Origin of the sequence: Salmonella sp. NW722 (assembly GCF_051702785.1) — a bacterium.
Classification (GTDB): domain Bacteria; phylum Pseudomonadota; class Gammaproteobacteria; order Enterobacterales; family Enterobacteriaceae; genus Salmonella; species Salmonella enterica.
Genome location: NZ_JAMMIN010000001.1, coordinates 287,822 through 345,492 on the forward strand (window position 1 = coordinate 287,822; position 57,671 = coordinate 345,492).

Below are 57,671 nucleotides of genomic sequence, written 5' to 3' on the forward strand. Positions count from 1 at the left end.
CAATGCTTACGTTGGCGGCCGTTGTATATACTACTTCCGCATTCGCTGAAACCAGTAAACTGGTGATTGAATCGGGAGATAGCGCACAAAGTCGTCAGGAAGCGGCGATGGAAAAGGAACAATGGAACGACACTCGCAGTCTGCGTCAGAAAGTGAATACCCGCGCAGAAAAAGAGTGGGACAAAGCCGATGCCGCCTTTGATAACCGCGATAAATGCGAGCAAAGCGCCAACATCAACGCCTATTGGGAACCCAATACGCTGCGGTGTCTGGATCGTCGTACAGGTCGCGTTATTACGCCCTGATGCAGGATAACTAAAAGGAAGTGTAAGGATACAGTATGACAAGTGACTACAAGGTCAGACTGCGCCCGCTTGAGCGTGAAGATTTACGATTTGTCCACCAGCTTGATAATAATGCCAGCGTTATGCGTTACTGGTTTGAGGAGCCGTATGAGGCTTTTGTCGAACTGTCGGATCTCTACGACAAACACATCCACGACCAAAGCGAACGGCGCTTTGTCGTCGAATGCGATGGTGAAAACGCCGGGCTGGTAGAACTGGTGGAAATTAACCATGTGCATCGGCGGGCGGAATTTCAGATTATTATTTCGCCGGAGTACCAGGGAAAAGGCCTGGCGTCACGCGCGGCCAAACTGGCGATGGATTACGGATTTACCGTACTCAATCTCTATAAATTGTATTTGATCGTCGATAAAGAGAATGAAAAAGCGATTCACATCTACCGTAAACTCGGCTTTAGAGTAGAAGGCGAGCTGATTCATGAGTTCTTCATTAACGGCGAATACCGTAACACCATCCGCATGTGTATCTTCCAGCAGCAGTATCTGGATGAACATAAAACGTCCGGTTCTACGCTCCTGAAACCCACCGCGCAGTAAACGCGGCGCGGTAGTCACGGAGAATCGCACCGCGCCCGGTTTAGTAGTAATCGATACGATTTTTAATGGTGTAATGGTGGGACACTGCCGGCTTAACGCTCTCATCGACGATAACAAGCCGGCAGTCAACAGGGTTCGCGTACGCATCATATTCGCAGCTCTGTGTGACGTTGCCGACCTGTCGATCATCCACCCGGCTGACTGCCGTGTAATCCAGCTTTTTACGCGGGTCCGCGGAGGGTTTTGCCGTCACAGAGAGCGTATTCTGCGAGTTTATGGTTGTCTTACCTAGCGGATAACCTTCGCTATCATAGCGATACTCGACTTTCATCTCTTTGCCCGTCGCCGATACCACAAAACCGTTGTCGTCCGTTTCCCAGGTCACGCCCGCCGAAGGCAACGCCGCCAGCTGGCACTTCCCCTGTAACTGCACCTTTTTTTCCAGCGTCTGAGCATCCCGGTAATAATTGGCATCCAGCACGAGCGCCAGCCCCGTATTATTCTCCAGATCGTGTAACTCAAGCGTATCAAAGCAGCCTTCCTGTGAAAGCGTACCGGTGACCTGCTTCGCCACTTCGCCATTCTCACTCATCAATGTCTGGCTGAAATCCTTTACCGGACCACGTAATGGATCAAAATCAAATTCGTTCGAAAAACTGGCCATTTCCGGCGTAAAAGACTCAAGGGATTTCGGGTTATCACAACCTGCCAGTATCATGCACAATAACGTCAGTAAAAGGGGTTTCTTCACACGTGTCACCAGGATGAAAAGATATTTATCATCATATTAGCAAATACAGTTATTTACACGAAAAATGCTAAGCTTAGAACATCGTCATTAATCACAGGAGTTCATGATGAAAATCGCAACTGCAATAGCCGCTCTGGCGTTAGTTAGCGCCCCCTCGCTGGTGATGGCGGCACCGGGATCGTGCGAGAGAGTAAAAAGCGATATCGAACAACGTATCATCAATAACGGCGTGCCGGCGGATAATTTTACGCTCACTATCGTTCCTAACGACCAGGCCGATCAGCCGGACTCACAGGTGGTGGGGCATTGCGCGAACGATACGCATAAAATTCTTTATACCCGCACCAGCAGCGGCAATGCGCCAGCCAATACCTCTCCCGCTCAGGACGGTTCATCCGCCGAACCGCAATAACCTCCTCCTGCCCTCCGGGTCCGGAGGGTAACGCTCTTTGACATGGATTAATAATCCTTACTCCCAAAGGGGTAAACTCATTACATCATTAGCATGTTAATAATTTCGTTATAGTTATCAATATATAGCGAAATAATAACGACAATGGAGTGAGTGATGCCCGGAGAAAAGCAACAAACAGGCTTTAGCCGCAGGACGTTAGTGAAATCAGCGGCGCTTGGCTCACTGGCGCTGGCTGCCGGAGGCGTATCTTTACCGTTTGGGATGCGTACCGCGGCCGCGGCGGTGCAGCAGGCCATGCGCAACGAAGAAGATAAAATCGTCTGGGGCGCCTGTTCGGTCAACTGCGGCAGTCGCTGCGCTCTGCGTCTGCATGTAAAAGATAATGAAGTCTGGTGGGTTGAAACTGATAACACTGGCGACGATGTCTACGGCAATCATCAGGTTCGCGCCTGTCTGCGGGGCCGTTCAATCCGTCGGCGCATTAACCATCCGGATCGCCTTAACTATCCCATGAAACGCGTTGGCCACCGCGGCGAAGGCAAATTTGAACGCATTAGCTGGCAGGAAGCGCTGGACACCATTAGCGCCAGCCTGAAAAAGACCGTAGAGACCTACGGCAATGAAGCCGTTTATATCCACTATTCATCCGGCATCGTAGGCGGCAACATAACCCGCTCGTCGCCTGCCGCCTCGCCGGTGAAGCGTTTGATGAACTGCTACGGCGGTTCGTTGAATCAATACGGCTCATACAGTACCGCGCAAATTTCTTGCGCCATGCCCTACACCTATGGCTCCAACGACGGCAACAGCACGTCTGATATCGAAAACAGTAAACTGGTGGTCATGTTCGGCAATAATCCGGCTGAAACACGCATGAGCGGCGGCGGCATTACCTGGTTTCTGGAGCAAGCGCGTGAACGCTCAAATGCGCGCATGATCGTGATAGATCCGCGCTATACCGATACCGCTGCCGGACGTGAAGACGAGTGGATACCGATTCGCCCCGGCACCGACGCCGCGCTGGTGGCGGGAATTGCCTGGGTATTGATTAACGAAAATCTCGTTGACCAGCCTTTTCTCGATAACTATTGCATCGGCTACGATGAAAAGACCCTTCCGGCTGACGCGCCCCCCAATGGCCATTATAAGGCTTATATTTTGGGCCAGGGCGAGGACGGTATCGCCAAAACGCCGCAGTGGGCATCGCATATTACCGGCATCCCCGCCGATCGGATTATCAAACTGGCGCGCGAGATAGGCAGCGTCAAGCCGGCCTACATCTGTCAGGGTTGGGGCCCGCAGCGTCAGGCGAACGGCGAACAAACCGCTCGCGCCATCGCCATGTTACCGATTCTGACCGGCAACGTCGGCATTCATGGCGGTAATAGCGGCGCACGCGAATCCACTTACACCATTACCATTGAACGTCTACCGGTCCTGGAGAATCCCGTTAAAACCGCCATCTCCTGCTTTAGCTGGACGGACGCCATTGCGCGCGGCCCGGAAATGACCGCCCTGCGCGACGGCGTACGCGGCAAAGATAAGCTGGATGTCCCGATCAAATTTCTATGGAACTACGCTGGCAACACCCTGATTAATCAGCATTCGGATATTAATAAAACCCATGAAATTCTTCAGGATGAAGCGAAATGCGAAATGATTGTGGTCATCGACAACTTTATGACCTCTTCCGCGAAGTACGCTGATATTTTACTGCCGGATCTCATGACCGTCGAACAGGAGGATATCATCCCCAATGATTACGCCGGCAATATGGGATATCTGATTTTTATCCAACCGGCGACGACGCCTAAGTTTGAACGCAAGCCCATCTACTGGGTACTCAGCGAAATCGCCAGACGCCTCGGCGACGATGTGTATCAGCGGTTTACCGAAGGCCGTACACAGGCGCAATGGCTGCAATATCTGTACGCCAAAATGCAGGCAAGAGATCCGGCATTGCCCGCGTATGACGAGCTAAAAAAAATGGGCATCTATAAACGCAAAGATCCCAACGGCCATTTTGTCGCCTATAAAAAATTTCGTGAAGATCCGCAGGCCAATCCGTTAAAAACGCCGTCCGGTAAAATCGAAATCTACTCGAGCCAACTCGCTCACATCGCCAGTACCTGGGAGCTGGCGGAAGGCGACGTGATAAGCCCACTGCCGATTTATACCCCTACTTTTGAAGGATGGGACGATCCGAAACGGAGCACCTTCCCGCTACAGCTGTTTGGCTTTCACTATAAATCCCGTACCCATTCAAGCTACGGCAATATTGATGTTCTGCAGGCCGCCTGTCGCCAGGAGGTGTGGATAAATCCGCTCGATGCGCAAAAACGCGGTATCGCGAATGGCGATAGGGTTCGCGTCTTTAACGATCGTGGAGAGGTGCGTCTACCCGCCAAGGTCACGCCGCGTATTCTGCCGGGCGTCAGCGCGATGGGTCAGGGCGCATGGCATAATGCGGATATGGCTGGCGATAAAATTGACCACGGCGCCTGCATCAATACGCTCACGACGCTGCGTCCTTCCCCCCTGGCAAAAGGGAATCCTCAACATACAAATCTGGTGGAAATCGAAAAAATCTAAGCCGCCTGCTCCGGGACGTTTTTACGCGCCCGGCGCTCCCCGTTTTGCGAACACAACGACATTTAAAACTCTTTTTTGGATGAGCATAGTGAGCTGTTATGAAAATCACCAACCCTGAGGCATTAATGGCGGCCAGTATCAGCCGACGAAGCCTGGTGAAAACCTCCGCTATCGGTAGCCTTGCGCTTGCCAGTAGCGCTTTCACCCTTCCGTTCTCCCGCATCGCCCACGCCGCAGCAGACCTCGCATCTGGCAATGTGGCAGAAAAAGCGGTCTGGAGTTCATGTACCGTTAACTGCGGCAGCCGCTGCCTGCTGCGCCTGCACGTAAAAGATGACACCGTATATTGGGTTGAATCAGATACCACGGGCAACGATGAATATGGCAACCATCAGGTACGCGCCTGCCTGCGCGGTCGTTCTATTCGTCGCCGGATGAATCATCCCGATCGCCTGAAATATCCGATGAAACGCGTTGGTAAACGAGGAGAAGGCAAATTCGAACGTATCAGTTGGGATGAAGCGTTGGATACCATCGGCGATAACCTGAAACGTATCCTCAAGGATTACGGCAACGAAGCGGTACATGTCCTTTACGGTACCGGCGTGGACGGCGGCAATATTACCAATTCTAACGTACCGTATCGCCTGATGAACGCCTGCGGCGGCTATCTCAGCCGTTACGGTAGCTACAGCACCGCCCAAATCAGCGCGGCCATGAGCTATATGTTCGGCGGCAACGACGGCAACAGTCCGGATGATATCGCCAATACAAAACTGGTGGTGATGTTTGGCAATAACCCCGCGGAAACACGTATGAGCGGCGGCGGCGTGACATACTATGTCGAACAGGCGCGCGAACGCTCCAACGCCCGGATGATCGTCATTGACCCGCGTTATAACGACACTGCCGCCGGCCGCGAAGACGAGTGGCTGCCGATTCGCCCGGGTACCGATGGCGCGCTGGCGGCGGCAATCGCCTGGGTGCTGATTACCGAAGATCTTATTGATAAACCGTTTTTGGATAAATACTGCATCGGCTACGACGAAACCACTCTGCCCGCCTCGGCCCCGCGTAACGCGCACTATAAAGCCTATATTTTGGGTCAGGGCGAAGACGGTATTGCTAAAACGCCGCAATGGGCCGCGCAGATTACCAGTATTCCGGCGGAAAAAATCATTCAACTGGCGCGGGAAATCGGCTCGGCGAAACCGGCTTACATTTGCCAGGGCTGGGGACCGCAACGCCACTCTAACGGGGAGCAGACCGCACGCGCAATCGCCATGCTGTCTGTACTCACCGGTAACGTCGGCATAAATGGCGGTAATTCCGGCGTGCGCGAAGGCACCTGGGATCTGGGCGTCGAATGGTTTTCTATGCTGGAGAACCCGGTAAAAACCCAGATTTCGGTCTTTACCTGGACCGACGCTATCGATCATGGTGCGGAAATGACCGCCACACGCGACGGCGTGCGGGGAAAAGACAAGCTCGACGTGCCGATCAAATTTTTGTGGTGCTACGCCAGTAATACGCTGATCAATCAGCATGGCGATATCGCCCACACCCACGAGGTGCTTCAGGACGACAGTAAATGTGAAATGATCGTCGGCATCGAGCACTTTATGACCGCATCGGCAAAATATTGCGACATTCTGCTGCCTGATTTAATGCCGACCGAGCAGGAAGATCTGATTTCCCACGAATCCGCAGGCAATATGGGCTATGTCATTCTTGGTCAGCCCGCCACCTCGCCGAAATTTGAAAGAAAGCCCATTTACTGGACGCTCAGTGAAGTGGCTAAACGGCTTGGTCCGGACGTATACCAGACCTTCACAGAAGGCCGCACGCAGCATGAGTGGGTCAAATACCTGCACGCAAAAACCAAAGCGCGTAACCCGGAAATGCCGGATTACGAAGAGATGAAACAAACAGGGATTTTCAAGAAAAAATGCCCGGAGGAGCACTACGTCGCTTTCCGCGCCTTCCGCGAAGACCCTGCCGCCAACCCACTGAAAACGCCGTCCGGTAAAATCGAAATCTATTCCGAGCGTCTGGCAACCCTCGCCGACACATGGGAGCTGAAGAAAGATGAGATTATCCATCCTTTACCCGCCTATACGCCAGGCTTTGACGGTTGGGACGATCCGCTTCGTCAGCGCTACCCGCTACAGCTAACCGGCTTCCACTATAAAGCGCGTACCCACTCCAGCTACGGCAATATCGACGTCCTGCAACAGGCGTGTCCGCAGGAGATCTGGATCAACCCGATTGATGCGCAAGCGCGCGGCATTCAGCACGGCGACACCGTGCGGGTCTTTAACCAGAATGGAGAGATGCTCATTCCGGCAAAAGTCACGCCGCGCATATTGCCTGGCGTCACCGCTATCGGCCAGGGCGCCTGGTTAAATGCCGACATGTTTGGCGACAAAATCGATCGCGGCGGCTCCATTAACATTCTGACGTCGCACCGGCCTTCCCCACTGGCGAAAGGTAATCCGTCACACAGTAATCTTGTTCAGGTTGAAAAGGCGTAAGGAGTAACCGATGACAACCCAGTATGGATTTTTTATTGATTCCAGTCGTTGCACCGGTTGCAAAACCTGCGAACTGGCCTGCAAGGACTACAAAGATCTCACTCCCGACGTCAGTTTCCGGCGGATATATGAATACGCAGGTGGCGACTGGCAGGAAGATAACGGCGTCTGGCACCAGAACGTCTTTGCCTATTATCTCTCCATCTCCTGTAACCACTGCGAAGACCCGGCCTGTAGCAAAGTCTGCCCGAGCGGCGCGATGCACAAGCGCGATGACGGTTTTGTGGTGGTGAACGAAGAGGTCTGTATCGGCTGCCGCTACTGCCACATGGCCTGCCCGTACGGCGCGCCGCAGTACAACGCGGCCAAAGGTCATATGACCAAGTGCGACGGCTGTTATGACCGGGTGGCGGAAGGCAAGAAACCGATCTGCGTCGAATCCTGTCCGCTGCGGGCGCTGGATTTCGGCCCGATAGACGAACTGCGCAAAAAACACGGTGAGCTGGCTGCCGTCGCGCCGCTGCCGCGCGCGCATTTCACGAAGCCGAATATTGTGATTAAACCCAACGCCAACAGCCGCCCGACCGGGGACACTACCGGTTATCTGGCCAATCCGAAGGAGGTATAAGATGGGAAGTGGATGGCATGAATGGCCGTTGATGATCTTCACGGTCTTTGGTCAGTGCGTGGTCGGCGCGTTAATCGTTAGCGGACTGGGCTGGCTGACGGCAAAAGACGATACCATCGCCCGTCAGCGCATCGTGCGCAGCATGTTTTTTCTGTGGCTGGTGATGGGACTGGGATTCCTCGCGTCGATTATGCATCTCGGCTCGCCGATGCGCGCGTTTAACTCGCTTAACCGCGTAGGCGCTTCCGCACTGAGTAATGAAATCGCCGCAGGATCGGTGTTCTTTGCCGTAGGCGGCATCTGGTGGCTGGTGGCGGTACTCGGTAAGATGCCCCCGGTGCTGGGTAAAGTGTGGCTGCTGATCAGTATGGCGCTCGGCGTTGCATTCATCTGGGCAATGACGCTCGTTTATCAGATAGATACCGTGCCAACCTGGTATAATGGCTACACCACGCTGGCCTTTTTCCTCACGGCATTCCTGTGCGGCCCGGTGTTTGCGGCGTTACTGCTACGCATCGCGCGCGTCCCATTTTGCAGCGTGACGTTTGCCAGTATTAGCGGCCTGGCATTGGTGGTGTGCGTGACGGCCATCGTACTACAAGGACTGTCTCTCTCAACCATTCACAGTTCCGTGCAACAGGCCAGCCATCTCGCACCGGATTACGGTATGCTACAGGTCTGGCGCATTGTCTTGCTTGCTGCCGGATTAGGCTGCTGGCTATGTCCGCTAATCCGTCGCCGCGAACCGCATACCGTTGGTTTGCTGCTCGGTGTCGTGCTGGCGCTGGCAGGCGAAATTATTGGCCGCGGACTTTTTTATGGCCTGCATATGACCGTAGGTATGGCCGTCGCAGGTTAATTTATGCGTGCGGGGCGACCCGCACCTTTCGGGATTGTTTGAATGACCACTTTTTTACAACGTGATGATTTTTCAGTAACGGCGCGTGTTCTTGGCGCGTTGTTTTATTATTCGCCGGAAAGCCACGAAACCGCTCCTCTGGTTCAGGCGCTATTAACCGACGACTGGCAGGCGCAGTGGCCGCTTGATGCCGAGGCGCTTGCGCCTGTGGCGGCTATGTTTAAGACCCACAGCGAAGAGTCGTTGCCACAGGCCTGGCAGCGTCTGTTTATCGGCCCTTACGCTCTGCCGTCTCCGCCGTGGGGTTCCGTCTGGCTGGATCGTGAGAGCGTATTATTTGGCGATTCTACGCTGGCGCTACGTCAGTGGATGCGCGAAAACGGGATTCAGTTTGAAATGCAGCAAAACGAGCCAGAAGATCATTTTGGGTCGCTGTTGCTGCTGGCGGCCTGGCTTGCCGAGAATGGCCGTCATCATGAATGCGAACAACTCCTGGCCTGGCATCTGTTTCCGTGGTCGTCCCGCTTTCTGGACGTATTTATCGATCATGCCGGGCATCCGTTTTATCAGGCGTTGGGGCAACTGGCGCGTCTGACGCTGGCGCAATGGCAAGCTCAACTCATTATTCCCGTCGCTGTAAAACCGTTATTCCGTTAATCCCCACAAAAGGCAGGATTTTACCTGCCTTTTCTCCCATTGCGGCCTATTTTTATCTACAAAAAGTGACAACGTCACACTACGTTTCTGTTTTTAAGATAATTCTTTATCGTGAATGTTTACGCTAAGCCGCATAAGGGCAAAACATAATTGTTAATAGATGTTTAACAGTGTTAAACATCACGCTCCGCTGGAATCCTTCCCAACCTGTTGCTATAGCTCAAAGTACCCTGCCGGAACATGGCATAACAACACGCGACTCTTAACGTCGCCATAACACATGCAAACAGGGAGACACACCGCAATGCACACCCTCACCCTAAAACGCGTACTTGGGTTCACTATCGTCATTTTGCTGTTACTGGCGCTGTTTATCTGGGGAATCGGTCTGGAGACGCTGAAAGCGCGTCAGGTCGATCTGCTGTATCTCGGACAACGGCATTTGATGCTGGTATTTACGTCCATGTTTTTTGCTTTACTGGTCGGTATCCCGAGTGGGATTTTACTCAGCCGTCCTGCGGCAAAGGGATTTGCTGAATATGTCATGCAAATCTTTAATGTTGGTAATACCTTGCCGCCGCTGGCCGTCCTGGCCTTAGCGATGGTGATTATCGGGATCGGCGATACGCCCGCCATTGTCGCGCTATTTCTGGCCTCCCTTCTGCCTATCGTCCGCAATACCTATGCGGGCCTCTGTTCCGTTCCCGCCTCACTGATTGAAGCGGCGAACGGGATTGGGATGACAAAATGGCAGCGGCTTCGCCAGGTAGAGCTACCTAATGCGTGGCCAGTGATGCTGTCCGGTATTCGCATCGCGACCGCCATCAATGTCGGCACCGCGCCGCTGGCCTTTCTGATTGGCGCCAGCAGCTACGGCGAGCTGATTTTCCCGGGAATTTATCTCAACGATTTTCCGACGTTGATCCTCGGCGCAACGGCCACGGCGTTATTCGCGCTGATTCTTGACACTCTGCTTGCCTGGTTTGGGCGACGCCTTAGCCCTCATACCGTCTGAACGCATAAATAACAATAAGGAGCGTTAAATGAGATTCAAAAAACACCTGTTAGGATGGCTTGCCGCAACGCTGTTGTTCAGTAGCCAGACGCAGGCCGCGCCGCTGGTTCTCGCCACCAAAAGCTTTACCGAGCAGCATATTCTTTCCGCTATGACCGTTCAGTATTTGCAGAAGAAAGGCTTTCAGGTTCAGCCGCAAACCAATATCGCCGCGGTGATTTCACGTAATGCGATGGTGAATAAACAAATTGATATTACCTGGGAATACACCGGTACATCGCTGATTATTTTCAACCGTATCGATAAGCGCATGAGCCCACAGGAAACCTACGACACGGTAAAACGCCTGGATGCGAAGCTGGGCCTGGTATGGCTCAAACCGGCTGACATGAACAATACTTACGCGTTCGCGATGCAGCGCAAACGCGCCGAGTCGGAAAATATCACCACCATCTCGCAAATGGTGGCAAAAATCGAACAAGTCCGGCAGAACGATCCTGACCACAACTGGATGCTCGGTCTCGATCTGGAATTTGCCGGGCGCAGCGACGGGATGAAGCCCCTTCAGCAAGCCTACCAGATGCAGCTTGATCGCCCGCAAATACGACAGATGGACCCAGGGCTGGTCTATAACGCCGTTCGGGATGGGCTGGTTGACGCCGGGCTGGTCTATACCACCGACGGACGGGTGAAAGGGTTTGATCTGAAAGTGCTGGAAGATGATAAAGGCTTCTTCCCAAGTTACGCTGTCACGCCCGTAGTGCGTAAAGAGGTGCTGGAAGCCAATCCTGGCCTTGATGACGCCTTAAACACCCTTTCCGGCCTGCTCAATAACGATGTGATATCGACCCTAAACGCCCAGGTCGATATCGAGCATCGTACGCCGCAACAGGTAGCCCATCAATTTTTGCAGGACAAAGGTCTGCTGTAAGGAGCGCCTATGGATACGATACATTATATGCTGGATAACGCAGGCTATCTCGCCAGCCTTACCTTTCAGCATCTCTGGCTGGTCGCGCTGGCCGTCGGTCTGGCGATTATCATCGGCGTACCGTTAGGCGTTTTGATTGTACGCCACAAATGGCTGGCAACGCCGGTATTGGGCGCCGCCACGCTACTTCTTACCATTCCGTCTATCGCGCTGTTTGGGTTAATGATCCCGCTCTTTTCGCTGATCGGGCATGGTATTGGCGTTCTGCCCGCCGTGACGGCTGTTTTTCTCTACTCTTTACTGCCGATTGTCCGGAATACCCATACTGCGCTTGATAGTTTGCCGCCCGGTCTGCGTGAAGCGGGACGCGGCATCGGTATGACTTTCTGGCAACGGCTGCGCTGGGTCGAAATCCCAATGGCCCTACCGGTTATTTTCGGGGGTATCCGCACCGCGGTAGTGATGAATATCGGCGTGATGGCGATTGCCGCGGTGATCGGCGCCGGCGGTCTGGGGCTGCTACTGTTAAACGGCATTAGCGGCAGCGATATTCGCATGTTAATTGCCGGCGCGCTGATGATCTGTCTACTGGCAATTGTACTTGACTGGCTGTTGCATCGTCTGCAAGTCGTACTGACACCTAAGGGGATACGATAATGATAAAACTGGAAAATCTCACCAAACAATTTGTACAGAAAAAGGGTCAGCCGCTAAAAGCCGTCGACAACGTCAACCTGAACGTGCCGGAAGGCGAAATGTGCGTCTTACTCGGTCCCTCCGGCTGCGGCAAAACCACCACGTTAAAGATGATCAACCGGCTGATCGCGCCCAGCAGCGGTAATATTCTTATCAACGGCGAGAATACCAACGATATGGATACGGTAACGCTACGCCGCAATATTGGGTATGTTATCCAACAAATCGGCCTGTTTCCTAATATGACGATTGAAGAAAATATTACCGTTGTGCCGCGCATGTTGGGTTGGGACAAAGCGCGCTGCAAGCAACGCGCCGAAGAGTTGATGGACATGGTGGCGCTGGATGCCAGAAAATTTCTGCATCGCTATCCAAAGGAGATGTCCGGGGGACAGCAGCAGCGCATTGGCGTGATCCGCGCTCTGGCCGCCGATCCGCCGGTACTGCTGATGGATGAGCCCTTCGGCGCGGTGGACCCCATTAACCGCGAAGTGATCCAGAACCAGTTTCTGGATATGCAGCGTAAGCTAAAAAAGACCGTGATGCTGGTCAGCCATGATATCGACGAAGCGCTAAAACTCGGCGACCGTATCGCCGTGTTCCGTCAGGGGCGAATTGTACAGTGCGCCAGTCCTGATGAACTGCTGGCCAAACCGGCTAACGAGTTTGTCGGGTCGTTTGTCGGTCAGGACAGAACATTAAAGCGTTTGCTACTGGTCTCCGCAGGCGATGTTACCGACCAACAGCCAACCATTACCGCGCGGCCTTCCACGCCGCTAAGCGAGGCGTTCGGCATTATGGATGATCACGATATTCGCGCCATTACCGTCATTGACAACGACGGTAAGCCACTGGGATTTGTGAAGCGCCGGGAAGCGCGGAACGCCAGCGGAATCTGCGCCGATATCACCCATCCTTTCCGTATTACGGGCAAAGCGGAAGATAATCTGCGTATTGTGCTGTCCAGATTGTACGAAAGTAATACCAGCTGGATGCCGATCGTTGATGAAGACGGACGCTATAACGGTGAAATCTCTCAGGATTACATCGCCGATTATCTCAGCTCAGGCCGCACGCGTCGGGCGCTAAATATTCACGAAAACAGCTAACGCTGCCGCCGGATGGCCTCTCGCTATCCGGCAATATCATTATTGTACGCAATATTATATCGCACATAGTGCTTTTGCGTCTGACGCCATTTCCCCGCAGAATAGGCTATCCTGAAACTCCCTGTTTACCCGCTCATGCATCGTTTACACGCTTACCCGGATCTGCGCGCGATGTTTCGTCGCCTGCTGATCGCTACGCTCATCGGTATTCTCGCGGCGCTGGCTGTCGCCGCCTTCCGTCATGCGATGCAATTGCTGGAGTGGATTTTCCTGAGTAATGACACTGGCAGTCTGGTGAATGCGGCTGAGGGGCTTTCGCCCTGGCGAAGGCTGATTACGCCGGCGCTTGGCGGCCTGGCCGCTGGTCTGTTGCTGTGGGGGTGGCAAAAAATGAACCAACAGCGCCCCCATGCGCCCACTGACTATATGGAAGCATTGCAAACCGACGGGCAATTTGACGTTGGCGCCAGTCTGGTGAAATCGCTGGCCTCGCTGCTGGTCGTGGTCAGCGGCAGCGCAATTGGTCGCGAAGGCGCAATGATCCTCCTCGCCGCGCTGGCGGCATCCAGCTTTGCCCGACGCTTCACGCCGCGTGAGGAATGGAAATTATGGATCGCCAGCGGCGCCGCTGCAGGCATGGCGGGCGCTTACCATGCGCCGCTGGCGGGCAGTCTGTTTATCGCGGAAATCCTGTTCGGTACCTTAATGCTGGCTTCCCTCGGCCCGGTTGTCGTTTCCGCCGTCGTCGCCCTGCTAACCACCCATGTATTAAACGGTAGCGATTCACTACTCTATACCGTACATCTGACCGTTGATCTCCACGCGCGGGAGTACGTCATGATAGTCAGTACCGGCCTGGTCGCCGGTCTGTGCGGCCCGTTGCTGATGTGGCTGATGACGGCCAGCCATAATAGTTTCTTACGTTTAAAACTGTCGCCGCCCTGGCAACTGGCGTTGGGCGGGCTTATTGTCGGATTATTGTCGTTACTCACGCCCACGGTATGGGGAAACGGCTATAGCGTCGTACAATCATTTCTGCTCTCCCCGCCGCTATTCTCGCTGATTGGCGGAATTTTTGTGTGCAAAATCCTGGCGGTGCTCGCCAGCAGCGGGTCTGGCGCGCCGGGCGGCGTCTTTACGCCAACATTATTTGTCGGATTATCCATTGGAATGTTTCTGGGTCGGATATGGGGATTCTGGCTGCCAGGCTCGGATGAAATAGCGATTTTATTGGGGCTGGCGGGTATGGCGACGCTACTGGCGGCGACAACCCATGCGCCGATAATGTCCACCCTGATGATTTGTGAAATGACCGGCGAGTATCAGTTACTCCCCGGTCTGCTGATTGCCTGTGTAGTCGCGTCAGTGCTCTCGCGAACGTTACGCCATGATTCTATCTACCGCCAGCACGCTGCCGAGCATTGACAAACGAATATACTGCCCCAGCTCACGCTGCTCGGCGCGCGGCAGGTACGGTAACTCGCCAATCAACGGCGCTGGCAGTTTTTTCCCAAGCACATCAATAATTTCAGCATAATGCGCCAGGCCAGGATTGATACGATTCGCCACCCAGCCAATTAATGGCAGTCCATCGTTAGCGACAGCTTGCGCAGTCAGTAGCGCATGATTAATGCACCCCTCCTGAATCCCTACCACCATCAATACCGGTAACTGTTCCTGTACCACCCATTCGGACAATGGACGTAAATCATTCATCAAACTACGCCAGCCGCCAGTACCCTCCACAACCACGTGGTCCACTTTATCGCTCAGGCTCGCCAGACCGTTGGACAGCAAGGTGTAATTTATAGGACAGCTATGCGCGACGCTGCTTTCTTCTTCGCTTAACGCGATCGGATTAATCGCCTCATACGGCAACTCCAGCGAAGAGACGCTTTGCAATACCAGCGCGTCTTTGTTGCGCATCCCTTCTGCAGTCTCTTTGCTCCCTTTAGCGACAGGTTTATACCCTGCAACGCTCTTACCACCCGACGCTAACGCTTGTAGTAATGCGCGGGAAACCACCGTCTTCCCAACAGAAGTGTCTGTACCTGTAATAAAGAAACGCTTCAGCATCACTAACTCCACCGTTATGCTTCGAAAATATAAGCCAGGAAAATAATACAGTGGAGAAAGTCTAAGATATGGCAAGGGCAATCAGCTTGAGTTAGCGCAAATTTTTGTACAACAGTTAAAAAATGTTAACCCTGTAATAGACGAATCAACAAAGAGCCGTTATACATCGCGTCTTTTACCAACGCCGCCCCGGCCATCGTGCCCTGGTTGGTAAACTGCGTGCTTTCCACTACCGTATTCCTGCTGTAGGCGGGCAGCGCCTGCTGACGGATACTGTCAGCAATGGCCGGAAAAAGGATATCAGCCGCTTTACTTAGCGGCGAACCAATAAGAATTTTTTGCGGATTAAATAAATTCACCATGATAGCCAGAATGCGTCCGACATGCGCGCCAACGCCGCTAATAATATCTTTTGCTAATAGATCTCCCTGCATCGCCGCCTGACACAGTGAATCTACCGTTAACGGCTGGCCGTGCAACATTGAACTCATCGACTGATTAAGCCGAAGCTGCGTAAGTTCCAGCACGCTATCGACGCTGGCGATGGTCTCCAGACAGCCATGATTACCGCAATAACAGCGCTTACCATAAGGATCGACCTGGGTATGCCCAATCTCTACCAGACTGCTACTACCCGCATGAAGCAAATGACCGTCGGTGATAACGCCCGCCCCCACATTATGATCAATCACCACCTGGATAACGTCGCGCGCGCCGCGTGAGGCGCCAAAAAGCGCCTCTGCCATCGTCCAGGCGCTAATATCATGCTGAATGTAAACCGGTACGCCGGTGTGCCGCTCCAGCGCATCTCCCAAAGGCATCTCTTTGACATCTTCGTAATACGGCATCCGGTGCACAACGCCGTTTTCGGTATCGATAATGCCCGGTAACGTAATGGCAATGGAGGTCAGACGCTCCAGTTTCTGCTGATGGCGGGTAAAAAACCGATCAACGTGCGTAATAATTCGCTCAAGCAACGGCGTGGCTTCGGTTAACGGCAGCGGCAGACACTCTTCTACCACCAGTTTGCTGCTAAGATCGCGCAGTGCAAGGAAAATTTCGCCACGGCTAATACGAATAGATAAATAGTGCCAGGCCTCCGTTTCCACCATCAGCCCGACGGCGGGACGTCCACGACTGCCCGCCTCTTTAATTTCAAGTTCCTGAACCAAATGCGCTTCCAGCATTTCGCGAACAATTTTCGTAATACTGGCAGGCGCCAATTGCGCCAGACGAGACAGGTCAATTCGCGATACCGGTCCGAGCTGATCAATCAGGCGATACACTGCGCCAGCATTGGTCTGCTTAATTTGATCGATATGCCCAGGCTGACTATCAGCAACCACCGCTCACTCCCTTTATTTTCGCGCTCCGAAATAATCTGTGTGCTATGGTGAAACACTTCAATACTCGCCGTCAACTTTTTGCTTAGCCGTGTGATTAACTGCACATTTTCACCCTTTTTAAGCGTAATTAATCCCGTCGGGCAGCCAGTAATAGCAGTTGGCAAAACCGCTGTACGGCATGACTCTGTTCATGATGCTTTGGCCATACCAGCCACATTTCAGATACGGCGTCCTCTTCTGCCAGGGGAACCCAGCGCATCTCGCTCATCTGTACACGCTTAAAGGATGCCGGCAGAATCGAGACGCCCAGCCCCGCCGCCACCAGACCGATAATGGTCATTGCCTCGCCAACCTCCTGCGTGATGGTCGGCGACAGGTTATAGCGCCGCATCAGGCCGAGAATATCGTCGTAGAGGCCCGTCCCGACATGTGGATCGAAAAAGACGAAAGGTTCTTCCGCCAGCTCTGTCAGACTGACGACCGGCTTTTGCGCCAGTCGATGTTCGCGCGGGATCATGGCCATAAGCGGCTCATGCAAAATCACCTCGCGATTAAGTGTGTCGGGCAGCGGCGTATTCCGCAGCAAGCCAATATCCAGTACGCCTTCGTTGAGCGGCGCGATTTGCTCACGCGTATTCATTTCACGCGTTTGCATATGCACCCCCGGATAGGACTGGCGGAACAGCGAAAAGGTATGCGATACCGCCCGAATAAAAGGCGCTGAAGACGTAAAGCCAATACGGATTTCACCCGCTTCGCCCTGATGCAACCGCTCGGCGCGAGCGGCGGCGTCGTTTACCAGACTCAGGATGTGTCGGCTGTCCACCAGAAACTGGCGCCCGGCGGCGGTTAACGCTACGCTGCGGTTGGTCCGCGCCAGTAATCGCGCGCCGACCTGCTGCTCCAGAATTTGTATCTGCTGACTGAGCGGCGGCTGCGAGATATTGAGGCGCGCGGCGGCGCGACCAAAATGCAGCTCTTCTGCTACCGCCACAAAGTAACGTAAATGACGTAATTCGATATTCATATTTTTAACGTCTTATTTGAGACAATTAATATATTAGACAGAATATTTTGCTTTTTCTATGCTTTACATGTCGGTTATACCCGTCTCCTGTTGACGGAGATGTAAAGCAAGGATTTAACGTGAGTCGTACAACTATTCTCGATGACGCCACGGCGAGCGATATCGATGAACAATGCCATTCTCAGCCGGTTCAATTTATTAAACGCGGTACAGCGCCTTTCATGCGCGTCACGCTGGCCCTTTTTTCCGCGGGCCTGGCGACTTTCGCGCTCCTTTATTGCGTCCAGCCTATACTACCGGTACTTTCCCAGGAGTTTGGCGTCTCCCCCGCCAGCAGCAGCGTTTCACTTTCTATTTCTACCGCCATGCTGGCTATCGGCTTACTTTTTACCGGCCCGCTTTCTGATGCGATAGGCCGTAAACCGGTGATGGTCACCGCGTTGTTATTAGCTTCCTGCTGCACATTGTTATCAACCATGATGACCAGCTGGCATGGTATTCTGATTATGCGTGCGCTGATCGGTCTGTCGTTAAGCGGCGTCGCCGCGGTGGGAATGACCTACCTGAGTGAAGAAATCCATCCCAGCTTTGTCGCTTTCTCTATGGGGCTCTATATTAGCGGTAATTCCATCGGCGGGATGAGCGGGCGTTTATTAAGCGGCGTCATGACCGACTTTTTTAACTGGCGCATCGCGCTGGCGGCCATCGGATGCTTTGCGCTGGCGTCCGCGCTGATGTTCTGGAAGATTTTACCCGCCTCGCAACATTTTCGTCCCACGTCGCTACGGCCTAAAACGCTATTTATTAATTTCCGTCTCCACTGGCGCGATCGGGGGTTACCTCTGCTGTTTGCGGAAGGTTTTTTACTGATGGGCGCGTTCGTCACCCTGTTTAACTACATTGGCTATCGCCTGATGCTCTCCCCCTGGGAATTAAGCCAGGCCGTGGTCGGACTGTTATCCGTAGCCTATCTCACCGGCACATGGAGCTCGCCGAAAGCTGGCGCAATGACCTCACGCTATGGCCGGGGGCCGGTGATGCTGTTCTCTACCGCAGTAATGCTGGGTGGGCTTTTACTGACGCTTTTTACCTCGCTTTGGCTGATTTTTGCCGGGATGCTGCTTTTTTCCGCCGGCTTTTTCGCCGCGCACTCCGTGGCCAGTAGTTGGATTGGCCCGCGTGCGCGCCGGGCGAAGGGACAGGCCTCGTCACTTTATCTTTTCAGCTATTATCTGGGGTCCAGTATCGCCGGGACGCTAGGCGGCGTATTCTGGCATAGTTACGGCTGGAACGGCGTAGGCGGTTTTATCGCGCTAATGCTGGTGCTGGCCATCCTGGTCGGGACGCGGTTACATCACCGTCTTCACGCCTGAAAAGAAATAATCCGGCGATAGCAACGTGCGCTATCGCCGGGCTGGTTTCACGCCACGACTCACTGTTCACCACAGACCTGTCAGGCTTGATACGCCCATAACTTCTCTGATTGCATCCAGCGCCAGAAGCGTAAATACCACCCAGATTATCGGATTCATATACGGTGTGCCTGTTATTCTGGAGGACGGATATTACCGACTCTGCGACCAAAAATAACGGCCGGTAACGTAAAGCTACCTATTATGGTGGGGGCTGACATCGCGTTACCGGGGGATTGTACATAACGTTACATGCCGAAACCAATCACTCACGGAAGCCTTTTGATAACAGCGATATAGTCATTTCACCGGCCCCGCAGTGGGGTTGAATGAAAACCAAATCGAGGGTATCAAAATGAAAAAAGTATTAGCTCTGGTTGTTGCCGCTGCAATGGGTCTCTCTTCCGCAGCATTCGCGGCTGAGACTGCAACGCCTGCGAAAACCGCAGCGCCTGCCAAAACAACCCAGACCACCCAGCACCACAAAAAACAGCATAAAAAAACCGTTGAGCAAAAAGCGCAGGCGGCTAAAAAGCACCAGAAAAAAGATGGCAAAAAAGCCCCAGCCAAATCTGTGTCAAAAACAACTTCGCAGCCGGCTGCGTAAGTCGTAACATGCTGCGGCGCGCCCCCGCGCCCGTTTTTACGGCGCTAAATTGTTCTGGTTTAGCGCCGCCTTCCGGGAGGGCAAAAAAGTGTCTCGCTACCGCTTTGAGCTCATTCTTATCGTGCTTATTTTATGCGCCGTTATTGCCACGCATTTCTATCTTTCCTGAGTGTAGTTATCTGATTTTACTCCCACTTTCTTACCGTCACGTCTATAGTAGTACTGAGGGTTTGTTGTTAATAATCATAATTACCCACCAGAGTGTGATATGCATAAAACCATTGCTGTATTACTGGGCATAGTGTGTTTTTTACCGGTTATGGCGAAAGCCAGGGGGGCTGAAACAGACGCCACGGATGCCAGCGACGTCAAAACGCTTTTTTTTAACCATGATGATCGGGTGCCCGTCGCCGATCCTACCCAATCGCCGTGGGATGCCATCGGGCAACTAGAGACCGCCAGCGGTAATTTGTGTACGGCAACGCTTATCTCCCCGCATATCGCCCTGACAGCAGGTCACTGCCTGCTAACGCCACCGAAAGGAAAACCAGACAAGGCGGTTGCGCTGCGTTTTGTGGCGCGAAAAGGAGTATGGCGCTATGAAATCCACGGCATTGAAGGCCGCGTTGAACCGTCGCTGGGCCGACGCCTGAAAGCGGATGGCGATGGCTGGATTGTGCCGCCTGCCGCGGCAAGCTGGGATTTTGGTCTGGTAATATTACGCTACCCACCTTCCGGTATCACGCCAGTGCCTTTATTTACCGGCGATAAAGCGGCGCTCACTGCGGCGTTGAAAGCCGCAGACCGAAAAGTCACGCAGTCCGGTTATCCGGAAGATCATCTGAATGCGCTTTATTCCCATCAGGATTGCGTCGTGACCGGCTGGGCGCAGAATGCCGTACTCTCACACCAGTGCGACACGTTACCTGGCGACAGCGGCTCGCCGCTCTTATTGCACACGGATAGCGGATGGCAGCTCATTGGCGTACAAAGCTCCGCTCCTGCGGCTAAAGATCGCTGGCGCGCCGATAACCGCGCCATATCCGTCACCGGCTTTCGCGATAAGCTGAAAGCTCTGGCGCAGGATTAATGCGGGAATCGCTGCCTGAACCGACAGGCAGCGATCGTCTCAGGCAAATTTGATCATGACCATTCCGGCGAGCAGCAATATCACGCCAACCCAGCCTTTGGGGTTTAAGCGCTGGCCGAAGAGCACCCAGCCCGCCGCCAGCGTGGCGGCAATACCAAAACCGCCCCATAACGCATACGCCACCGACAGGTCTATCCCTTTTACCGCCTGGGAAAGCGCGCTGAAGGCGGCCAGAACAGCGGCAAGCGATAAGATGCCATAGCATTTACGGCGAAAGCCGTCCGAAAATTTCAACAGTACGTTAGCCGCGATTTCCAGCATTATTGCCAGCCCAAGCCAGGCGCCGTGTATCCATTCAAATTGTTGCACGAGTCGCCTCCTTCACCGGTTTGCCGGGTTTACGCGTCCCTGATTTGATCAATACGATGCCAGCGACCAGCGTCAGCAAGCCGGCTATCTTCATGGTTGATAATGCTTCATCAAATAGCAGCACGCTAAAAATGGTAATAAATAAAATGCCGATCCCTTCCCATAAGGCATACGCTACACCCAGGGCAATCTTTTTTACCGCAAAAGAAAGAAATATATATGACAGCGTGATCATCACCAGCATTAAAATAAAACCCGCATTGCCATTACCCACGCTAGCCCATTTCATTGAGAGCGTGCCGGTAATTTCAGTCGCGATAGCCAGAGCTAATAAAATCCAGTAAAACATGACACTTCTCCTGCATGAGAATATACTCTTTCGAGTCTGCTGCACGCAGCAAACTAAAAGATAAAATCAGTTAGCACAGCGCGTTGCGCCAGCTCAGGTAGAAGTGAGAGACTAAAGTGCGTTACGCCAGTGCTGCTCGCCAATAAGCAGGAAAAAGGAGGTAGAGTGAAGATGCGTTTGCGTGGAGAAAAAAGCGCTGAACATATTGTCCATAATATTACAATTATCCGCAGTGTTGCTTCTCGTCATCGCGGATGATAATTGTCCTCGGTAGTTGAACACGCCTGATTTGTATCATAAGCCAGGAATTAACTCAAAATATTTTCACTTCTTTACCTGAAGTGTTTGATTTTAACCAGAACAGGTCGACCGACATCACATTATTATTCGAGTCGGCATCAGAAAACAGGGACTGATATGGCAAAACCGATCATCACGCTCAATGGTCTAAAAATCGTCATTATGCTGGGAATGCTGGTGGTTATTCTGAGCGGTATCCGCTTCGCCGCAGATATCATTGTTCCCTTTATTTTGGCGTTATTTATTGCAGTCGTTCTCAATCCCGTTGTGCAACGGATGACCCGATGCCGAATTCCGCGCGTTATCGCCGTATCATTGCTCATTGTGATTATTGTTATGTTAATGGTACTGCTACTGGCCTATTTGGGGACATCATTAAATGAACTGGCTCGTACCCTACCGCAATATCGCTCCTCATTGGTGATACCGTTGCAACGTATTGAACCGTGGTTACAGCGAGCAGGCATTGGCGTGTCGGTTGATGAGCTGGCGAAATATATCGATCCAAACGCCGCCATGACTCTGGTAACGAACCTGCTCACCCAACTGTCCAATGCCATGTCGTCCATCTTTTTATTGTTATTGACCGTGGTATTTATGCTGCTGGAGGTTCCACAATTGCCTGAAAAACTGCAGCAGATGATGAGCCGTCCGGCGGAAGGCATGGCGGCAATTCAACGCGCGCTTGATAGCGTTTCCCATTATCTGGTGTTAAAAACAGCGATCAGTATCGTGACGGGGCTGGTCGCATGGGGAATGCTGGCCGCGCTGGATGTCCGCTTCGCCTTTGTCTGGGGACTACTGGCCTTCGCGCTGAACTATATTCCTAATATTGGATCGGTGCTCGCTGCCCTGCCGCCCATTATTCAGGTGCTGGTATTTAACGGGTTTTATGATGCGCTGCTGGTGCTGGCAGGCTATCTGCTGATTAATCTGGTCTTCGGCAATATCCTTGAGCCACGAATCATGGGACGTGGTTTAGGCCTTTCAACCTTAGTGGTATTTTTGTCGTTAATTTTCTGGGGCTGGCTATTAGGTCCGGTGGGCATGTTGCTCTCCGTTCCGTTAACCATCATTGTCAAAATCGCCCTCGAACAGACCACCGGCGGGCAGAGTATCGCCGTTCTGCTTAGCGATTTAAACAAAAGATAAAATGCAATACATACACAAAATCATTCAAGATGCCTCGCGGCGGCAAGGGAAGAAATCCCCGGGAGCATAGATAACGATGTGACCGGGTTTTCTGAGCGCAGCCAACAAAGAGGCAGCTTAAAGGATGAAGTGTATAAAAACGGCCTCCGAAGAGGCCGCCGCACGTTTAAAAGATTAAAGCGCTTTCAGAATCGCATCCACGCTGGCTTTGGCATCGCCAAACAGCATTTGCGTATTCTCTTTAAAGAACAGCGGGTTCTGCACGCCAGCATAACCGGTATTCATTGAACGCTTAAAGACCACGACATTCTGTGCTTTCCACACTTCGAGAACCGGCATACCGGCGATCGGGCTGCGGGGATCGTCTTGCGCCGCCGGGTTCACCGTATCGTTCGCGCCAATCACCAGCACGGTATCGGTATCGGCGAAATCATCGTTGATCTCATCCATTTCCAGCACGATGTCATAAGGCACTTTCGCCTCCGCCAACAGCACGTTCATATGCCCCGGCAGGCGACCCGCCACCGGATGAATGCCGAAACGCACGTTGATACCGCGTGCACGCAGTTTTTCGGTGATTTCCGCCACCGGATACTGCGCCTGCGCCACCGCCATCCCGTACCCCGGCGTAATAATGACGGAGTGGGAGTTTTTCAGCATCTCAGCGGTCTCTTCCGCTGTGATTTCGCGATGTTCGCCAGCTTCCTGATCGTCGCCTGTTGAGGAGCCGTCAGTACCGAACCCACCGGCAATAACGCTGATGAAAGAGCGGTTCATCGCTTTACACATAATGTAAGACAGGATCGCGCCTGACGAACCGACCAGCGCGCCGGTCACAATCAGCAAATCGTTGCTCAACATGAAGCCAGCCGCAGCGGCAGCCCAACCGGAATAGGAGTTCAGCATTGAAACCACCACCGGCATGTCCGCCCCGCCGATAGAAGCGACCAGATGCCAACCAAACGCCAGCGCGATAATGGTCATCAGCAGCAGTGCCAGAACCTGTAGACCCACGCTTTCGGTACGAACAAAAACCAGCAGCAACAGGAAAGAAACAACCAGTGCCGCCAGGTTCATTTTGTGACGGTTAGGCAACATCAACGGCTTAGAAGAGATTTTGCCGCGCAGTTTACCAAACGCTACGATCGATCCAGTGAAAGTGACTGCGCCAATAAAGATACCGAGGAAGACTTCGGTCAGATGGATATTCACCAGCACCGGCGCCAGACTGGCGTCATGGTACAGATAGCTGTTAAAACCAACCAGTACCGCCGCCAGGCCCACGAAACTGTGCAGAATCGCGACCAGCTCCGGCATCTCGGTCATCTCAACTTTTTTCGCCATGCGGATGCCAATCGCGCCGCCAATAATCATGGCGACCAGAATCCATGCCACGTTGCCGGTATCCGGCCCGAAAATGGTCGCCAGCAACGCGATCGCCATCCCGGCAATACCGAAGTTATTCCCCTGGCGGGACGTTTCATGCTTTGAAAGCCCGGCAAGACTGAAAATAAACAGGATCGCGGCAACAATGTATGCAGCTGTAACTAATCCTCCAGACATGTGTTACCCCTTAGTTTTTCCGGAACATTTTCAGCATACGCTGAGTCACGGTGAAGCCACCGAAAATATTAATGCTGGCGATAAGCACCGCGATAAAGCTCAGGAAGCTGACCCAGCCGCCCTGACCAATTTGCAATAATGCCCCGACAACAATAATCCCTGAAATTGCGTTGGTCACCGACATTAATGGCGTATGAAGCGCATGAGACACGTTCCACACCACGTAATAACCAACCACGCAGGCGAGCGCAAACACGGTAAAATGGCCGAGGAACTCTTTTGGCGCGACATCGGCCAGCCAGCCAAAAAGAATGATCGCCAGCGCCATTAACGCATACTTCCGCCAGGGTGAAGCGGGCTTTTCCGGCTCTTTTGGCGCAGGTGCTGCTTTAGGCGCGGCCTGTGGCTGCGCGGAAACCTGGATTGGCGGCGCAGGCCAGGTAATGTCGCCGTCGCGAATCACCGTCACGCCACGGATCACGACATCGTCAAAATCCACGTCAATATTGCCGTCTTTCTCTTTGCACAGCAGCTTCAGCAGGTTAACCAGGTTGGTGCCATAAAGCTGGGATGACTGCGTCGGCAAACGCCCCGGTAGATCGGTGTAGCCAATTACTTTCACGCCATTGTCCGTCGTCACAACCTGATTGGCGACGGTATATTCGCAGTTACCGCCATTCTGCGCGGCCAGGTCGACAATCACGCTGCCGGCCTTCATAGAATCGACCATATCGCGGGTAATCAGCTTCGGCGCAGGTTTGCCCGGAATCAACGCGGTGGTAACAATGATATCGACCTCTTTGGCCTGGGCGGCAAAGAGCGCCATTTCCGCTTTGATAAACGCCTCGGACATCACTTTGGCGTAACCATCGCCGCTACCGGCTTCCTCTTTAAAATCCAGTTCGAGGAACTCAGCCCCCATACTCTGGACCTGCTCTTTGACTTCAGGACGAGTGTCAAACGCGCGGACAATCGCCCCCAGGCTGTTTGCCGCGCCGATAGCCGCAAGACCGGCAACGCCCGCGCCAATCACCATCACCTTCGCCGGCGGCACTTTCCCGGCGGCGGTGATTTGGCCGGTAAAGAAGCGCCCAAATTCATGCGCGGCCTCTACAATGGCGCGATAACCCGCGATATTCGCCATTGAGCTTAACGCGTCGAGCGACTGCGCGCGGGAAATACGCGGCACGGAGTCCATCGCCATCACCGTGACCTTACGTTCGGCAAGTTTCTCCATTAACCCAGGATTTTGCGCAGGCCAGATAAAACTGACCAGCGTAGTCCCGGGGTTCAGTAAAGCGATTTCATCTTCTTCAGGCGCATTAACCTTGAGAATAATTTCCGACTGCCAGATAGCATTGCCGTCTACAATATCCGCGCCAGCCTGCGCAAACGCTTTGTCGTCAAAACTTGCCAGTTGACCCGCCCCGCTTTCGATAGCGACGCTAAACCCCAGCTTCAGTAGCTGCTCTACCGTTTTCGGCGTCGCAGCGACACGGGTTTCATTGGGTAACCGCTCTTTTGGTATGCCAATTCGCATAAATGTTCCCTTCCATCGGTATTTTTGATGATGGTTTGTCAGTAAGCGCGAGAAGCGTACGCCTGCCCGCGTTTGAGGTAAATGTTACCCCAGCAGAATAAAACCGTTACAAACTCTCTATAACCTACTGAAAATAACGCCTGTGATCTAGCGCCAAAAAACAGAATTTTTTATCAAATTTGCAAAACATGAACGATTCAGCCGCTAAGCAGCCATAATGCCTTGAAAATGGCCTGCGAGGGCTGATAATTCGCTCAAATTTGACAGCAAAACATCATTAAACCTCTGCCGGGATCAAGAAGTTAACATTAAATTAACTTATTAAATTTATGCGCTTCATTAGCTTAGCCGCCCGGACGCCGTTTTTTTCGACATATCGGCAAATGTTATCATCAAAGATAGGATACATGACACGATGCGTGAAAAATCCCGCAGACATCCATATGGTTAAATGCAATAATCAGCCACGTTTCTAGTCAATAACAATACCAGTACCTGGTTTGCGCAAGGCGAAGGATTATTTTTATGAAGCTTAAGAACACTCTCCTGGCGTCGGCTCTGCTTTCTGCGGCTGCTTTTTCTGTCCATGCAGCAACAGAACTGACGCCGGAGCAAGCGGCTGCACTAAAACCTTATGACCGCATCGTTATTACCGGTCGTTTTAATGCTATTGGCGATGCGGTCTCCGCCGTGTCCCGCCGCGCAGATAAAGAAGGCGCAGCCTCCTTCTATGTTGTCGACACCTCGGAGTTCGGCAACAGTGGTAACTGGCGTGTTGTGGCGGACGTGTATAAAGCCGACGCGCCGAAAGCCGACGCGCCCAAAAATCGTGTCATTAATGGCATCGTGGAATTACCGAAAGACCAGGCCGTACAATTAGAACCGTATGACACCGTCACCGTTCAGGGCTTCTACCGTAGCCAGCCGGAAGTTAACGATGCCATTACGAAAGCGGCGAAACAAAAAGGCGCATACGCTTTCTATATTGTTCGTCAGATAGATGCGAATCAGGGCGGAAACCAGCGCATCACTGCATTTATCTATAAACAAGATGCGAAAAAACGCATCGTCCAGAGCCCGGACGCTATTCCGGCAGACTCTGAAGCTGGCCGCGCCGCGCTGGCTCAGGGCGGTGAAGCTGCAAAGAAAGTCGAAATTCCAGGCGTCGCCACGTCAGCCTCGCCGAGCGCCGAAGTAGGCCGTTTCTTCGAAACGCAATCCTCCAAAGGCGGGCGTTACACTGTCACACTTCCGGATGGCACAAAAGTTGAGGAGCTGAATAAAGCGACGGCTGCGATGATGGTGCCTTTCGACAGCGTTAAGTTCACCGGCAACTACGGCAATATGACAGAAATCTCCTACCAGGTCGCCAAACGCGCGGCGAAGAAAGGCGCTAAGTATTATCATATTACGCGTCAGTGGCAGGAGCGCGGTAATAACATCACCATCAGCGCCGACCTCTATAAATAAGGCGCGCGTCGCCATCAGGCTTTCTCGCCGGATGGCGGCATACCTGCCTTATCAGGCCTACACGATCGTTCAACGGCAGGCCTGATAAGCCGCCATCCGGCACTTTCCCGCGGGTTGCCAGTTCCGTCAAATATCGCGATGAATCTCACTTTTCGCTTTTTTGGCGATAAATCTTATCCAGGCCGTTGCATGCGGTCCCTTCTCTCCGTAAAATCCCGCGCCTTAGTGGCTTTCACCATTTTTATGCGTTTTGCCATAATAATTATTCTTCCAATTTCATTTTTATAGCTGGATACCAATGGAAAAAAAACTGGGACTGAGCGCGCTGACCGCGCTGGTTTTAAGCTCAATGCTTGGCGCAGGTGTTTTCAGTCTGCCCCAGAATATGGCCGCCGTTGCCAGTCCGGCTGCGTTGTTAATTGGCTGGGCCATTACCGGCGTGGGGATACTCTTACTGGCATTCGCTATGTTAATCCTTACGCGCATTCGCTCCGAGCTTGACGGCGGCATCTTTACTTACGCCCGCGAAGGCTTCGGCGAACTGATTGGCTTTTGTTCTGCCTGGGGCTATTGGCTGTGCGCGGTCATCGCCAACGTATCCTATTTGGTTATCGTCTTTTCAGCGCTGAGTTTCTTTACCGATACGCCTGCCCTGCGTCTGTTTGGCGACGGTAATACCTGGCAGGCTATTGTCGGCGCTTCAGTCCTGCTCTGGATTGTCCATTTCCTCATCCTGCGCGGCGTACAAACGGCAGCCAGCATCAATCTGGTTGCGACTCTGGCGAAACTGTTGCCGCTCGGCGCGTTTATTGTGCTGGCTATCATGATGTTCAAACTGGATACCTTCACACTGGACTTCACCGGTGTTGAACTCGGTATTCCCGTATGGGAACAGGTCAAGAACACCATGCTTATTACGCTGTGGGTGTTTATTGGCGTTGAAGGCGCCGTCGTCGTCTCGGCCCGAGCGAAAAATAAACGCGATGTAGGCCGCGCCACGCTACTGGCAGTACTCGCAGCGCTGGGAATATATCTCCTGGTCACGCTGCTTTCTCTTGGCGTTCTTGCGCGTCCGGAACTGGCGGAGATGCGCAACCCGTCGATGGCCGGACTGATGGTAAAAATGATGGGGCCGTGGGGAGAAATTATTATTGCAGCGGGACTGATTGTGTCTGTCTGCGGGGCTTATCTAAGCTGGACTATCATGGCGGCAGAGGTGCCGTTTCTGGCGGCAGCCTATAAATCCTTCCCGGGCATCTTCGCGCGACAAAATGCGCAAGGCGCGCCTTCTGCATCGTTATGGCTCACCAATATCTGTGTACAAATCTGTCTGGTGCTGATCTGGCTGACCGGTTCGGACTACAACACGCTATTGACGATTGCGTCAGAAATGATTCTGGTGCCCTATTTTCTGGTCGGCGCATTTCTGCTGAAGATTGCAACGCGTCCCCTCCATCGGGCGGTCGGTATCGGAGCCTGTATTTATGGCTTATGGTTATTATATGCGTCGGGTCCCATGCACCTGCTGCTGTCCGTCGTGCTGTACGCGCCTGGATTACTGGTTTTCCTGTATGCGCGTCGGACGCACAAGCATGACAACGTGTTAAATCGTCAGGAAGTCGTGCTGATTGGTTTATTGCTGGTCGCAGCGGTTCCGGCTACGTGGATGCTGGTGGGTTAACGACCACCCCATCGTAATACATACGGATATTACGATGGGGAAACCACTGCCTTTGCCAATACTAATGCCATTTAATCCAGCAAAAAATCAGCAGCCACGCGCTTAGCCCCCAGCAGACCACCGCACCGCCAAGCGCGACGGGCAGGCGCATCACGCCGCTGAAATACCATAGCGTTGCAAGATAAATGAAATAAGGAATGATCGACCACATGCTAAAGACGATGGTGGTACGCATCGCGTCGATGCCCCGCTCGCTGGCCACGATATAGTGCGCGATAAGCGCAAACGTTGGAAACAGAGGAATTAATCCGGCGATATAATAATTTTTCGTTTTTGACAGCAGACCAATCAATACGACGACCAGCGCCCCCAGGGCAGCTTTAATCACGAGTCCCATTACCTTGCCTTAACACGCTAATAACAACAGCGTGTAGCATAACGGAACCGCTCTCGTTTAGAAAAGATTTATGGAAGGGAAAACAGAGGCGGTGTATGTTGGCGTTTTCTATTCTCCATTTATAATATGAACCGCATTGTATTTGTTGAAGACGACGCTGAAGTGGGTTCTCTCATTGCCGCTTATCTGGCGAAACATGATATTGATGTCATTGTTGAGCCGCGTGGTGACCGGGCGGAGGATCTTATCCTCACCACTCAGCCCGATCTGGTTTTACTGGATATTATGCTTCCAGGTAAAGATGGCATGACGATATGCCGCGATTTACGCCACCGCTGGCAAGGCCCGATTGTCCTGCTCACCTCGCTGGACAGTGATATGAATCATATTCTGGCGCTGGAGATGGGCGCCTGCGACTACATCCTCAAAACCACGCCTCCGGCCGTTTTGCTGGCGCGTCTGCGCTTACACCTGCGGCAAAGCGAACAAACGCAACAGGCAAAAAGTCTTCAGGAGAGCGCGCTTACGCCGCATAAAGCGCTGCGTTTTGGCGCGTTAACCATCGATCCCCTTAACCGGGCGGTCCAACTCAATGGCGATTTCATATCGCTCTCCACTGCCGATTTTGAATTGCTCTGGGAACTGGCGACACACGCCGGACAAATTATGGATCGCGACGCGTTGCTAAAAACGCTGCGCGGCGTCAATTATGATGGTCTGGATCGCAGCGTGGATGTGGCGATTTCCCGCCTGCGTAAGAAACTGCTGGATAGCGCTGCTGAGCCCTATCGTATAAAGACCATTCGCAATAAAGGCTATCTTTTTGCCCCTCATGCCTGGGACGAAACGACGGGATAAGTTAGCCGACAGATTTTACCTGCCTTTATTAAGTCATAGTGGCGATGCTCATCACCGCCACTGTTCAAAAAACAGACATTGTATACATGGATGCTATTTTTATTAGTCGGAACAGCCCCTTTATTACCGTTTTCTCTGCGTTGTGGTTCATCATTACGTCTTTTTCGCTCAAGAAAATTAAATTAAAAAAACTCGAAGCCAGTTCACAAAATTGATAACAGAATATCTGCCCGCCGCTATATTGCCATCTTTTTTCGCAAATTGTGAAATAAAACAAATCACAACCATGAATATATAATAACAAATATATTCACCATAAATATATGCGTTTCCGATAGTAACTTTTGTATTAATTAATAACATATAAGAAAAGTTAGCATTTGCTGAAATAATATTATTCAGATTAGGATGCCTTTGATTCAACGAATCTGTAGAAGTTCAATCTTTTGCAAATAAGTTAAGTTTTTAAGGATAAAAAAATGAAAAGAAAAGTATTGGCACTTGTCATCCCGGCTCTGCTGGCTGCTGGCGCGGCACACGCCGCTGAAGTTTATAACAAAGACGGCAATAAGCTGGACCTTTACGGGAAAGTAGACGGCCTGCACTATTTCTCTGACAATAGTGGCTCTGACGGCGACCAAACCTATGTTCGTTTCGGTTTTAAAGGCGAAACGCAGATTAACGACCAACTGACTGGTTACGGCCAGTGGGAATATAACGTTCAGGCTAACACTACCGAAGGCGAAGGCGCTAATTCCTGGACTCGTCTGGCATTCGCCGGCCTGAAATTCGGCGACTACGGCTCATTCGACTATGGTCGTAACTACGGCGTCCTGTACGACGTGGAAGGCTGGACCGATATGCTGCCTGAGTTCGGCGGCGACTCCTATACTTACGCTGACAACTACATGACCGGTCGTGCTAACGGCGTGGCCACCTACCGTAACACTGATTTCTTCGGTCTGGTAGACGGTCTGAGTTTTGCTCTACAATACCAGGGCAATAATGAAAATAGCGGTAACGGTAATGAAGGTACAAATAACCGTACTGATGATGACGATTTCCGTAGAGAAAACGGAGATGGTTTTGGTATTTCTACCACTTACGATTTTGGTATGGGCTTTAGCGCAGGTGCTGCTTACACAACATCTGACCGTACAAACGATCAGGTTTCGCGTGGCGAACAGTATGCAAAAGGCGATAAAGCAGATGCATGGACTGCTGGCTTGAAATATGATGCCAACAACATCTATTTAGCCACTATGTATTCTGAAACCCGGAATATGACGCCATATGGCTCTTTGGATTCTCATGCTCAGGGTGGTGTGGCTAATAAAACACAAAACTTTGAAGTTACTGCGCAGTACCAATTTGATTTCGGTTTACGTCCGGCAATTTCCTTCCTGATGTCTAAAGGTAAAGACCTTGTCAATAACGGCGTAAATGATGACAAAGATTTGGTCAAATATGCTGATGTCGGCGCCACCTACTATTTCAACAAAAACTTCTCCACCTATGTTGATTATAAAATCAACCTGCTGGATGACGACGATAACTTCTATGCAGATAACGGCATTAATACCGATGACGTTGTCGCGCTGGGTATGGTTTACCAGTTCTAATTATTCATTAATTCTTCTCAAGCCCGCCGTTTCGGCGGGCTTTTCTTTTTTTATCACCACCGTTCTAAAAACAGAACGCACTGTTCCCTGGGCACAGATTGAACAATTCTTGTTCGCTCTCTATGGTTTGCTTATCGCCCGACAAAAGGAACATGCTAATGATCAGTCTCGTCCCGCCTCTGCTTTCCAGAACCGCGCTTCTCTTTCTGCTCACGGCCACAGGCGCAGCCACCGCCGCCCGCCCGGCAGCGGATATTATTTTGCATAACGGTAATATCATCACTCTGAATGATGCCCAGCCGCAGGCCAGCGCGCTGGCGATTTCCGGCTCGCGGATTGTGGCGATTGGCGATGATACGGCGACAAATGAATGGCGCGGCAACCATACCCGTACCATCGATTTACAGGGTAAAACCGTGATACCCGGCCTGACCGATACCCACATTCATGCCATTCGCGGCGGACAAACCTGGACATTCGAAACCTACTGGTACGACAGCCCTTCGCTTAAAGACGCGCTGGATAAATTACGCGCCGACGCTAACCGTCGTCCCCACGATCAATGGGTAGCCGTAGTGGGATCGTGGATACCGGCGCAATTTGCAGAAAACCGGGCGCCGACGGTAGCCGAACTGAGCCACGCCCTTCCCGATCATCCGGCTTATATTCAGTATCTTTACGACTATGCGTTAGTGAATCAGCGCGGTATAGACGTACTTGGCCTTAACAACACCCCTCCTCCTGATTTAGCGGGAATCCGCGTAGAGCGCGACGCAAAAGGTAGCGCCACGGGGAAATTATTTGGTGACATCGCCGCGTTCAATCAGCTTTTTGCCAGCATAAGTCGTAACGCCGATCGCGAGGGCGGTCTGCGGCAATTTTTCGCTGATATGAACGCTCGCGGCGTGACCGGCATCATTGACCCCTCTGCCGGGCCTGCCGCCGCTTATGAGCCTTTATTTGCAATGCGAAACCAAGGGGATTTACCGCTGCGCGTGGGGTATCGCATTCCGGTACAGCCGGAAGCGAAAGGTCATGAAGCGCAGTGGTTCAGCAACCTGATGGCCTTTCGCCCGGCGCGTGCCGATGACGGGCAACTGGCTTTTCTTGGCCTGGGGGAAAGCCTGGTGGCCGGAATGAATGACGGCGTGCGGATGGCCCCAGGATTTTCTTCCTCAGAGCAGGACAAAACCGCGCTTCGCCAGGTCGCGACGCTTGCGGCAAAACGGGGAATACCGCTTGAGATCCACGCCTATACCGATGACAGCGCCGACGCGATATTGACGATTTTTGAGCAGGTAGCGCAGCAGTACGATCTGCACCCTCTCCGCTGGTCTATTGCGCACCTGAATACCGGTTCGCCACAGACGCTTGAGCGAATGCGTAAGCTGGGCCTGGCATACACTGTGCAAATGGGGCCTTACTTTGAGGGGCTTGCCATCCGTGACGCCAACCCACCCGGCGCGACGGACAATTCGCCGCCGGTTCGACTGGCGCTGGATAAAGGACTTGTGGTAGCTGGCGGCACCGATTCGACGCGTATTGGCATTGCCGGTGTCTGGCACGCTATCGAATATCATATCACCGGTATAGCGTCAGGCGGTTCCGTGCGTAAACCCGCCAGCGAGCGGCTCACGCGTCTGGAAGCGCTAGCGTTATATACACGTCATGCCGCCTGGCTCGCCTTTGCCGAACAACACCGGGGCCAGCTTAGCGTCGGAAAACAGGCCGATCTGGCGGTACTCAATCAGCCATTTATGACGATGCCGGAAGACAGAATTGATACCATTCGCGCTGTTTTGACGCTTGTCGATGGGCGCATTGTTCACGAAAGTCCGGATCTTAACGCCGGACAATGAGGTTGTCAGTTGACGCAAAGCCTGCTTTTATAACCCACCAGCGGCGCTGACGGGAAATCTTTTCCGTCAGCGCGCGATAGAGCTAATGTATTGAGATCCGGTGGGCGTTGATGAAAAAGCTGTTTGTGCAGTTTTACCTTTTGCTGTTCGTCTGTTTTCTGGTCATGACCTTATTGGTCGGACTGGTGTACAAATTCACCGCCGAACGCGCGGGCAGGCAATCGCTCGACGATCTGATGAAAAGTTCGCTCTATCTGATGCGCAGCGAACTGCGGGAAATTCCGCCGCGTGAATGGGGGAAAACGTTAAAAGAGATGGACCTGAACCTCTCTTTCGATTTACGCGTTGAACCGTTAAATCACTATAAGCTTGATGCCGCCACCACGCAGCGACTGCGTGAAGGCGATATTGTCGCGCTTGACGATCAATACACCTTTATTCAGCGTATCCCGCGCAGCCATTACGTCCTGGCGGTTGGCCCGGTTCCCTATCTCTATTTCCTGCATCAAATGCGACTGCTGGATATCGCCTTAATGGCGCTCATTGCCTTTTCTCTCGCCTTTCCTGTGTTTATCTGGATGCGCCCGCACTGGCAAGAAATGCTCAGGCTCGAATCCGCCGCGCAGCGCTTTGGCGAGGGTCATTTGACTGAACGCCTGCACTTCGATAATGGCTCCAGTTTCGAACGTCTGGGCGTCGCGTTCAACCAGATGGCGGATAACATTAATGCCCTGATCGCCAGTAAAAAACAGCTGATTGACGGTATCGCCCATGAGCTTCGCACGCCGCTGGTACGTTTACGCTATCGGCTTGAAATGAGTGAAAATCTGACACCGCCGGAATCACAGGCGCTCAATCGCGATATTGGTCAACTGGAAGCGCTGATTGAAGAACTGCTCACCTATGCGCGCCTTGACCGACCACAAAATGAACTGATGTTGACCGAACCAGACCTCCCCGCCTGGTTGCTCGCGCATTTGCAGGATGTGCAGAGCGTGACCCCGGAACGTGCCGTAAACCTTGTCACATGTGTAATCGGCGATTATGGCGCGCTTGATATGCGGTTAATGTCGCGAGTGCTGGATAACCTGCTGAATAATGCGTTGCGCTACAGTCATACCACCGTTCAGGTCAGTCTGTTACTCGACGGCAGTCAGGCAACGTTGATAGTCGAAGATGATGGCCCCGGCATTGAAGCGGATGCGCGTGAGCGCATATTTGAACCTTTTGTCAGACTCGACCCCAGTAGAGACCGGGCGACAGGCGGCTGCGGGCTTGGACTCGCCATCGTACACTCTATCGCCCTGGCGATGGGCGGTAGCGTCGTCTGTGACGAGAGCGAACTGGGCGGCGCAAAATTTAGCTTTCACTGGCCGGTCTGGCACGCGATGCCCGACATGACCGCTGCCTGACGTATTTTGCACGCTGGTTGAGCGGCGGGAACTGTGCTATACAGATAGTATGTTGTAACTAAAGTGAGTGATACCATGTCCCGCTACGATCTCGTTGAACGCCTGAATGGCACTTTTCGCCAGATAGAACAACACCTGGCGGCGCTGACGGATAATCTACAGCAGCATTCGCTACTTATCGCCCGTGTCTTTTCACTGCCGCAGGTGACCAAAGAGGCGGAACATGCGCCGCTGGATACTATCGAGGTAACGCAACATCTGGGGAAAGAGGCCGAAACGCTGGCGCTACGTCACTATCGCCATTTGTTTATTCAACAGCAGTCCGAAAACCGCAGCAGTAAAGCCGCCGTCCGCCTGCCTGGCGTCTTATGCTATCAAGTGGATAATGCGACACAGTTAGATCTGGAAAATCAGGTACAGCACATTAACCAGTTGAAAACCACCTTCGAGCAGATGGTTACGGTAGAGTCCGGTCTTCCCTCAGCGGCGCGTTTTGAGTGGGTGCATCGGCATCTACCCGGCTTAATTACGCTGAACGCTTACCGCACGCTGACGCTTATCAATAACCCCGCCACCATACGTTTCGGCTGGGCAAATAAACATATTATTAAAAATTTAAGCCGGGATGAGGTTCTGAGCCAGTTGAAAAAAAGCCTCGCGTCGCCGCGCAGCGTCCCGCCGTGGACGCGCGAACAATGGCAATTCAAGCTGGAACGGGAATATCAGGATATCGCTGCCTTACCGCAGCAGGCCCGACTCAAGATTAAGCGTCCGGTTAAAGTACAGCCGATCGCCCGCATCTGGTATAAAGGCCAGCAGAAACAGGTGCAACACGCCTGCCCCACGCCGATTATCGCATTAATCAACACGGACAACGGCGCAGGCGTGCCGGATATTGGCGGGCTGGAAAACTATGACGCCGATAATATTCAGCACCGTTTTAAACCACAGGCGCAACCGCTGCGACTGATTATTCCGCGACTGCACCTGTATGTGGCGGATTAACGTCCCGGCGTCATACTGCCAACCATTAACTCCGGACGTACCCAGGCGTCGAACTCCTCGACGCTAAGGTATCCTAATGCCACGGCTGAGGCTTTGAGCGTCAGCCCTTCTTTATGCGCCTTCTTCGCAATCTCCGCCGCTTTATCGTAACCGATGTGCGTATTCAGCGCAGTGACCAGCATCAGCGACTCATTCAGCAACTGCGTAATACGCTCGCGGTTTGGCTCGATTCCTGACGCACAGTGTTTATTAAAACTCTCCATGCCATCGGCCAGCAGGCGCACCGTTTGCAGAAAATTATGAATAACCATCGGACGATAGACGTTGAGCTCAAAGTTGCCCGATGCGCCCCCCATATTGATGGCCACATCGTTACCCATCACCTGGCAACATAGCATCGTTACCGCTTCACACTGGGTCGGATTCACTTTACCAGGCATAATGGAACTGCCTGGCTCATTCTCCGGGATAGCAATCTCGCCAATGCCGCAGCGCGGGCCGGACGCCAGCCAGCGAACATCGTTGGCGATTTTCATCAGCGAGGCCGCCAGTCCTTTTAATGCGCCATGCGCCTGTACCAACGCGTCACAGGTCGCCAGCGCTTCGAATTTATTCGGGGCGGTAACAAACGGCGCTGCGGTAATCGTCGCCAGTTCCTCGGCCACGCGCCGGGCATATTCCGGGTGGGTATTAAGCCCTGTCCCTACTGCGGTTCCGCCGAGCGCCAGTTCCGCGACGTGCGGTAAACTGTGCTCAATATGCCTGAGGTTATGTTCCAGCATGGCTACCCAACCGGAAATCTCCTGGCCTAAGGTGAGCGGCGTCGCGTCCTGCAGGTGAGTACGGCCAATTTTGACAATATCGGCGAAAGCGTGGGATTTATCGCGAAGCGTATCCGTTAATGCGGATAATTGCGGGATGAGGTGTTCGCGTAACGCCAGTAACGCCGCCACATGCATGGCGGTTGGGAACACATCGTTTGAGCTTTGACTCTTATTGACGTCATCATTGGGATGCACCTTGCGCTCCATACCGCGAACGCCGCCCAAAATTTCACTGGCGCGGTTCGCTAACACCTCATTCATATTCATGTTGCTTTGCGTACCGGACCCGGTCTGCCAAATCGCCAGCGGAAACTCATCAGCATGTTTTCCCGCCAGCACTTCATCAGCCGCCTGGATAATCGCGCTAGCTTTTTCCGCCGCCAACAACCCTAAGTCCTGGTTGACCTTCGCAGCGGCGCGCTTGGTCAACGCCAGAGCGTGAATGAGCGAGACGGGCATTTTCTCCGTGGAAATCCGAAAATGTTCCAGCGAACGTTGAGTCTGCGCCCCCCACAGTTTATCTGCCGGGACTTCAATCGCGCCCATTGAATCTTTCTCGCGGCGTACCGTTACCATTACCTGCTCCTTACTCAAGTTGATGAGATCATGTGTCGACATTGCTCACATGTTTGCGGTCTTATGAGTATTAACGATAACAACACAACGGTGTAGACCGGATAAGGCGCTTGCGCCGTTCTCCGGCAAAATAGCGAATCATGTTACCGCCCCGCAGGGCGGCGACATTACTTAACGCAGCGCGCACACTGCGATGACTGAATCTGCTGGAAGAAATCGTTGCCTTTATCATCCACCAGAATAAAGGCCGGAAAATCCTCCACTTCAATTTTCCAGATAGCCTCCATACCCAGTTCAGGATATTCCACGCACTCCAGGCGCTTGATACTACCCTGCGCCAGAACGGCTGCCGGGCCGCCGATACTGCCCAGGTAGAAGCCGCCATGTTTCTTACAGGCATCGGTCACCTGCTGGCTGCGGTTGCCTTTCGCCAGCATGATCATACTGCCGCCCTGCGACTGGAGCTGATCAACATAAGAGTCCATTCGTCCTGCAGTAGTCGGCCCAAGCGACCCGGAGGCATACCCTTCCGGCGTTTTTGCCGGCCCCGCATAATAGATAGGATGATCTTTGATGTACTGCGGCAAACCTTCGCCTCTGTCCATCCGTTCTTTCAGTTTAGCGTGCGCGATGTCGCGGCCCACAATAATCGTGCCGTTCAGCGACAGGCGCGTTGATACCGGATACTGCGACAGTTGTTGCAGTATCTCGCTCATGGGACGGTTAAGATCAACGCGCACCGCCTCGCCCTCTCCCGCCTGGCGCAGCGCCTCTGGAATATATTTACCGGGATTGCGCTCCAGCTTCTCGATCCAGATCCCTTCCCGGTTGATCTTCGCTTTAATGTTTCGATCCGCGGAGCAGGACACGCCCATACCTACCGGACACGATGCCCCGTGACGCGGCAATCGGATGACACGAATATCGTGAGCGAAATATTTGCCGCCGAACTGCGCGCCTAAGCCAAGATTTTGCGCCTCAAGCAACAATTCTTTTTCCAGTTCAATATCGCGGAAGGCCTGCCCGTGTTCATTGCCTTCGGTCGGTAGCGCATCATAGTATTTTGCCGAGGCCAGCTTAACGGTCTTCAGGTTCGCTTCCGCCGAGGTGCCGCCAATGACAAACGCGATGTGATACGGCGGACAGGCGGCGGTGCCCAGCGTACGCATCTTATCGACGAGATAATTTTTGAGCTTACCCGGCGTCAGAAGCGCTTTTGTCTCCTGATAGAGGTAGGTTTTATTCGCCGATCCGCCGCCTTTAGCGATACAGAGGAATTTATATTCATCGCCATCGACGCTGTAGAGATCGATCTGCGCCGGCAGGTTAGTACCGGTATTGACCTCTTTGTACATATCCAGCGCCGCGTTTTGCGAATAGCGCAGGTTATCTTCGATATAGGTGTTATATACGCCGCGAGCCAGCGCCGCTTCATCACCTCCGCCAGTCCAGACGCGTTGGCCTTTTTTGCCGACAATAATGGCCGTACCGGTATCCTGGCAGGTGGGCAACACGCCCTTGGCCGCGATATCGGAGTTTCGCAGGAATTGCAGCGCGACATATTTGTCGTTTTCACTGGCCTGCGGATCGCGCAGAATATCCGCCACCTGCTGCTGATGCGCGGGACGTAACATAAAAGACGCATCGTGGAAGGCCTGACGCGCCAACAACGTTAGCGCTTCCGGCGCGACTTTCAGGATCTCTTGTCCTTCGAATTCGGCGACGGAAACATGTTCGCTGGTCAACAAATAGTACTCGGTATCGTCCTTTTTGAGGGGAAAAGGGTCTTGATAAAAGAAGGGTTTGTTTGACATTGTGCTCTCACTTACCGCTCGGTATGGTTATTCTCTGGGCAGGTGTTCCATTGCCCGACTCAAAGCGAGTAACACTATCCTACACAATTTTTTAACAAAAACTGAGACAAGTACGACTTTTTACGCCCGGAGGTTACTTCATGCGGGTTTCTTGGTTTAATACCTCCCATTGATCTCCACATTGAAACAGGGCTTGATAATGCAAAAACTCATTAACTCAGTGCAAAACTATGCCTGGGGAAGTAAAACTGCGTTAACGGAACTTTATGGCATCGCCAATCCGCAGCAGCAGCCAATGGCTGAACTCTGGATGGGCGCGCATCCCAAAAGCAGCTCGCGAATCACCACCGCCAACGGCGAAACCGTCTCCCTGCGTGACGCCATCGAAAAGAATAAAACCGCCATGCTGGGCGAAGCGGTAGCCAACCGTTTCGGCGAACTGCCGTTTCTGTTTAAAGTACTGTGCGCCGCGCAGCCGCTCTCTATTCAGGTGCACCCGAATAAGCGCAATTCCGAAATCGGTTTCGCGAAAGAAAATGCGGCGGGTATCCCCATGGATGCCGCAGAGCGGAACTATAAAGATCCTAACCATAAACCAGAGCTGGTTTTTGCCCTGACGCCTTTCCTGGCGATGAACGCGTTCCGCGAATTTTCTGACATTGTCTCTTTACTGCAACCTATCGCCGGCGCGCATTCCGCTATCGCCCACTTTTTGCAGGCGCCGAATGCTGAACGTCTGAGCCAGCTTTTCGCCAGCCTGTTGAATATGCAAGGCGAAGAAAAATCCCGCGCGTTAGCCGTACTCAAAGCGGCGCTTAACAGCCAGCAAGGCGAACCGTGGCAAACGATCCGCGTGATTTCAGAGTATTATCCTGACGACAGCGGGCTTTTCTCTCCTTTGTTGCTGAATGTGGTCAAACTGAATCCCGGCGAGGCGATGTTCCTGTTTGCCGAAACGCCTCATGCTTATCTGCAGGGCGTTGCGCTGGAAGTCATGGCGAACTCCGATAACGTTCTGCGCGCTGGCCTTACGCCAAAATATATCGACATCCCTGAGCTGGTCGCGAACGTGAAGTTCGAACCTAAGCCTGCTGGCGAGTTACTGACTGCCCCGGTAAAAAGCGGCGCGGAGCTGGACTTCCCAATTCCGGTTGACGATTTTGCTTTTTCACTGCACGACCTGGCGCTTCAGGAGACGAGCATCGGCCAACACAGCGCCGCGATTCTGTTCTGCGTTGAGGGTGAGGCGGTGTTACGTAAAGATGAACAGCGTCTGGTACTGAAGCCGGGTGAATCGGCCTTTATCGGCGCGGATGAGTCTCCGGTTAACGCCAGCGGCACGGGCCGTTTAGCGCGTGTTTATAACAAGCTGTAGCAACGTACTGAATTTTTTAACAACTCTTGCTAAGCTTATAATAGACGTAAAACTCCTCCAGGCGGTTTAATCCGCCTGGTTTCATTTTTATGGACAATTGATATGAAAAAAACACTGGTAGCTGCAGGTGTAGTAATTGCACTTGGCATCGTCTGGACAGGCGGCGCCTGGTATACGGGGAAAAAGCTGGAGAACCATCTTGCAGAAATGGTGACTCAGGCCAATGAACAGCTCAAGCGTACTGCGCCGGAGGCCGGTGTCGAATTAAGTTATCAAAACTACCAGCGTGGCGTGTTCAGTAGCCATCTGCAACTGGTTGTCAAACCGGTTGCCGGCGCAGACACTACCTGGTTGAAGCCCGGGCAAAGCATTGTGCTGGACGAGTCCGTTTCACATGGCCCCTTCCCGCTCGCCCAGCTCAAAACGCTCAATCTGATCCCTTCTATGGCGTCGGTAAAAACCACCCTGGTGAATAACGATGCGGCAAAACCCCTCTTTGATATCGCGAAAGGCGACACGCCCTTTGTTATCAATACCCGCATTGGTTATGGCGGCGATACCCGCTCCGATATCTCTCTCAAGCCGTTAAACTACGAGAATGCCGGTGAAAAGGTCGCCTTTAGCGGCGGCGAGTTCCAGCTTAACGCCGATAAAGACGGTAATGTGGTTTCGCTGTCAGGCGAAGCGCAGAGCGGCCTGGTCGATGCCGTTAACGAATATAATCAGAAGGTCCAACTCACCTTTAATAATTTGAAAACCGACGGTACCAGTAAACTGGCAAGCTTTGGCGAACGTGTGGGCGACCAAAAGTTAACGCTGGATAAACTGTCCATCGCCATTGAGGGTAAAGAGATGGCGGTGCTGGAAGGGATGGAAATTACCGGCAAGTCCGATCTCGTCAACGACGGAAAAACCATTAACAGCCAGTTGGATTACTCGCTTAACAGCCTGAAAGTGCAGAATCAGGATTTGGGCAGCGGTAAATTAACGCTGAAAGTCGGCCAAATCGACGGCGAAGCCTGGCACCAGTTTAGTCAGCAATATCATGCGCAAACGCAGGCGCTGCTGAATCAGCCGGACGTGGCGCAGAATCCTGAGCTTTATCAGCAAAAAGTCACTGAAGCGTTCTTTAGCGCTCTCCCCGTGCTGTTAAAAGGCGATCCGGTACTGACTCTGGCGCCGCTTAGCTGGAAAAACGCCAAAGGGGAAACCACGCTGAATCTGTCGCTGTTCCTCAAAGATCCGGCAACCACAACGGCACAACCGCAAACGCTGGCGCAGGAAGTCGACCGCTCCGTGAAATCGCTGGATGCGAAACTGGCAATTCCAATGGACATGGCGGTCGAGTTTATGACGCAGATAGCAAAACTGGAAGGCTATCAGCAGGATGATGCGGAAAAACTGGCAAAACAGCAGGTGCAGGGGCTGTCCGCAATGGGTCAGATGTTCCGACTGACAACGCTGAAGGATAATACTATCGCCTCCAGTTTGCAGTACGCCAATGGCCAGATCACGCTCAACGGACAAAAAATGCCGTTGGAAGACTTTGTCGGCCTGTTTGGGATGCCGGCGCTTTCCGTTCCGGACGTTCCGGCGCTGCCTCAACAATAATCGCCTTGCCGGGTGTCGCGATGCTGCACCCGGCCTGCGCCGAACGACGCGCAGCCTCTACTTTTGCGTTACCAGGCGAGCGGCTATCGTTTGACTCCGCACATGGTGCTCGTCGTGAGCAATACGCTGCAATATTCGTTCGGCCAGGGTATAGCCTATTTCTCGCGCCGGCGTACTGGCCCAGATAATCGGCAGGTCGTCGAGGGCGTTCTCCGCCACATCAGCAAACGCCGCCAGCGACACCTGCTGCTCGAAATAACGATCGACACCGCTCTCGCCACTCTGTCGTCCGGCTCTCAGCAGGCCAAACCACGCCCCCATCGCAATGGTTTCGTTGTAACAAACGACAGCGCTAATGGTCGGATTGTATCGCAACAGCGCGGTAATGCTTTCTGCTGCCTGTTTCTGACTGGAAGCGCATTCCACGACCCACTCGCTGTGAAACGGTAGACCGTATTTTAACAACGTCGCGCAATAGCCGCCCACGCGCTCCGCACGGGTTAAAGATGCGCTTTGTCCTCCCAGCCAGGCGATGCGCTGATGGCCCTGACGAATAAGGTACTCCGTCAGGAGCTGCGCCGCCTGCATGTTGTCAGGCCGAACGGTATCCGCATCATCAAGATAGCTGGCGCGTGACGCAAACACGACCGGAATTCCTTGTGCGTCGGCCTGCGCTCTTCTTCGCCAGCGGTGCTCTCGCTTACGGCGCATATTGCCGCGTATCAGCACGGCGCGCCGTGGCTGGATGCGTTACGCGCCTCGCTGGCGGCTAATATGCGCTATATTGAGCAGGCGCTGAATGGCGCCTTTCCGACGTTGAACTGGCAAGCGCCGCCATCGACCTATCTGGCCTGGATTGATCTCCGTTCACTCGGCATTGACGATCAAAAATTACAGCACACTCTCATTCATCAGGAGAAAGTCGCCATTATGCCCGGCGATACCTATGGCGCAGAGGGCCGGGGATTTGTGCGTCTGAATGCCGGATGCCCTCGCCTGAAACTTGAAAAAGGCGTCAACGGATTGATTAACGCTATCCGCACCGTTCGCTGATACTGTCTACAAGCGGGGGGCTGACCCTTTATCCTAAGATGCGATAACAGAGACGGCCCCCGTGAGCTGACCGGGGGCGCGTTAAAGAGGATGATACAAAATTTCTTCCGCGCTCTCGCGATGTTGCAACGTAATGGCTCCGTTTTTGCAAAATTTCCAGAGCATTATCAATCTGTAGTATAATGGTGCGCACTTTTATTAAAAATTGAGTGCGCCCATGATTGATATTACGCTTCCTTTGACTGACATCCACCGCCACCTTGATGGCAACATTCGCGCCCAAACAATTCTGGATCTTGGTCGGCAGTTCAACATCGCCCTTCCCGCCCAAACGCTGGAAACGCTGATTCCGCATGTCCAGGTCACCTCAACCGAACCCGATTTAGTGAGCTTTCTCACGAAGCTCGATTGGGGGGTAAAAGTCCTGGCATCGCTTGACGCCTGCCGCCGTGTGGCCTTTGAAAATATTGAAGATGCCGCACGTAACGGCCTGCATTACGTCGAGCTTCGCTTTTCGCCCGGCTATATGGCGATGGCGCATCAGTTACCGATCGCAGGCGTGGTTGAAGCCGTTATCGACGGCGTACGCGACGGCTGTAACACGTTTGGCGTCGAGGCGCGACTCATTGGCATTATGAGCCGTACCTTCGGCGAGTCGGCATGTTTACAGGAGCTTGATGCGCTGCTGGCGCACAGAGAGAAAATCACCGCGCTGGATTTAGCCGGTGATGAGCTGGGCTTTCCCGGCAGTCTGTTTTTGTCACACTTTAATCGGGCGCGCGATGCGGGCTGGCATATTACCGTTCACGCAGGCGAAGCCGCAGGGCCGGAAAGTATCTGGCAGGCGATTCGCGAACTGGGGGCCGAACGTATCGGACATGGCGTAAAAGCTGTCGAAGATCGCGCGTTAATGGATTTTCTTGCACAGCAGCGTATCGGTATTGAATCCTGTCTGACCTCGAATATTCAGACCAGTACCGTCGCATCGCTGGCAGATCATCCGCTCAAAACCTTCCTTGAGCATGGCGTTCTCGCCAGTCTTAATACGGACGATCCGGCTGTTCAGGGCGTAGATATTATCCATGAATATCACGTCGCCGCGCCAGCGGCAGGATTGAGCCGCGAACAGATTCGCCAGGCGCAGATTAACGGTCTGGAAATCGCCTTTCTGAGCGATGGCGAAAAACGTGCGCTGCGCGAAAAAGTGGCCGCGGCGTAAGATTGCTTTATTGACACTAACTCTCTTCTCCGCCTGCGGTTTAATGCTATCCCAGGCGGAGAAATGCGACATCTCAGGCAAGACACAGCGTCGCGCGATGTTTTGCCGATTCCATGCCCAGTTCAATCAACTCCATAATTTGAATCGCCTGGCTTGCCGGCACGGGATTTTCACCGTTACCGTTTAACGCATCGCGGATAGCGGCATAATATGCCGGATAGTTACCCGGCAACGTAAGCCAGTTCTCTTCTTTGCGCGTCTCTCCCTCAACCAGGGTCAATACGCCGTCACGCATGTCGTATCCCCAGTCTTCCTGCGGTAAACGCTCGCCGTTTTTTAACCGTTCTTCCTGGGGATCGAGGCCATATTTTACATAGCTACCGCGCGAACCATGAACGATGTATCGCGCGGATTCCGCCGCGGCCAGCATCGTACCGTGCAAAATCACGCGGCGCTGGGGGTAGGATAAAATCGCGTGGAAATAATCTGTAGATTGCGCGCCCGGACGCAGCTGCGCTAAATCCACCGTCATGCTGACCGGCAGGCCAAAAAGTTGAATGGCCTGATCCAACAAGTGCGGCGCCAGATCGTACCATATACCACTTCCCGGCCCGCCTTGTTCGCGCCAGCGGTCGCGCACCTGGGGACGGAAGCGATCAAAGTGGGATTCAAACAAGGACACCTCGCCGAGCACGCCATCCGCCAGCAAGGCTTTCAGCGTCAAAAAATCGCTGTCCCAGCGTCGGTTGTGGAAGACGGAAAGTACCCGGCCAGTGCTCCGCGCAAGCGCATCCAATTCTCGCGCCTGTGACAGTGTCACGGTAAAGGGTTTATCAACCACCACATGCTTACCGGCTTCCAGCGCAGCTTTCGCCAGCGGGAAATGGGTATCGTTGGGCGTCGGGATCACGATCAGGTCGATATGCGGATCGTTAAATAAATGTCGGGGCTCAGAGACCACGGAAACCGCTGGCCAGTCTGCTTTCACTTTTGTTTCATCGCTGCTGGATACCGCCACAAGCTCTAGCCCTGGCGTTCCCATAATTAAGGGCGCATGAAAGGTTTTACTGGCGTAGCCATAACCGATTAACCCAACGCGGATTTTGTCATTCATCTCACTGCCTCCGGTTTTAGATATCGCTATTCCACACCATCGTGCGATTAGCCGCAATAGCGTCCTGACCATCAACGTAGCATCAAATGATTAACTTGTTACAGAACAGAGGCTGAAAACGTTTCCCTCCCTCTTGCCGACCGTTCGCCAGGAAAGTAACATTTACCCCCTGTGTTTATGGATAAATCAAAGCAAATGTCGTCAATAATGAATCGTCTTATTGAATTAACTGGGTGGATAGTTCTCGTTATCTCAGTCATTCTTTTAGGTATTGCCAACCATATTGACAATTACCAACCACCAGAGCCCACGGCTTCCGTTCAGAAGAAGTAAGCGTCAGATAATGTAAAGGCATTTTCGCGTGGTACGGTAAGCGGCGCCCCGGGGGGTGCAAAGAAAAGTCAAAAACCGGCAAAAAAAACGAAATATGTCCTATCTGGTCTGACGTTTATTGCCTGTTGTAGGAAAGCGCGTTAACCTTTCGCCCCAGGCGCCCTGTGGCGCCTGACTCTTTACCGGTAAGAATATTCCCTTTTTACCTGCACCCCTGACCTCTCACTGGTGCGGTTTTGTTTATTTTTTATCAGTGACTACTCCGTTGGCATTATATTTAATATGGATCAACTTTATATGACTGTTCAGGATTATCTATTAAAATTCCGCAAAATTAGTTCGCTCGAAAGTCTGGAAAAACTGTTCGACCACCTTAACTATACCCTTACTGATGACATGGACATTGTTAATATGTATCGCGCTGCAGATCACCGCCGTGCCGAACTGGTTTCCGGAGGACGCCTGTTTGATGTAGGTCAGGTCCCGCAATCCGTCTGGCGCTATGTGCAATAAAGAGAGTAGCGTTTAACATCAAAAACCTTATAATATTTGCCCCAAAATGAGCGGCATGACCGTTAATGCGCGTAACCCCGGAGAAGATATGACTACAACACCGCCACAACGAATTGGAGGCTGGCTTCTTGGCCCGTTAGCCTGGCTGTTAGTCGCGTTGTTGAGCGCCTCGCTGGCGTTATTACTCTACGTTATGGCGCTTGCCACACCGCAAACGTTCAAGACGCTTAGCGGACAGGAAACCGGTAATTTACTGCTATGGGGCATTTCATTTATTACCGCTATCGCCATGTGGTACTATACCCTGTGGTTGACGATCGCATTCTTCAAGCGCAGACGCTGCGTGCCGAAGCATTACATTATCTGGCTGCTGGTGTCGGTGTTACTGGCGGTTAAAGCATTTGCCTTTTCGCCCGTCTCAGATGCCTTTGCCGTGCGTCAGTTACTCTTCCCACTGTTGGCGACGGCGCTCATTGTGCCTTATCTCAAACGTTCAGCGCGCGTTAAAACAACGTTTGTTAATCCGTAATAACCCTACAGTTAACCTGTTGTCGCCTGTGGTAGTTTGACAGATAATAGGCGGCTTTTTTATTTCAGGCCGAAACATGACTGATTACCTGCTGCTCTTTGTCGGAACTGTACTGGTCAATAACTTTGTACTGGTCAAATTCCTGGGCCTTTGTCCCTTTATGGGCGTATCCAAAAAACTGGAAACCGCCATGGGGATGGGCCTCGCGACGACCTTTGTCATGACGCTGGCGTCGATATGCGCCTGGCTTATCGACACCTGGATACTTATTCCGCTGGATCTGATTTATCTGCGGACGCTGGCCTTTATCCTCGTCATTGCTGTGGTCGTGCAATTTACCGAAATGGTTGTACGGAAAACCAGCCCGGCGTTATACCGCTTGTTAGGCATCTTCTTACCACTGATTACCACTAACTGTGCGGTTCTGGGCGTAGCGTTACTGAATATTAATCTCGGTCATCACTTTCTTCAGTCGGCGCTGTACGGATTTTCCGCCGCCGTCGGTTTTTCATTAGTGATGGTTCTGTTTGCCGCCATCCGCGAACGCCTTGCCGTGGCGGATGTGCCCGCCCCTTTTCGTGGTAACGCGATAGCATTGATTACCGCAGGGTTAATGTCTTTGGCCTTTATGGGCTTTAGTGGTTTGGTGAAGTTGTAATGAATACTATCTGGATTGCCGTTGGCGCCCTGACCCTTCTGGGCCTGGTGTTCGGCGCCATTCTGGGTTATGCCTCCCGCCGATTCGCGGTTGAAGATGATCCGGTTGTTGAAAAAATCGATGCGATTTTGCCGCAGAGCCAGTGTGGTCAGTGCGGCTATCCCGGCTGTCGCCCCTACGCCGAAGCCGTGGGTCTGCAGGGCGAGAAAATCAATCGTTGCGCGCCCGGCGGCGAAGCCGTCATGCTGAAAATGGCAGAGCTGCTAAACGTAGAGCCGCAACCATGCGATGGTGAAGAACAGCAGGCCGCGCCAGTACGTATGCTGGCAGTTATTGATGAAAATAACTGCATTGGCTGCACAAAATGCATTCAGGCCTGCCCGGTTGACGCCATCGTTGGCGCAACGCGCGCCATGCACACGGTCATGAGCGATCTCTGTACTGGCTGTAATCTGTGCGTCGATCCGTGTCCGACGCACTGCATCGAATTACGTCCGGTGAATGAGACGCCCGACAGTTGGAAATGGGATTTGAACACCATTCCCGTTCGCATCATTCCCGTGGAACAACATGCTTAAACTATTTTCCGCTTTCAGAAAAGATAAAATCTGGGATTTCGACGGTGGTATTCATCCGCCCGAAATGAAGGCCCAGTCAAACGGCACGCCGCTGCGCCAGGTGCCTTTAGCGCCGCGCTTTGTTATCCCTTTAAAACAGCACATTGGCGCTGAGGGCGAGCTGTGCGTTAGCGTCGGCGATCGCGTGCTACGCGGCCAGGCGCTTACCCGTGGACGTGGGAGAATGCTGCCGGTACACGCGCCCACCTCCGGGACGGTTATCGCTATTACCCCCCACTCGACGGCGCATCCTTCGGCGCTGGCGGAGTTAAGCGTCATCATTGATGCCGACGGCGAGGACCGCTGGATTGAGCGTGATGGCTGGTCTGATTACCGCGCCCACAGCCGTGAAGCGCTCATTGAACGCATTCATCAGTATGGCGTTGCCGGGCTTGGCGGCGCAGGGTTTCCCACCGGCGTTAAATTGCAGGGCGGCGGCGATAAAATCACCACGCTTATTATCAATGCCGCAGAGTGCGAACCTTACATTACGGCGGACGATCGTCTGATGCAGGACTGCGCCGCGCAGATTGTGGAAGGTATTCGCATCCTGGCGCATATTCTGCAACCGCGTGAGGTATTAATCGGCATTGAAGATAACAAACCGCAGGCTATTTCCATGCTGCGCGCCGTACTGGCTGACGCTCACGATATTTCGTTACGTGTGATCCCAACCAAATACCCTTCCGGCGGCGCAAAACAGCTTACCCAAATACTGACGGGAAAACAGGTTCCCCACGGCGGGCGCTCCTCTGATATTGGCGTGCTGATGCAAAACGTCGGTACGGCTTATGCCGTTAAACGCGCCGTGATTGACGGCGAACCGATCACAGAACGCGTCGTCACCTTAACGGGTGAAGCGGTAAGCCGCCCGGGTAACGTCTGGGCGCGGCTCGGCACTCCCGTTCGTCATTTGCTTAACGATGCCGGGTTCTGCCCTTCTGCTGACCAGATGGTCATCATGGGCGGCCCGTTGATGGGATTCACCCTTCCCTGGCTTGACGTACCGGTCGTAAAAATCACCAACTGCCTGCTGGCGCCATCCGTGACTGAAATGGGAGCGCCTCAGGAAGAGAAAAGCTGTATTCGTTGCAGCGCTTGCGCTGACGCTTGCCCTGCCGACCTTTTACCGCAGCAGCTTTATTGGTTCAGCAAAGGGCAGCAGCATGACAAGGCTACCGCTCACCATATTGCTGATTGTATAGAATGCGGCGCCTGCGCCTGGGTCTGCCCCAGTAATATTCCGCTCGTCCAATATTTCCGTCAGGAAAAAGCGGAGATTAATGCGATCAGGCTTGAAGAAAAACGCGCCGCCGAAGCCAAAGCGCGTTTTGAGGCTCGTCAGGCAAGACTGGAGCGCGAAAAAGCCGCCCGCCTTGCACGTCATAAGAGCGCAGCGGTACAACCAGCGGCAAAAGATCAGGATGCCATTGCCGCTGCGCTGGCGCGGGTAAAAGAGAAACAGGCGCAGGCCACGCAACCGGTGGTTATTCAGGCGGGTAGTCTGCCAGACAATAGCGCCGTCATCGCGGCCCGTGAAGCGCGTAAAGCGCAAGCGCGCGCTAAACAAGCCGCTCATCCGGTGGCTGACAGCGCGATATCCGGCGGCGACCCGCGTAAAGCCGCAGTGGAGGCGGCCATCGCCCGCGCCAAAGCCCGCAAACAGGAGCAGCAGGCCGGAAGCGAACCTGCCGAACCGGCCGACCCACGTAAAGCCGCGGTGGAGGCGGCTATCGCCCGCGCCAAAGCCCGCAAACAGGAGCAGCAGGCCGGAAGCGAACCTGCCGAACCGGCCGACCCGCGTAAAGCCGCGGTGGAAGCGGCTATCGCCCGCGCCAAAGCCCGTAAGCAGGAGCAGCAGGCCGGAAGCGAACCTGCCGAACCGGTCGATCCGCGTAAAGCCGCTGTTGCTGCGGCGATCGCCCGCGTTCAGGCAAAAAAAGCAGCACAGCAGCAGGTTGTTAACGAGGATTAAATGGTATTCAGAATCGCAAGCTCGCCTTATACCCATAACCAGCGCCAGACATCGCGAATCATGTTGCTGGTAGTAATCGCCGCTCTGCCGGGGATTGCCGCGCAGACGTGGTTTTTTGGTTGGGGAACGCTTTTCCAGATCGTTCTGGCTGCTATCACGGCGCTCGGCGCGGAAGCCATTGTCCTCAGGCTGCGCAAACAATCGGTCGCCAGTCACCTGCAGGATTATTCCGCGTTATTGACGGGGCTTTTGCTGGCGGTCAGCATCCCTCCGCTCGCGCCCTGGTGGATGGTCGTGCTGGGAACCGGATTCGCCATTATTATCGCTAAACAGTTATATGGCGGGCTGGGACAAAACCCCTTTAATCCGGCCATGATCGGTTACGTGGTGCTATTAATTTCCTTTCCGGTGCAAATGACAAGCTGGTTGCCGCCTTATGAAATAGCCGCAACAACGCCCGATATGCTGGACACGTTGCGGATGATTTTTACCGGGCATACCGCCAGCGGCGGCGATATGACGCTGCTACGTATCGGTATTGACGGTATCAGCCAGGCGACGCCGCTGGATACGTTTAAAACGTCCTTGCGCGCCGGGCACTCCGTTGAGCAAATCATGCAGTACCCGATATACAGCGGCGCGCTGGCTGGCGTGGGCTGGCAGTGGGTTAACCTCGCCTGGCTTGTCGGCGGCGTATTCCTGCTGTGGCAAAAAGCCATCCGCTGGCATATCCCGGTCAGTTTTCTGCTGACGCTGGCGCTATGCGCCGCGTTAGGTTGGCTTTTCTCGCCCGCTACGCTGGCCTCGCCGCAGCTTCATCTGCTGTCAGGCGCCACCATGCTGGGCGCATTTTTTATCTTAACGGATCCGGTTACCGCCTCCACGACCAACCGTGGACGTTTAATTTTCGGCGCGCTGGCTGGGGTATTAGTGTGGCTGATTCGTAGCTTCGGTGGCTATCCGGACGGCGTTGCTTTTGCTGTCCTGTTGGCAAATATCACGGTTCCTCTGATCGACTACTACACGCGCCCCCGCGTCTATGGACATCGCAAAGGATAAACCATGCTGAAAACGATTCGTAAACACGGTATTACGCTGGCGCTTTTTGCCGCAGGCTCTACGGGATTGACCGCGGTGATTAATCAGATGACAAAATCAACCATCCACGAACAAGCGCTGCAACAACAGCATGCCCTGTTCGATCAGGTATTGCCGCCAGATCGTTACAATAATAATCTGCAAGAGAGCTGTTATCTGGTCGATGCGCCCGCCCTCGGCAAAGGCACACACCGTGTTTTTATCGCTCGCAAGGATGATAAACCCGTAGCGGCCATCATTGAGGCCACCGCGCCAGATGGCTATTCCGGCGCTATCCAGCTTATTGTTGGCGCAGATTTCAACGGTACCGTCCTGGGGACGCGTGTGACGGAACATCATGAGACGCCAGGGTTAGGGGATAAAATTGAGCGCCGTTTGTCTGACTGGATTACCCACTTTAGCGGTAAAACCATCAGCGGTGAAAATGATACGCACTGGGCGGTGAAAAAAGATGGCGGTGATTTTGATCAATTTACCGGGGCGACAATAACGCCGCGCGCCGTAGTGAATGCGGTTAAACGCGCCGGGCTGTACGCCGAATCACTGCCCGCTCAGCTCCCCCATTTAACCGCCTGTGGAGAATAGCCATGAGCGAAATAAAAGACATTGTTGTTCAGGGGTTATGGAAAAATAACTCTGCTCTGGTGCAGCTACTTGGCCTGTGCCCTTTACTGGCGGTGACGTCTACGGCAACCAACGCTCTGGGGCTGGGTCTGGCCACAACGCTGGTATTAACGCTGACCAACCTTACGGTGTCCGCACTACGTCGCTGGACGCCGGCAGAAATCCGTATCCCGATTTACGTCATGATCATTGCCTCGGTGGTAAGCGCAGTACAGATGCTGATCAATGCGTATGCGTTCGGTTTGTATCAGTCTTTAGGGATTTTTATTCCTCTGATTGTAACGAACTGCATTGTTGTTGGTCGCGCCGAAGCGTTTGCCGCGAAAAAAGGACCGTGGCTTTCCGCGTTGGACGGTTTTTCCATCGGCATGGGCGCGACAGGCGCGATGTTCGTGCTGGGTTCGCTGCGCGAGATCCTCGGGAATGGTACGCTTTTCGATGGCGCGGATAGCCTGCTGGGAGGCTGGGCAAAAGTATTACGGGTCGAGATATTTCACACCGACTCGCCTTTCCTGCTGGCGATGCTGCCGCCAGGCGCGTTTATCGGTCTGGGACTCATGCTGGCGGTAAAATATCTTATTGATGAAAAAATGAAGAAACGCCGCGCCGAAACCGCGCCTTCCGCTGTTCCGGCAGGTGAAACAGGGAAAGTCTGATGAACAAAGCAAAAAGGCTGGAAATTCTGACGCGCCTGCGCGACAACAATCCGCACCCCACAACGGAACTCAATTTCACGTCGCCGTTTGAGTTGCTGATTGCCGTGTTGCTTTCCGCGCAGGCAACCGACGTCAGCGTGAACAAGGCTACCGCCAAACTTTACCCGGTCGCCAATACGCCAGCCGCGATGCTGGAACTGGGCGTAGAAGGCGTGAAATCCTATATCAAAACCATCGGTTTATTTAACAGTAAAGCGGAAAACGTGATTAAGACCTGCCGTATTTTACTGGACAAGCATAATGGCGAAGTGCCGGAGGATCGGGCGGCGCTGGAAGCGCTTCCCGGCGTGGGGCGTAAAACCGCTAACGTAGTACTAAATACCGCCTTCGGCTGGCCGACCATCGCCGTTGATACGCATATATTTCGTGTATGCAACCGAACACAGTTCGCGCCGGGTAAAAATGTCGAGCAGGTAGAAGAGAAGTTGCTGAAAGTGGTGCCGAATGAGTTCAAAGTGGACTGCCATCACTGGTTAATTTTGCATGGCCGCTATACCTGTATAGCCCGAAAACCCCGCTGCGGCTCCTGCCTCATTGAAGATCTTTGCGAATACAAAGAAAAAGTCGATATTTGATATGGTCGGAGTGCGTCCGTCACGCCAGCGCGCTCCCACCTTCGGCCTGGATCTATTTTAGCCATCAATCATTCCAGTCTCTGTCCTTTTTCTGATGTAATGTGCTTTCGTTTTCACTCCACGTCAGGTTAATCATTTTTTTAATCGCAAAAAATTCTATCTATCCGTGATCAGGATCACTTTGATAACTTCATGTAAAATTTAATGACACCTAAGGTTACATTTACAACCGGATAGACTGACACCCCGTTTTCACTACAAAACATTACTCTGCCATTTTTTCAGATAATGGCCTATATCACTGCTTTTCACCTTAAATAGCAGAAGATATCGCCTTTCACCCAAACTAATGGCCTTTTTGCAGTGTAAAAATCTGCCATTCTTCAAATGAAGAAATTTAACGCTGGATAACATTTCTGACATCGGACGATTCAACCAGAAGAGTTATATGTAACAGATTATTACAAAGCTCTTGTCTGGAGAGGAAAGATAGTGAACATTACCTGCCGTTTCCCCTCCAATATAACAATCGGACGGATGAGTCTGACTCATCACGCGCCAGACAATCCCTGTTAATACGGGGCGTAAAAAAGAGGTAAAAGTGTCTACTGCAAACAAAAAACCAACTGAAAGCGTCAGTTTGAACGCTTTCAAACAACCGAAGGCGTTCTATCTCATCTTCTCGATAGAGTTATGGGAGCGTTTTGGTTATTACGGCCTGCAAGGCATTATGGCCGTCTACCTGGTAAAACAACTGGGTATGTCAGAAGCGGATTCCATCACCCTTTTCTCTTCCTTCAGTGCGCTGGTGTACGGCCTGGTCGCCATTGGCGGTTGGTTAGGTGATAAAATTCTGGGCACCAAACGCGTTATTATGCTGGGTGCCGTGGTGCTGGCTATCGGTTATGCGCTGGTCGCATGGTCTGGTCATGACGCTGGCATCGTCTATATGGGCATGGCGGCTATCGCTGTGGGTAACGGTCTGTTTAAAGCTAACCCGTCTTCCCTGCTGTCTACCTGTTACGCGAAGGACGATCCGCGTCTCGACGGCGCATTTACGATGTATTATATGTCCGTCAACATCGGCTCCTTCTTCTCTATGCTGGCGACGCCGTGGCTGGCGGCGCGTTATGGCTGGAGCACCGCGTTTGCGCTTAGCGTCGTCGGTATGCTGATAACCGTCGTTAACTTTGCTTTCTGCCAGCGCTGGGTGAAAAGCTACGGTTCCAAACCCGACTTTGAACCGATCAACTTCCGTAATCTGCTGCTGACAATCGTCGGTATTGTCGTTCTGATTGCGGTCGCCACCTGGCTGCTGCACAACCAGGATATCGCGCGTATGGTGCTGGGCGTAATCGCTCTTGGCATCGTCATTATCTTCGGTAAAGAAGCGTTTTCCATGCACGGCGCGGCTCGCCGTAAAATGATCGTCGCCTTTATTTTGATGCTGCAGGCGATTATCTTCTTCGTACTGTACAGCCAGATGCCGACGTCGCTGAACTTCTTTGCCATTCGTAACGTCGAGCACTCTATTCTCGGTATCGCGTTCGAACCGGAACAGTATCAGGCGCTGAACCCATTCTGGATCATTATCGGCAGCCCGATTCTGGCCGCTATCTATAACAGGATGGGCGATACGCTGCCGATGCCGATGAAATTCGCCATTGGTATGGTGCTGTGTTCCGGCGCGTTCCTGATTCTGCCGCTGGGCGCCAAATTTGCGAACGATGCCGGCATCGTATCCGTAAACTGGCTGATCGCAAGCTACGGCCTGCAAAGTATCGGTGAGCTGATGATCTCCGGTCTGGGACTGGCAATGGTCGCACAGTTGGTTCCGCAGCGTCTGATGGGTTTCATCATGGGTAGCTGGTTCCTGACAACGGCAGGCGCTAACATCATCGGCGGCTATGTCGCCAACCTGATGGCTGTGCCGAGCGACGTGACTGACCCACTGATGTCCCTGGAAGTCTATGGTCGCGTATTTATGCAGATTGGCATAGCAACCGCCGTTATCGCCGTCCTGATGCTGCTGACAGCGCCTAAGCTGAACCGTATGACCCAGGACGATGATACCGCTGAAAAAGGCTCTAAAGCCGCTACAGTTTAATTTTCCGGGAAACAACATTCAGGCCGCTAACTGTGCGTTAGCGGCTTTTTTTTGCTCGTCCCCGCACTACCATACTTTAAACCTCAGCAAAAAGGAGTTACCGATGAAACTGTTCTACAAACCGGGTGCCTGCTCTCTTGCTTCCCATATTACCCTGCGCGAAATTGGCAAAGACTTTACGCTTGATGGCGTCGATCTCGCAAAAAAACGCCTGGAAAACGGTGATGATTACCTGGCAGTCAACCCTAAAGGACAGGTTCCGGCTCTGCTGCTGGATGACGGCACACTGTTGACTGAAGGCGTCGCCATTATGCAGTACCTCGCCGACAGCGTTCCCGACCGCCAGCTTCTGGCGCCGGTAAGTAGTCTTGCTCGTTATCATACGCTGGAATGGCTCAACTATATTGCAACGGAACTGCATAAAGGCTTTACCCCGCTGTTCCGCCCTGACACGCCAGAAACACTCAAACCCGCCGTTCGCGCCGGTCTGGAAAAGAAATTGCAGTATGTGGATGAGTCGCTTTCAGACGACCAGTGGATTTGCGGCCAGCGTTTTACCATTGCAGACGCTTATCTGTTTACCGTATTGCGTTGGGCCTATGGCGTAAAACTGAATATGGACGGGTTAACGCATATTGAAAGTTATATGCAGCGTGTCGCAAAAAGACCGACCGTTGCGGCAGCGCTTAAAGCGGAAGGACTGAATTAATGTCATGTTGCCGGATAGCTCGCTGTAGCGCCATCCGGCCTCTTTTTAGCAGCAATAATTACAGCCGCGTTGCGCTGAAGTAATGTTCAGGGTTAGCGATCCTGTCCTGGGCCGCCACGACCTGCAGTTCGTACTCCTGCATCGTTTTGGTGGCGATCATAATCTCATAGACTGCCGCCGTAACGTGCTCCAGCGCCTGCTGCAACGTCGCGCCCTGCAAAAGTTTGACCAGCAATAAACCACTGGTGACATCGCCAACGCCAACCGGCTGACGTGAGCCGAAATCCACCAGCGGACGGCTAATATGCCAGGCTTCCTGCGCTGTCACCAGCAGCATTTCAAAGCGTTCTGAACTGTAACCGGCGCGGGCGAGATGTTTTACCAGTACAATTTCTGGCCCCTGAGCAATCAGTTCTCGCGCCGCCTGCACGGCGTCATTCACATTATTCACGCTATGTTTGCTGAGAATTTCCAGTTCAATCAGGTTAGGCGCGATAATATCGCTGGCGGGTAGCGCATAACGCACATGGAACTCTGCGACGCCAGGCGCCACGATACAACCCTTTTCCGGATGCCCCATCACGGGATCACAGAAATATTTTGCCTGCGGATTTGCTGCTTTAACCTGGCGCACAATACCGAGAATGTGTTCTCCCTGCTCGGCAGATCCCAGGTAACCGCTAAGTACGGCGTCGCAGTGCGCTAACTGGCCAATGTCCGCAATCCCCTGGACAATCTCAGTCAGATGGCTGGGCGGCATGACACAGCCGGTCCATTTACCATATTGCGTGTGGTTAGAAAACTGAACGGTATTCAGCGGCCAAACATTCGCGCCAAGACGGCGCATGGGAAATTCGGCGGCGCTGTTGCCCGCATGTCCGAAAACAACATGGGACTGGATAGCGAGGATATTCTTCATTTTTTTACCTGAACATCAAAAATAAGGGAGTGATTTCTCACTCCCTGTTACTTAATGCCTTATTTCCAGCAAATCAGACAATAGTTCTTTTTGCCGCGACGTAATAAGGTATAGCGGCCAAACAGACGGTCCTCATCGTTAAAGATGTATTCAGGATCGGATTGTTTTTCACCATTGATAGTGACAGCGTTGGAGGCGATAGTCTTACGCGCCTGACCACGCGACGGCTGGAGTTCGGCGTCTACCAGCGCCTGCATCAGGTCGGCGCCTTTTTCCATTTCAACCATCGGTACGCCGTCCTGCGCCAACTGCTCAAAGTCAGCTTCGCTCAGCGCGCTCAGTGAACCGCTGAACAGGCATTCAGTGATCCGTTTCGCCGCAACCAGCCCCTCTTCACCATGAACCAGGCGCGTCACCTGCTCGGCCAGCACATACTGCGCGCGCGGCGCTTTACCGCTGTTTTTATCTTCTTCTTCCAGGGCATTGATC

Annotated in this window: 55 protein-coding genes and 2 pseudogenes (2 of these 57 running past the window's edge); 40 read left to right on the forward strand and 17 right to left on the reverse strand. The window is 53.0% G+C overall.

Annotation, left to right across the window (positions count from 1 at the left end):
* Together NA330_RS01375 and speG are read left to right on the forward strand one after the other, a co-directional pair.
* Window positions 1-305, forward strand: partial view of a DUF1283 family protein gene (locus NA330_RS01375; protein WP_001066440.1) — the 3' portion only. The gene continues 37 nt to the left of window position 1, outside the view; 305 of the gene's 342 nt are visible here — the last part of the coding sequence; the start codon falls outside the window, past its left edge; its stop codon occupies window positions 303-305.
* 35 nt (window positions 306-340) lie between these two features.
* A complete protein-coding gene (speG, locus tag NA330_RS01380) occupies window positions 341-901 on the forward strand; it encodes a spermidine N1-acetyltransferase (RefSeq protein WP_000199997.1) in 561 nt (186 codons plus the stop codon).
* A gap of 40 nt (window positions 902-941) precedes the next feature.
* On the opposite strand, the gene NA330_RS01385 is transcribed toward speG, so the two are convergent.
* The gene (locus NA330_RS01385; RefSeq protein ID WP_000743122.1) at window positions 942-1,652 is read right to left on the reverse strand and encodes a YnfC family lipoprotein; all 711 of its coding nucleotides are present in this window, start codon (window positions 1,650-1,652) and stop codon (window positions 942-944) included.
* Between the two features lie 103 nt (window positions 1,653-1,755).
* Between NA330_RS01385 and NA330_RS01390 the strand changes: the two genes are divergently transcribed.
* The 11 genes from NA330_RS01390 (at window position 1,756) to clcB (ending at window position 14,513) form a co-directional block, all read left to right on the forward strand.
* On the forward strand, window positions 1,756-2,064 hold the full coding sequence (locus NA330_RS01390; protein WP_000975516.1) for a DUF1161 domain-containing protein: 309 nt from the start codon (window positions 1,756-1,758) through the stop codon (window positions 2,062-2,064).
* 156 nt (window positions 2,065-2,220) lie between these two features.
* Window positions 2,221-4,659 carry a selenate/tellurate reductase subunit YnfE gene (gene ynfE / locus NA330_RS01395; protein ID WP_023241910.1) on the forward strand — a complete coding sequence of 813 codons (2,439 nt, stop codon included), beginning with the start codon at window positions 2,221-2,223 and terminating at the stop codon, window positions 4,657-4,659.
* A gap of 98 nt (window positions 4,660-4,757) precedes the next feature.
* On the forward strand, window positions 4,758-7,193 hold the full coding sequence (gene ynfF, locus NA330_RS01400) for a selenate/tellurate reductase subunit YnfF (protein ID WP_023241909.1): 2,436 nt from the start codon (window positions 4,758-4,760) through the stop codon (window positions 7,191-7,193).
* A gap of 10 nt (window positions 7,194-7,203) precedes the next feature.
* Window positions 7,204-7,821, forward strand: a complete 618-nt coding sequence (dmsB, locus tag NA330_RS01405) for a dimethylsulfoxide reductase iron-sulfur subunit DmsB (protein WP_052894862.1) — start codon at window positions 7,204-7,206, stop codon at window positions 7,819-7,821.
* A 1-nt stretch (window position 7,822) separates the two neighbouring features.
* On the forward strand, window positions 7,823-8,680 hold the full coding sequence (locus NA330_RS01410) for a dimethyl sulfoxide reductase anchor subunit family protein (RefSeq protein WP_023241774.1): 858 nt from the start codon (window positions 7,823-7,825) through the stop codon (window positions 8,678-8,680).
* Between the two features lie 42 nt (window positions 8,681-8,722).
* Window positions 8,723-9,337: a Tat proofreading chaperone DmsD gene (gene dmsD, locus NA330_RS01415; RefSeq protein ID WP_000206573.1), complete on the forward strand. Its 615-nt coding sequence runs from the start codon at window positions 8,723-8,725 to the stop codon at window positions 9,335-9,337.
* Window positions 9,338-9,641: 304 nt separating this feature from the next.
* Window positions 9,642-10,352: an osmoprotectant ABC transporter permease OsmY gene (gene osmY / locus NA330_RS01420; RefSeq protein ID WP_000557304.1), complete on the forward strand. Its 711-nt coding sequence runs from the start codon at window positions 9,642-9,644 to the stop codon at window positions 10,350-10,352.
* A gap of 28 nt (window positions 10,353-10,380) precedes the next feature.
* Complete coding sequence (gene osmX, locus NA330_RS01425) at window positions 10,381-11,283, forward strand: osmoprotectant ABC transporter substrate-binding protein OsmX (RefSeq protein WP_001211193.1); 903 nt, start codon at window positions 10,381-10,383, stop codon at window positions 11,281-11,283.
* A 9-nt stretch (window positions 11,284-11,292) separates the two neighbouring features.
* Complete coding sequence (gene osmW / locus NA330_RS01430; RefSeq protein WP_000379677.1) at window positions 11,293-11,940, forward strand: osmoprotectant ABC transporter permease OsmW; 648 nt, start codon at window positions 11,293-11,295, stop codon at window positions 11,938-11,940.
* Window positions 11,940-13,088, forward strand: a complete 1,149-nt coding sequence (gene osmV / locus NA330_RS01435; RefSeq protein ID WP_000593092.1) for an osmoprotectant ABC transporter ATP-binding protein OsmV — start codon at window positions 11,940-11,942, stop codon at window positions 13,086-13,088. The genes osmW and osmV overlap by 1 nt, the downstream gene beginning before the upstream one ends.
* Window positions 13,089-13,223: 135 nt before the next feature.
* On the forward strand, window positions 13,224-14,513 hold the full coding sequence (gene clcB, locus NA330_RS01440) for a voltage-gated ClC-type chloride channel ClcB (protein WP_000554911.1): 1,290 nt from the start codon (window positions 13,224-13,226) through the stop codon (window positions 14,511-14,513).
* Here clcB and bioD read toward each other — a convergent pair.
* From bioD to NA330_RS01455, 3 genes are all read right to left on the reverse strand, one after another.
* Window positions 14,469-15,164 carry a dethiobiotin synthase gene (bioD, locus tag NA330_RS01445; RefSeq protein WP_000919206.1) on the reverse strand — a complete coding sequence of 232 codons (696 nt, stop codon included), beginning with the start codon at window positions 15,162-15,164 and terminating at the stop codon, window positions 14,469-14,471. The two genes, clcB and bioD, sit on opposite strands and share 45 nt — an antisense overlap.
* A 125-nt stretch (window positions 15,165-15,289) precedes the next feature.
* A complete protein-coding gene (mlc, locus tag NA330_RS01450; protein ID WP_000225094.1) occupies window positions 15,290-16,510 on the reverse strand; it encodes a sugar metabolism global transcriptional regulator Mlc in 1,221 nt (406 codons plus the stop codon).
* Window positions 16,511-16,637: 127 nt separating this feature from the next.
* On the reverse strand, window positions 16,638-17,537 hold the full coding sequence (locus NA330_RS01455; protein WP_001019577.1) for a LysR family transcriptional regulator: 900 nt from the start codon (window positions 17,535-17,537) through the stop codon (window positions 16,638-16,640).
* Between the two features lie 119 nt (window positions 17,538-17,656).
* Here NA330_RS01455 and NA330_RS01460 point away from each other — a divergent pair, with 119 nt between their 5' ends.
* A complete protein-coding gene (locus NA330_RS01460) occupies window positions 17,657-18,910 on the forward strand; it encodes an MFS transporter (protein WP_000091787.1) in 1,254 nt (417 codons plus the stop codon).
* A 66-nt stretch (window positions 18,911-18,976) separates the two neighbouring features.
* Here the strand turns inward: NA330_RS01460 and NA330_RS01465 are convergent, their stop codons facing one another.
* Window positions 18,977-19,069 (reverse strand): KPN_01571 family protein, encoded by a 93-nt coding sequence (locus NA330_RS01465; protein ID WP_001068154.1) that lies wholly within the window; start codon window positions 19,067-19,069, stop codon window positions 18,977-18,979.
* Between the two features lie 235 nt (window positions 19,070-19,304).
* Between NA330_RS01465 and asr the strand changes: the two genes are divergently transcribed.
* Both asr and NA330_RS01475 read left to right on the forward strand, forming a co-directional pair.
* Window positions 19,305-19,556: an acid resistance repetitive basic protein Asr gene (gene asr, locus NA330_RS01470; RefSeq protein WP_017441038.1), complete on the forward strand. Its 252-nt coding sequence runs from the start codon at window positions 19,305-19,307 to the stop codon at window positions 19,554-19,556.
* A 268-nt stretch (window positions 19,557-19,824) separates the two neighbouring features.
* Complete coding sequence (locus NA330_RS01475) at window positions 19,825-20,646, forward strand: trypsin-like serine peptidase (RefSeq protein ID WP_000549649.1); 822 nt, start codon at window positions 19,825-19,827, stop codon at window positions 20,644-20,646.
* 39 nt (window positions 20,647-20,685) lie between these two features.
* Here NA330_RS01475 and mdtI read toward each other — a convergent pair whose 3' ends face one another.
* The 3 genes from mdtI to NA330_RS01490 form a co-directional block, all read right to left on the reverse strand.
* On the reverse strand, window positions 20,686-21,015 hold the full coding sequence (gene mdtI, locus NA330_RS01480) for a multidrug/spermidine efflux SMR transporter subunit MdtI (RefSeq protein ID WP_001183821.1): 330 nt from the start codon (window positions 21,013-21,015) through the stop codon (window positions 20,686-20,688).
* Window positions 21,002-21,364: a multidrug/spermidine efflux SMR transporter subunit MdtJ gene (gene mdtJ / locus NA330_RS01485; protein WP_000500278.1), complete on the reverse strand. Its 363-nt coding sequence runs from the start codon at window positions 21,362-21,364 to the stop codon at window positions 21,002-21,004. Before mdtJ ends, mdtI begins: the two co-directional genes overlap by 14 nt.
* A 111-nt stretch (window positions 21,365-21,475) precedes the next feature.
* Complete coding sequence (locus tag NA330_RS01490) at window positions 21,476-21,646, reverse strand: protein YdgV (protein WP_001539987.1); 171 nt, start codon at window positions 21,644-21,646, stop codon at window positions 21,476-21,478.
* A gap of 135 nt (window positions 21,647-21,781) precedes the next feature.
* Here NA330_RS01490 and NA330_RS01495 point away from each other — a divergent pair, with 135 nt between their 5' ends.
* The gene (locus NA330_RS01495; protein WP_001118267.1) at window positions 21,782-22,816 is read left to right on the forward strand and encodes an AI-2E family transporter; all 1,035 of its coding nucleotides are present in this window, start codon (window positions 21,782-21,784) and stop codon (window positions 22,814-22,816) included.
* A 174-nt stretch (window positions 22,817-22,990) separates the two neighbouring features.
* Here NA330_RS01495 and pntB read toward each other — a convergent pair whose 3' ends face one another.
* Both pntB and pntA read right to left on the reverse strand, forming a co-directional pair.
* Window positions 22,991-24,379, reverse strand: a complete 1,389-nt coding sequence (gene pntB, locus NA330_RS01500; protein ID WP_000014056.1) for a Re/Si-specific NAD(P)(+) transhydrogenase subunit beta — start codon at window positions 24,377-24,379, stop codon at window positions 22,991-22,993.
* Window positions 24,380-24,389: 10 nt separating this feature from the next.
* Entirely contained in the window at window positions 24,390-25,919 is a 1,530-nt protein-coding gene (pntA, locus tag NA330_RS01505) for a Re/Si-specific NAD(P)(+) transhydrogenase subunit alpha (protein WP_001219354.1), read from the reverse strand.
* A 525-nt stretch (window positions 25,920-26,444) separates the two neighbouring features.
* On the opposite strand from pntA, the gene ydgH reads away from it, so the two are divergent.
* Window positions 26,445-27,389 carry a DUF1471 family protein YdgH gene (ydgH, locus tag NA330_RS01510; RefSeq protein ID WP_000769294.1) on the forward strand — a complete coding sequence of 315 codons (945 nt, stop codon included), beginning with the start codon at window positions 26,445-26,447 and terminating at the stop codon, window positions 27,387-27,389.
* A 298-nt stretch (window positions 27,390-27,687) separates the two neighbouring features.
* Complete coding sequence (locus tag NA330_RS01515; RefSeq protein WP_000412353.1) at window positions 27,688-29,070, forward strand: amino acid permease; 1,383 nt, start codon at window positions 27,688-27,690, stop codon at window positions 29,068-29,070.
* Window positions 29,071-29,131: 61 nt separating this feature from the next.
* On the opposite strand, the gene NA330_RS01520 is transcribed toward NA330_RS01515, so the two are convergent.
* The gene (locus NA330_RS01520; RefSeq protein ID WP_000524877.1) at window positions 29,132-29,467 is read right to left on the reverse strand and encodes a GlpM family protein; all 336 of its coding nucleotides are present in this window, start codon (window positions 29,465-29,467) and stop codon (window positions 29,132-29,134) included.
* Between the two features lie 126 nt (window positions 29,468-29,593).
* Between NA330_RS01520 and rstA the strand changes: the two genes are divergently transcribed.
* The 5 genes from rstA (at window position 29,594) to tus (ending at window position 36,223) form a co-directional block, all read left to right on the forward strand.
* Window positions 29,594-30,325 (forward strand): two-component system response regulator RstA, encoded by a 732-nt coding sequence (gene rstA, locus NA330_RS01525; protein ID WP_001080048.1) that lies wholly within the window; start codon window positions 29,594-29,596, stop codon window positions 30,323-30,325.
* 479 nt (window positions 30,326-30,804) lie between these two features.
* The gene (ompC, locus tag NA330_RS01530; RefSeq protein ID WP_023241717.1) at window positions 30,805-31,947 is read left to right on the forward strand and encodes a porin OmpC; all 1,143 of its coding nucleotides are present in this window, start codon (window positions 30,805-30,807) and stop codon (window positions 31,945-31,947) included.
* Between the two features lie 152 nt (window positions 31,948-32,099).
* The gene (locus NA330_RS01535) at window positions 32,100-33,806 is read left to right on the forward strand and encodes an amidohydrolase (RefSeq protein WP_072103185.1); all 1,707 of its coding nucleotides are present in this window, start codon (window positions 32,100-32,102) and stop codon (window positions 33,804-33,806) included.
* A gap of 110 nt (window positions 33,807-33,916) precedes the next feature.
* Window positions 33,917-35,218 (forward strand): two-component system sensor histidine kinase RstB, encoded by a 1,302-nt coding sequence (gene rstB / locus NA330_RS01540; RefSeq protein ID WP_023241715.1) that lies wholly within the window; start codon window positions 33,917-33,919, stop codon window positions 35,216-35,218.
* A gap of 75 nt (window positions 35,219-35,293) precedes the next feature.
* A complete protein-coding gene (tus, locus tag NA330_RS01545; RefSeq protein WP_023241714.1) occupies window positions 35,294-36,223 on the forward strand; it encodes a DNA replication terminus site-binding protein in 930 nt (309 codons plus the stop codon).
* Here tus and fumC read toward each other — a convergent pair.
* A complete protein-coding gene (gene fumC, locus NA330_RS01550; RefSeq protein ID WP_001523824.1) occupies window positions 36,220-37,623 on the reverse strand; it encodes a class II fumarate hydratase in 1,404 nt (467 codons plus the stop codon). The two genes, tus and fumC, sit on opposite strands and share 4 nt — an antisense overlap.
* Window positions 37,624-37,790: 167 nt before the next feature.
* Window positions 37,791-39,437 carry a class I fumarate hydratase gene (gene fumB / locus NA330_RS01555; RefSeq protein WP_000066609.1) on the reverse strand — a complete coding sequence of 549 codons (1,647 nt, stop codon included), beginning with the start codon at window positions 39,435-39,437 and terminating at the stop codon, window positions 37,791-37,793.
* A gap of 199 nt (window positions 39,438-39,636) precedes the next feature.
* On the opposite strand from fumB, the gene manA reads away from it, so the two are divergent.
* Window positions 39,637-40,812: a mannose-6-phosphate isomerase gene (manA, locus tag NA330_RS01560; protein WP_001170618.1), complete on the forward strand. Its 1,176-nt coding sequence runs from the start codon at window positions 39,637-39,639 to the stop codon at window positions 40,810-40,812.
* A 102-nt stretch (window positions 40,813-40,914) separates the two neighbouring features.
* Window positions 40,915-42,423: a YdgA family protein gene (locus NA330_RS01565; protein WP_031605361.1), complete on the forward strand. Its 1,509-nt coding sequence runs from the start codon at window positions 40,915-40,917 to the stop codon at window positions 42,421-42,423.
* Window positions 42,424-42,480: 57 nt separating this feature from the next.
* Here NA330_RS01565 and malI read toward each other — a convergent pair.
* Window positions 42,481-43,083 (reverse strand): annotated as a pseudogene (gene malI / locus NA330_RS01570) (Mal regulon transcriptional regulator MalI); the annotation flags it as partial.
* Between the two features lie 18 nt (window positions 43,084-43,101).
* On the opposite strand from malI, the pseudogene NA330_RS01575 reads away from it, so the two are divergent.
* Window positions 43,102-43,476, forward strand: a pseudogene (locus NA330_RS01575) (aminotransferase class I/II-fold pyridoxal phosphate-dependent enzyme); the annotation flags it as partial.
* A 217-nt stretch (window positions 43,477-43,693) separates the two neighbouring features.
* Entirely contained in the window at window positions 43,694-44,695 is a 1,002-nt protein-coding gene (add, locus tag NA330_RS01580; RefSeq protein ID WP_023242045.1) for an adenosine deaminase, read from the forward strand.
* Between the two features lie 73 nt (window positions 44,696-44,768).
* On the opposite strand, the gene NA330_RS01585 is transcribed toward add, so the two are convergent.
* A complete protein-coding gene (locus NA330_RS01585; protein ID WP_023242044.1) occupies window positions 44,769-45,809 on the reverse strand; it encodes an oxidoreductase in 1,041 nt (346 codons plus the stop codon).
* Between the two features lie 207 nt (window positions 45,810-46,016).
* Here NA330_RS01585 and blr point away from each other — a divergent pair, with 207 nt between their 5' ends.
* The 12 genes from blr to gstA all read left to right on the forward strand — a co-directional run bounded on the left by blr (window position 46,017) and on the right by gstA (window position 56,263).
* Complete coding sequence (blr, locus tag NA330_RS01590; protein WP_001708800.1) at window positions 46,017-46,142, forward strand: division septum protein Blr; 126 nt, start codon at window positions 46,017-46,019, stop codon at window positions 46,140-46,142.
* Between the two features lie 297 nt (window positions 46,143-46,439).
* Window positions 46,440-46,655, forward strand: a complete 216-nt coding sequence (gene ydgT / locus NA330_RS01595; RefSeq protein ID WP_000217946.1) for a transcription modulator YdgT — start codon at window positions 46,440-46,442, stop codon at window positions 46,653-46,655.
* A gap of 88 nt (window positions 46,656-46,743) precedes the next feature.
* A complete protein-coding gene (locus NA330_RS01600; protein WP_000214061.1) occupies window positions 46,744-47,184 on the forward strand; it encodes a DUF2569 domain-containing protein in 441 nt (146 codons plus the stop codon).
* A 76-nt stretch (window positions 47,185-47,260) separates the two neighbouring features.
* Window positions 47,261-47,842: an electron transport complex subunit RsxA gene (rsxA, locus tag NA330_RS01605; protein ID WP_000133179.1), complete on the forward strand. Its 582-nt coding sequence runs from the start codon at window positions 47,261-47,263 to the stop codon at window positions 47,840-47,842.
* Window positions 47,842-48,420 (forward strand): electron transport complex subunit RsxB, encoded by a 579-nt coding sequence (rsxB, locus tag NA330_RS01610; protein ID WP_001092600.1) that lies wholly within the window; start codon window positions 47,842-47,844, stop codon window positions 48,418-48,420. The genes rsxA and rsxB overlap by 1 nt, the downstream gene beginning before the upstream one ends.
* Entirely contained in the window at window positions 48,413-50,434 is a 2,022-nt protein-coding gene (gene rsxC / locus NA330_RS01615) for an electron transport complex subunit RsxC (RefSeq protein ID WP_023242043.1), read from the forward strand. Before rsxB ends, rsxC begins: the two co-directional genes overlap by 8 nt.
* The gene (rsxD, locus tag NA330_RS01620; protein WP_023242042.1) at window positions 50,435-51,493 is read left to right on the forward strand and encodes an electron transport complex subunit RsxD; all 1,059 of its coding nucleotides are present in this window, start codon (window positions 50,435-50,437) and stop codon (window positions 51,491-51,493) included. It abuts the gene before it with no gap.
* A 3-nt stretch (window positions 51,494-51,496) separates the two neighbouring features.
* On the forward strand, window positions 51,497-52,117 hold the full coding sequence (gene rsxG, locus NA330_RS01625) for an electron transport complex subunit RsxG (RefSeq protein WP_000920822.1): 621 nt from the start codon (window positions 51,497-51,499) through the stop codon (window positions 52,115-52,117).
* 2 nt (window positions 52,118-52,119) lie between these two features.
* Complete coding sequence (locus NA330_RS01630; protein WP_001289628.1) at window positions 52,120-52,812, forward strand: electron transport complex subunit E; 693 nt, start codon at window positions 52,120-52,122, stop codon at window positions 52,810-52,812.
* A complete protein-coding gene (nth, locus tag NA330_RS01635) occupies window positions 52,812-53,447 on the forward strand; it encodes an endonuclease III (RefSeq protein WP_001030318.1) in 636 nt (211 codons plus the stop codon). Before NA330_RS01630 ends, nth begins: the two co-directional genes overlap by 1 nt.
* 601 nt (window positions 53,448-54,048) lie before the next feature.
* Window positions 54,049-55,554: a dipeptide/tripeptide permease DtpA gene (dtpA, locus tag NA330_RS01640; RefSeq protein WP_000100911.1), complete on the forward strand. Its 1,506-nt coding sequence runs from the start codon at window positions 54,049-54,051 to the stop codon at window positions 55,552-55,554.
* A 103-nt stretch (window positions 55,555-55,657) separates the two neighbouring features.
* On the forward strand, window positions 55,658-56,263 hold the full coding sequence (gstA, locus tag NA330_RS01645; RefSeq protein WP_000765727.1) for a glutathione transferase GstA: 606 nt from the start codon (window positions 55,658-55,660) through the stop codon (window positions 56,261-56,263).
* Window positions 56,264-56,321: 58 nt separating this feature from the next.
* On the opposite strand, the gene pdxY is transcribed toward gstA, so the two are convergent.
* Together pdxY and tyrS are read right to left on the reverse strand one after the other, a co-directional pair.
* Window positions 56,322-57,182, reverse strand: a complete 861-nt coding sequence (gene pdxY, locus NA330_RS01650; protein WP_000789736.1) for a pyridoxal kinase PdxY — start codon at window positions 57,180-57,182, stop codon at window positions 56,322-56,324.
* 59 nt (window positions 57,183-57,241) lie between these two features.
* Window positions 57,242-57,671 carry the final stretch of a tyrosine--tRNA ligase gene (gene tyrS, locus NA330_RS01655; protein WP_000168626.1) on the reverse strand. Its footprint extends 845 nt past the window's final position, so the window shows 430 of its 1,275 coding nt (coding positions 846-1,275); its start codon lies beyond the right edge, outside the window; it ends in the stop codon at window positions 57,242-57,244.

Excerpts from the sequence above, each read along its gene's own strand:
- rsxC (WP_023242043.1), top strand. The coding sequence starts at position 48,413 with ATGCTTAAACTATTTTCCGCTTTCAGAAAAGATAAAATCTGGGATTTC.
- NA330_RS01520 (WP_000524877.1), bottom strand. The coding sequence starts at position 29,467 with ATGGGACTCGTGATTAAAGCTGCCCTGGGGGCGCTGGTCGTCGTATTG.
- clcB (WP_000554911.1), top strand. The coding sequence starts at position 13,224 with ATGCATCGTTTACACGCTTACCCGGATCTGCGCGCGATGTTTCGTCGC.
- pdxY (WP_000789736.1), bottom strand. The coding sequence starts at position 57,182 with ATGAAGAATATCCTCGCTATCCAGTCCCATGTTGTTTTCGGACATGCG.
- pntB (WP_000014056.1), bottom strand. The coding sequence starts at position 24,379 with ATGTCTGGAGGATTAGTTACAGCTGCATACATTGTTGCCGCGATCCTG.
- NA330_RS01495 (WP_001118267.1), top strand. The coding sequence starts at position 21,782 with ATGGCAAAACCGATCATCACGCTCAATGGTCTAAAAATCGTCATTATG.
- NA330_RS01535 (WP_072103185.1), top strand. The coding sequence starts at position 32,100 with ATGCTAATGATCAGTCTCGTCCCGCCTCTGCTTTCCAGAACCGCGCTT.
- rsxA (WP_000133179.1), top strand. The coding sequence starts at position 47,261 with ATGACTGATTACCTGCTGCTCTTTGTCGGAACTGTACTGGTCAATAAC.
- ompC (WP_023241717.1), top strand. The coding sequence starts at position 30,805 with ATGAAAAGAAAAGTATTGGCACTTGTCATCCCGGCTCTGCTGGCTGCT.
- NA330_RS01475 (WP_000549649.1), top strand. The coding sequence starts at position 19,825 with ATGCATAAAACCATTGCTGTATTACTGGGCATAGTGTGTTTTTTACCG.
- NA330_RS01565 (WP_031605361.1), top strand. The coding sequence starts at position 40,915 with ATGAAAAAAACACTGGTAGCTGCAGGTGTAGTAATTGCACTTGGCATC.
- NA330_RS01455 (WP_001019577.1), bottom strand. The coding sequence starts at position 17,537 with ATGAATATCGAATTACGTCATTTACGTTACTTTGTGGCGGTAGCAGAA.
- NA330_RS01465 (WP_001068154.1), bottom strand. The coding sequence starts at position 19,069 with ATGAATCCGATAATCTGGGTGGTATTTACGCTTCTGGCGCTGGATGCA.
- NA330_RS01585 (WP_023242044.1), bottom strand. The coding sequence starts at position 45,809 with ATGAATGACAAAATCCGCGTTGGGTTAATCGGTTATGGCTACGCCAGT.
- rsxD (WP_023242042.1), top strand. The coding sequence starts at position 50,435 with ATGGTATTCAGAATCGCAAGCTCGCCTTATACCCATAACCAGCGCCAG.
- add (WP_023242045.1), top strand. The coding sequence starts at position 43,694 with ATGATTGATATTACGCTTCCTTTGACTGACATCCACCGCCACCTTGAT.
- NA330_RS01515 (WP_000412353.1), top strand. The coding sequence starts at position 27,688 with ATGGAAAAAAAACTGGGACTGAGCGCGCTGACCGCGCTGGTTTTAAGC.
- NA330_RS01410 (WP_023241774.1), top strand. The coding sequence starts at position 7,823 with ATGGGAAGTGGATGGCATGAATGGCCGTTGATGATCTTCACGGTCTTT.
- speG (WP_000199997.1), top strand. The coding sequence starts at position 341 with ATGACAAGTGACTACAAGGTCAGACTGCGCCCGCTTGAGCGTGAAGAT.
- manA (WP_001170618.1), top strand. The coding sequence starts at position 39,637 with ATGCAAAAACTCATTAACTCAGTGCAAAACTATGCCTGGGGAAGTAAA.
- rstB (WP_023241715.1), top strand. The coding sequence starts at position 33,917 with ATGAAAAAGCTGTTTGTGCAGTTTTACCTTTTGCTGTTCGTCTGTTTT.
- blr (WP_001708800.1), top strand. The coding sequence starts at position 46,017 with ATGAATCGTCTTATTGAATTAACTGGGTGGATAGTTCTCGTTATCTCA.
- ynfE (WP_023241910.1), top strand. The coding sequence starts at position 2,221 with ATGCCCGGAGAAAAGCAACAAACAGGCTTTAGCCGCAGGACGTTAGTG.
- gstA (WP_000765727.1), top strand. The coding sequence starts at position 55,658 with ATGAAACTGTTCTACAAACCGGGTGCCTGCTCTCTTGCTTCCCATATT.
- dmsD (WP_000206573.1), top strand. The coding sequence starts at position 8,723 with ATGACCACTTTTTTACAACGTGATGATTTTTCAGTAACGGCGCGTGTT.
- NA330_RS01390 (WP_000975516.1), top strand. The coding sequence starts at position 1,756 with ATGATGAAAATCGCAACTGCAATAGCCGCTCTGGCGTTAGTTAGCGCC.
- NA330_RS01630 (WP_001289628.1), top strand. The coding sequence starts at position 52,120 with ATGAGCGAAATAAAAGACATTGTTGTTCAGGGGTTATGGAAAAATAAC.
- nth (WP_001030318.1), top strand. The coding sequence starts at position 52,812 with ATGAACAAAGCAAAAAGGCTGGAAATTCTGACGCGCCTGCGCGACAAC.
- ydgT (WP_000217946.1), top strand. The coding sequence starts at position 46,440 with ATGACTGTTCAGGATTATCTATTAAAATTCCGCAAAATTAGTTCGCTC.
- pntA (WP_001219354.1), bottom strand. The coding sequence starts at position 25,919 with ATGCGAATTGGCATACCAAAAGAGCGGTTACCCAATGAAACCCGTGTC.
- osmX (WP_001211193.1), top strand. The coding sequence starts at position 10,381 with ATGAGATTCAAAAAACACCTGTTAGGATGGCTTGCCGCAACGCTGTTG.
- fumB (WP_000066609.1), bottom strand. The coding sequence starts at position 39,437 with ATGTCAAACAAACCCTTCTTTTATCAAGACCCTTTTCCCCTCAAAAAG.
- ydgH (WP_000769294.1), top strand. The coding sequence starts at position 26,445 with ATGAAGCTTAAGAACACTCTCCTGGCGTCGGCTCTGCTTTCTGCGGCT.
- fumC (WP_001523824.1), bottom strand. The coding sequence starts at position 37,623 with ATGGTAACGGTACGCCGCGAGAAAGATTCAATGGGCGCGATTGAAGTC.
- rsxG (WP_000920822.1), top strand. The coding sequence starts at position 51,497 with ATGCTGAAAACGATTCGTAAACACGGTATTACGCTGGCGCTTTTTGCC.
- osmW (WP_000379677.1), top strand. The coding sequence starts at position 11,293 with ATGGATACGATACATTATATGCTGGATAACGCAGGCTATCTCGCCAGC.
- asr (WP_017441038.1), top strand. The coding sequence starts at position 19,305 with ATGAAAAAAGTATTAGCTCTGGTTGTTGCCGCTGCAATGGGTCTCTCT.
- NA330_RS01600 (WP_000214061.1), top strand. The coding sequence starts at position 46,744 with ATGACTACAACACCGCCACAACGAATTGGAGGCTGGCTTCTTGGCCCG.
- tus (WP_023241714.1), top strand. The coding sequence starts at position 35,294 with ATGTCCCGCTACGATCTCGTTGAACGCCTGAATGGCACTTTTCGCCAG.
- rsxB (WP_001092600.1), top strand. The coding sequence starts at position 47,842 with ATGAATACTATCTGGATTGCCGTTGGCGCCCTGACCCTTCTGGGCCTG.
- mdtJ (WP_000500278.1), bottom strand. The coding sequence starts at position 21,364 with ATGTTTTACTGGATTTTATTAGCTCTGGCTATCGCGACTGAAATTACC.
- osmY (WP_000557304.1), top strand. The coding sequence starts at position 9,642 with ATGCACACCCTCACCCTAAAACGCGTACTTGGGTTCACTATCGTCATT.
- osmV (WP_000593092.1), top strand. The coding sequence starts at position 11,940 with ATGATAAAACTGGAAAATCTCACCAAACAATTTGTACAGAAAAAGGGT.
- bioD (WP_000919206.1), bottom strand. The coding sequence starts at position 15,164 with ATGCTGAAGCGTTTCTTTATTACAGGTACAGACACTTCTGTTGGGAAG.
- dmsB (WP_052894862.1), top strand. The coding sequence starts at position 7,204 with ATGACAACCCAGTATGGATTTTTTATTGATTCCAGTCGTTGCACCGGT.
- ynfF (WP_023241909.1), top strand. The coding sequence starts at position 4,758 with ATGAAAATCACCAACCCTGAGGCATTAATGGCGGCCAGTATCAGCCGA.
- rstA (WP_001080048.1), top strand. The coding sequence starts at position 29,594 with ATGAACCGCATTGTATTTGTTGAAGACGACGCTGAAGTGGGTTCTCTC.